Origin of the sequence: Lunatimonas lonarensis (assembly GCF_000390185.1) — a bacterium.
In the GTDB taxonomy this organism is placed as follows: domain Bacteria; phylum Bacteroidota; class Bacteroidia; order Cytophagales; family Cyclobacteriaceae; genus Lunatimonas; species Lunatimonas lonarensis.
On sequence record NZ_AQHR01000068.1, the window covers coordinates 1 to 51,898 of the forward strand.

40 protein-coding genes are annotated in these 51,898 nt (G+C 47.9%); 22 read left to right on the forward strand and 18 right to left on the reverse strand.

Annotated features, from left to right (window positions below):
- Window positions 1–388: 388 nt before the first annotated feature.
- Window positions 389–1,789, reverse strand: a complete 1,401-nt coding sequence (locus ADIS_RS11120) for a DUF4403 family protein (protein WP_010854597.1) — start codon at window positions 1,787–1,789, stop codon at window positions 389–391.
- 213 nt (window positions 1,790–2,002) lie between these two features.
- On the opposite strand from ADIS_RS11120, the gene ytxJ reads away from it, so the two are divergent.
- Both ytxJ and ADIS_RS11135 read left to right on the forward strand, forming a co-directional pair.
- Window positions 2,003–2,341 (forward strand): bacillithiol system redox-active protein YtxJ, encoded by a 339-nt coding sequence (gene ytxJ, locus ADIS_RS11125; RefSeq protein WP_010854598.1) that lies wholly within the window; start codon window positions 2,003–2,005, stop codon window positions 2,339–2,341.
- Window positions 2,342–2,607: 266 nt separating this feature from the next.
- The gene (locus ADIS_RS11135) at window positions 2,608–5,532 is read left to right on the forward strand and encodes a TonB-dependent receptor (protein WP_010854600.1); all 2,925 of its coding nucleotides are present in this window, start codon (window positions 2,608–2,610) and stop codon (window positions 5,530–5,532) included.
- A gap of 129 nt (window positions 5,533–5,661) precedes the next feature.
- Here the strand turns inward: ADIS_RS11135 and ADIS_RS11140 are convergent, their stop codons facing one another.
- Window positions 5,662–6,753, reverse strand: a complete 1,092-nt coding sequence (locus tag ADIS_RS11140; protein WP_035805660.1) for a 6-phosphofructokinase — start codon at window positions 6,751–6,753, stop codon at window positions 5,662–5,664.
- 76 nt (window positions 6,754–6,829) lie between these two features.
- Between ADIS_RS11140 and ADIS_RS22980 the strand changes: the two genes are divergently transcribed.
- The 4 genes from ADIS_RS22980 to rpiB all read left to right on the forward strand — a co-directional run bounded on the left by ADIS_RS22980 (window position 6,830) and on the right by rpiB (window position 9,665).
- Complete coding sequence (locus ADIS_RS22980; RefSeq protein ID WP_155907391.1) at window positions 6,830–7,000, forward strand: hypothetical protein; 171 nt, start codon at window positions 6,830–6,832, stop codon at window positions 6,998–7,000.
- A 96-nt stretch (window positions 7,001–7,096) separates the two neighbouring features.
- Complete coding sequence (glyA, locus tag ADIS_RS11150; RefSeq protein ID WP_010854603.1) at window positions 7,097–8,365, forward strand: serine hydroxymethyltransferase; 1,269 nt, start codon at window positions 7,097–7,099, stop codon at window positions 8,363–8,365.
- A gap of 15 nt (window positions 8,366–8,380) precedes the next feature.
- Window positions 8,381–9,223: a twin-arginine translocase subunit TatC gene (gene tatC, locus ADIS_RS11155; RefSeq protein WP_010854604.1), complete on the forward strand. Its 843-nt coding sequence runs from the start codon at window positions 8,381–8,383 to the stop codon at window positions 9,221–9,223.
- 7 nt (window positions 9,224–9,230) lie between these two features.
- The gene (gene rpiB / locus ADIS_RS11160) at window positions 9,231–9,665 is read left to right on the forward strand and encodes a ribose 5-phosphate isomerase B (RefSeq protein WP_010854605.1); all 435 of its coding nucleotides are present in this window, start codon (window positions 9,231–9,233) and stop codon (window positions 9,663–9,665) included.
- A 77-nt stretch (window positions 9,666–9,742) separates the two neighbouring features.
- Here the strand turns inward: rpiB and ADIS_RS11165 are convergent, their stop codons facing one another.
- Complete coding sequence (locus tag ADIS_RS11165; protein ID WP_010854606.1) at window positions 9,743–11,143, reverse strand: hypothetical protein; 1,401 nt, start codon at window positions 11,141–11,143, stop codon at window positions 9,743–9,745.
- Between the two features lie 81 nt (window positions 11,144–11,224).
- Here ADIS_RS11165 and rbfA point away from each other — a divergent pair, with 81 nt between their 5' ends.
- The 5 genes from rbfA (at window position 11,225) to crtD (ending at window position 18,324) form a co-directional block, all read left to right on the forward strand.
- Window positions 11,225–11,602, forward strand: a complete 378-nt coding sequence (gene rbfA, locus ADIS_RS11170; RefSeq protein ID WP_010854607.1) for a 30S ribosome-binding factor RbfA — start codon at window positions 11,225–11,227, stop codon at window positions 11,600–11,602.
- A gap of 21 nt (window positions 11,603–11,623) precedes the next feature.
- Window positions 11,624–12,847, forward strand: a complete 1,224-nt coding sequence (locus tag ADIS_RS11175) for an ABC transporter permease (RefSeq protein ID WP_010854608.1) — start codon at window positions 11,624–11,626, stop codon at window positions 12,845–12,847.
- Window positions 12,848–12,961: 114 nt separating this feature from the next.
- Entirely contained in the window at window positions 12,962–15,895 is a 2,934-nt protein-coding gene (locus ADIS_RS11180; RefSeq protein ID WP_010854609.1) for a DEAD/DEAH box helicase, read from the forward strand.
- 27 nt (window positions 15,896–15,922) lie between these two features.
- Window positions 15,923–16,777, forward strand: coding sequence for a formyltetrahydrofolate deformylase (gene purU / locus ADIS_RS11185; protein WP_010854610.1), 855 nt, complete (start codon window positions 15,923–15,925; stop codon window positions 16,775–16,777).
- Window positions 16,778–16,842: 65 nt separating this feature from the next.
- Window positions 16,843–18,324, forward strand: coding sequence for a 1-hydroxycarotenoid 3,4-desaturase CrtD (gene crtD / locus ADIS_RS11190; RefSeq protein WP_010854611.1), 1,482 nt, complete (start codon window positions 16,843–16,845; stop codon window positions 18,322–18,324).
- Here crtD and ADIS_RS11195 read toward each other — a convergent pair.
- The 6 genes from ADIS_RS11195 to ADIS_RS11230 form a co-directional block, all read right to left on the reverse strand.
- Window positions 18,314–19,708, reverse strand: a complete 1,395-nt coding sequence (locus ADIS_RS11195) for an MltF family protein (protein WP_035805664.1) — start codon at window positions 19,706–19,708, stop codon at window positions 18,314–18,316. The genes crtD and ADIS_RS11195 overlap by 11 nt on opposite strands.
- A 121-nt stretch (window positions 19,709–19,829) precedes the next feature.
- Window positions 19,830–21,161 (reverse strand): TolC family protein, encoded by a 1,332-nt coding sequence (locus ADIS_RS11200; RefSeq protein ID WP_010854613.1) that lies wholly within the window; start codon window positions 21,159–21,161, stop codon window positions 19,830–19,832.
- On the reverse strand, window positions 21,161–24,223 hold the full coding sequence (locus ADIS_RS11205) for an efflux RND transporter permease subunit (RefSeq protein WP_010854614.1): 3,063 nt from the start codon (window positions 24,221–24,223) through the stop codon (window positions 21,161–21,163). The genes ADIS_RS11200 and ADIS_RS11205 overlap by 1 nt, the downstream gene beginning before the upstream one ends.
- Window positions 24,224–24,228: 5 nt before the next feature.
- Entirely contained in the window at window positions 24,229–25,323 is a 1,095-nt protein-coding gene (locus ADIS_RS11210) for an efflux RND transporter periplasmic adaptor subunit (protein WP_010854615.1), read from the reverse strand.
- 442 nt (window positions 25,324–25,765) lie between these two features.
- Window positions 25,766–28,156, reverse strand: a complete 2,391-nt coding sequence (locus tag ADIS_RS11225) for a ribonucleoside-diphosphate reductase subunit alpha (RefSeq protein ID WP_010854618.1) — start codon at window positions 28,154–28,156, stop codon at window positions 25,766–25,768.
- Between the two features lie 24 nt (window positions 28,157–28,180).
- On the reverse strand, window positions 28,181–29,164 hold the full coding sequence (locus ADIS_RS11230) for a ribonucleotide-diphosphate reductase subunit beta (protein ID WP_010854619.1): 984 nt from the start codon (window positions 29,162–29,164) through the stop codon (window positions 28,181–28,183).
- A gap of 591 nt (window positions 29,165–29,755) precedes the next feature.
- Between ADIS_RS11230 and rplU the strand changes: the two genes are divergently transcribed.
- From rplU to ADIS_RS11245, 3 genes are all read left to right on the forward strand, one after another.
- Complete coding sequence (rplU, locus tag ADIS_RS11235) at window positions 29,756–30,067, forward strand: 50S ribosomal protein L21 (RefSeq protein ID WP_010854622.1); 312 nt, start codon at window positions 29,756–29,758, stop codon at window positions 30,065–30,067.
- A 46-nt stretch (window positions 30,068–30,113) separates the two neighbouring features.
- The gene (rpmA, locus tag ADIS_RS11240) at window positions 30,114–30,374 is read left to right on the forward strand and encodes a 50S ribosomal protein L27 (RefSeq protein WP_035805674.1); all 261 of its coding nucleotides are present in this window, start codon (window positions 30,114–30,116) and stop codon (window positions 30,372–30,374) included.
- A gap of 220 nt (window positions 30,375–30,594) precedes the next feature.
- Window positions 30,595–30,903 carry an HPF/RaiA family ribosome-associated protein gene (locus tag ADIS_RS11245; protein WP_010854624.1) on the forward strand — a complete coding sequence of 103 codons (309 nt, stop codon included), beginning with the start codon at window positions 30,595–30,597 and terminating at the stop codon, window positions 30,901–30,903.
- Between the two features lie 35 nt (window positions 30,904–30,938).
- On the opposite strand, the gene ADIS_RS11250 is transcribed toward ADIS_RS11245, so the two are convergent.
- The 6 genes from ADIS_RS11250 to lipB all read right to left on the reverse strand — a co-directional run bounded on the left by ADIS_RS11250 (window position 30,939) and on the right by lipB (window position 36,874).
- Window positions 30,939–31,568 carry a rhomboid family intramembrane serine protease gene (locus ADIS_RS11250; protein ID WP_010854625.1) on the reverse strand — a complete coding sequence of 210 codons (630 nt, stop codon included), beginning with the start codon at window positions 31,566–31,568 and terminating at the stop codon, window positions 30,939–30,941.
- 12 nt (window positions 31,569–31,580) lie between these two features.
- Window positions 31,581–32,567, reverse strand: a complete 987-nt coding sequence (locus tag ADIS_RS11255) for a polyprenyl synthetase family protein (protein ID WP_010854626.1) — start codon at window positions 32,565–32,567, stop codon at window positions 31,581–31,583.
- Window position 32,568: 1 nt separating this feature from the next.
- Window positions 32,569–34,734 (reverse strand): ribonuclease R, encoded by a 2,166-nt coding sequence (gene rnr / locus ADIS_RS11260; RefSeq protein WP_035805679.1) that lies wholly within the window; start codon window positions 34,732–34,734, stop codon window positions 32,569–32,571.
- A gap of 53 nt (window positions 34,735–34,787) precedes the next feature.
- Window positions 34,788–35,531 (reverse strand): 3'-5' exonuclease, encoded by a 744-nt coding sequence (locus ADIS_RS11265; protein ID WP_010854628.1) that lies wholly within the window; start codon window positions 35,529–35,531, stop codon window positions 34,788–34,790.
- A 10-nt stretch (window positions 35,532–35,541) separates the two neighbouring features.
- Window positions 35,542–35,943 carry a hypothetical protein gene (locus tag ADIS_RS11270; protein WP_010854629.1) on the reverse strand — a complete coding sequence of 134 codons (402 nt, stop codon included), beginning with the start codon at window positions 35,941–35,943 and terminating at the stop codon, window positions 35,542–35,544.
- A 193-nt stretch (window positions 35,944–36,136) separates the two neighbouring features.
- Window positions 36,137–36,874 (reverse strand): lipoyl(octanoyl) transferase LipB, encoded by a 738-nt coding sequence (lipB, locus tag ADIS_RS11275; protein ID WP_010854630.1) that lies wholly within the window; start codon window positions 36,872–36,874, stop codon window positions 36,137–36,139.
- A 119-nt stretch (window positions 36,875–36,993) separates the two neighbouring features.
- Between lipB and ADIS_RS11280 the strand changes: the two genes are divergently transcribed.
- Window positions 36,994–37,350 carry a YraN family protein gene (locus tag ADIS_RS11280; RefSeq protein ID WP_010854631.1) on the forward strand — a complete coding sequence of 119 codons (357 nt, stop codon included), beginning with the start codon at window positions 36,994–36,996 and terminating at the stop codon, window positions 37,348–37,350.
- On the opposite strand, the gene ADIS_RS11285 is transcribed toward ADIS_RS11280, so the two are convergent.
- Window positions 37,347–38,216: a toxin-antitoxin system YwqK family antitoxin gene (locus ADIS_RS11285; RefSeq protein WP_010854632.1), complete on the reverse strand. Its 870-nt coding sequence runs from the start codon at window positions 38,214–38,216 to the stop codon at window positions 37,347–37,349. The two genes, ADIS_RS11280 and ADIS_RS11285, sit on opposite strands and share 4 nt — an antisense overlap.
- Before the next feature lie 190 nt (window positions 38,217–38,406).
- On the opposite strand from ADIS_RS11285, the gene ADIS_RS11290 reads away from it, so the two are divergent.
- Together ADIS_RS11290 and ADIS_RS11295 are read left to right on the forward strand one after the other, a co-directional pair.
- Window positions 38,407–39,609: a pyridoxal phosphate-dependent aminotransferase gene (locus ADIS_RS11290; protein ID WP_010854633.1), complete on the forward strand. Its 1,203-nt coding sequence runs from the start codon at window positions 38,407–38,409 to the stop codon at window positions 39,607–39,609.
- An 84-nt stretch (window positions 39,610–39,693) separates the two neighbouring features.
- Window positions 39,694–40,401: a glycosyltransferase gene (locus tag ADIS_RS11295; RefSeq protein WP_010854634.1), complete on the forward strand. Its 708-nt coding sequence runs from the start codon at window positions 39,694–39,696 to the stop codon at window positions 40,399–40,401.
- A gap of 17 nt (window positions 40,402–40,418) precedes the next feature.
- Here ADIS_RS11295 and ADIS_RS11300 read toward each other — a convergent pair whose 3' ends face one another.
- The gene (locus tag ADIS_RS11300) at window positions 40,419–41,198 is read right to left on the reverse strand and encodes a glycosyltransferase family 2 protein (protein ID WP_010854635.1); all 780 of its coding nucleotides are present in this window, start codon (window positions 41,196–41,198) and stop codon (window positions 40,419–40,421) included.
- 594 nt (window positions 41,199–41,792) lie between these two features.
- Here ADIS_RS11300 and ADIS_RS11305 point away from each other — a divergent pair.
- The 5 genes from ADIS_RS11305 to ADIS_RS11325 all read left to right on the forward strand — a co-directional run bounded on the left by ADIS_RS11305 (window position 41,793) and on the right by ADIS_RS11325 (window position 50,716).
- Window positions 41,793–42,845, forward strand: a complete 1,053-nt coding sequence (locus ADIS_RS11305) for a DUF4421 domain-containing protein (protein WP_081634922.1) — start codon at window positions 41,793–41,795, stop codon at window positions 42,843–42,845.
- A 265-nt stretch (window positions 42,846–43,110) separates the two neighbouring features.
- On the forward strand, window positions 43,111–46,545 hold the full coding sequence (locus ADIS_RS11310) for a SusC/RagA family TonB-linked outer membrane protein (RefSeq protein ID WP_010854638.1): 3,435 nt from the start codon (window positions 43,111–43,113) through the stop codon (window positions 46,543–46,545).
- Window positions 46,546–46,577: 32 nt separating this feature from the next.
- Window positions 46,578–48,236, forward strand: a complete 1,659-nt coding sequence (locus ADIS_RS11315) for a SusD/RagB family nutrient-binding outer membrane lipoprotein (protein ID WP_010854639.1) — start codon at window positions 46,578–46,580, stop codon at window positions 48,234–48,236.
- 92 nt (window positions 48,237–48,328) lie between these two features.
- Entirely contained in the window at window positions 48,329–49,594 is a 1,266-nt protein-coding gene (locus ADIS_RS11320) for a hypothetical protein (RefSeq protein ID WP_010854640.1), read from the forward strand.
- A gap of 63 nt (window positions 49,595–49,657) precedes the next feature.
- Window positions 49,658–50,716 (forward strand): DUF6340 family protein, encoded by a 1,059-nt coding sequence (locus ADIS_RS11325; RefSeq protein ID WP_081634924.1) that lies wholly within the window; start codon window positions 49,658–49,660, stop codon window positions 50,714–50,716.
- Window positions 50,717–50,882: 166 nt separating this feature from the next.
- Here the strand turns inward: ADIS_RS11325 and ADIS_RS11330 are convergent, their stop codons facing one another.
- Window positions 50,883–51,251 (reverse strand): hydrogenase, encoded by a 369-nt coding sequence (locus ADIS_RS11330; RefSeq protein ID WP_202900579.1) that lies wholly within the window; start codon window positions 51,249–51,251, stop codon window positions 50,883–50,885.
- Window positions 51,252–51,898: the final 647 nt, after the last annotated feature.

The window sequence follows — 51,898 nt, forward strand, 5'->3', positions numbered from 1 at the left end:
GGCCCTTTTTGTTGGCTGGCCAGCTTCACCCAGCTTTGAAATCACCTACCTAAGGGGCGTAGCCCTGAGATCTTAGTAGGAAATCAATTATATAAATAATTGAGGGGCGTTAGCCCTGAAATCCTATACGTCCTGCTTTCAAAGCAACAAGTTACCTAGTCGCGAAAACAGAATTGGTCAGTCAATGATACAAAAAAATCGCCGAAGTGGTGATATATGCCAGGGCACATGGTTAGGAATTTAAGATTTCGATATCACCTAAGCCGCCCAACCCCAACTAAGCGTAGTTTGTAACTACCCGGCTGCAATATGTTTACCTACCTATCCGAAGGCATCTGCCATGCTGAATAGTACGCCAGGAAACGCTATTACACCCACGGAAAAGATACTACTTCATGCGCACCGCGATATCTCCCATGGACCTCACATAAACCTGAATGCCCTCTTCGGTCACGTAGATGCCCTGCACTTCCAGCTCGGGGCTTACCAGCGAAAAATCTGCAAAGGCCGTCTGCCAGCTGCCCAACTCCCGGAGCTCCCTTCTTGCTTCCGCCAGGTAATCTCCGATGGGAAAAACCGCTTGCTTTTCGATCGCCGAACGGATCTTTCCTCCCTTGAGCCAATTGGCGCTGTTGGTCAGAAAATGCTGGGTTTTTAGATCAAAATCCACTTCCTCTAAAACGACGGCCTGCCTTTCCTCGTCATACACGGGCATCCCCACCAGGTATAGCTCACCCTTCACATCCTTTTTCCGGGTGCGTTTTGCGGTGAACTCCATCCTAACCAGCGCGCGGTCACCGTAGGCCTGGGTCGCGAAGGAATGCGGAATGAGCGTCGTCCGGTTGTCCACCCGAAAGGCATTTCCCACCATTTCCTCCTGAAGGTACTGATCCATCCACGCATAGGAAAGTGCCAAGGGGAGCGTGATTACTGCCCTACTCTCCTCCCGGTCGTTGGGATACACCCTGGGTAGTGGGCTCTTGGGGCGTGCTGCCGGTGGGTTCAACTGACTGAACACTTCGCCGTCTATGCCCAAAAGCAGCAGCAGCTGCTGGTCCTCGGTAAACTGCTCGCGGATCATCACCCGCTCGGGCACAGCGGTCAGGAACAACTCCACTCCCTCACTTCTAAGCGAAATTGGCTCACTGTAGGCCTCCCAGGCCTGCTCTGCTATTTTCCGCAGGTCCAGGCCCGCGAGGAGGTTGGAGGCTAGCTTCCGTTCCAGCATGTTTCCAAGCTGCTGCTTCATAATCGGCTCAAGGTCCAGCGAATACCCCAACAGGTCATAACGCAGGGACCTGCCCCAACTTTCCACTTCCAGGTCGGCAATCTCCACCTCCCAGTTTTCACCCAAGTGTGGGCGAAAACTAACCTGAGGCGTAAGGGATTCCTTAAAAGGCACCCCCGCCGATACCACCTGCCCAAAAATGCGCTTCTCCAAGCTCACTTTGCCATCCAAAAAAACCGGAAGGGTGACCCGCAGCTTACCCGATTCGGTGGCAGCCAGCCGCAGCATACCGGTCTTGAGCACGGTCACATCGGAAAACAGCCCATTGCCCAGGTCAATGCCTTTTTCGGAAAAAAGGTTTTCGCTCAACTGCTCATTCAGCTTGCTTTCAAACAGGGAGAGTGGCAGGGCCAAGCGGAGATTGATTTCGGAAACCGCCTTTGGGAGGGCTTGTTGTCGGCCTACTTGAGGTGATTTCGCAGGATCAATCTTTTTACAGCCCAACAGGGTGAAAATCCCCAACAGGAGGATACCATATCTGTAGAAATGTTTGAAGAGCATAACTTGACTAATTTTTGGATCAACGGAAAGCCTCCGCAATGCTTGGGACGCTGCACGTACAGTGAACCTCGGTAGACCAAAACTATAACGAAAATAGCAGGGAAACGGGTAAGTCTACAATTTTTTTTCATCCGGTGAACTCTAGCCCGGTCGCCCGCCGTTATGGGTGCAATACGCTAATAGTTCCCGACAACTTGATAAAGGTAACAAACGATGAGCTGGAAAAAACTGGAAGAAATAACGCAGATCGATCAATTGATCGAGGAAAGCAAAACGCGGCCGGTGGTGGTTTTCAAACATTCTACACGCTGCTCGATCAGCAGCATGGCCTGGAACCGCATCACACGAAGCTGGAAGGATGAGGACAGCCAAAAGGTGGAACCCTACTACCTCGATCTGATTGCTTACCGGGCAATTTCTGACGCCATTGCCAGCCGATTTGCCGTTCCGCATGCCTCGCCCCAGGTCATTTTGATCAAAAATGGAGAGGCGGTATACGATACCAGTCACATGGGCATCAATTACGAAGAACTGATGGATCGGTCCAATTAGTCCTGGACCGATTTTTTTTTCCAATACCCGTTTCCCCAACCCTTTTTTTAACCTTCCAATCGGATTTTTACCCACTTACAACAATATTAGGCTTTTCTCAATCCTCCCGTTAAACTTTCCGCAAGGAGCCGGTGTCTAACAGGCACAAACAAGACATCTACAATGAAATCTAGGCCGCCTCCCGGAAGGGAGGGATTTCCTGTCTGCCGGCAGGCATCCCGATAAACCTGGACAAGTTGTGACCTTTGAAAAACAATTATAGACACATGAAAATCTTTACATTATCTACATTTTTCGTATTCCTTTTTGGTCTACAGGAGCTGGAAGCCCAGCAAAGGCGTTCGGCCGATGGCCAAGGCCCCATGATTCGGGGGCAAGTGGTAGAAGCGGAGAGCAAAGAACCCCTGATCGGCGCAAACGTCCTGATCAAAACCCCCGGTGACACCCTACTGAGCAATACGGTAACCGGCATGGACGGCAGATTCGAAATAGCCTATCCCCGTATCCAGTCCTTTACATTGGAAATCACCTACGTGGGTTACGAAAAGGTAACCCGTAGCATGAGCCGTGGTGTTCCGCTTGACCTGGGAGTCATCGCCATCAGCGAGGACAGCAAGCTGCTTGGTGAGGTGGTGATCCAAGGAGAGGCCGCCGTGGGTGAGATGCGAGGCGATACGGCAGTATTCAACGCCAACGCATTCAAAACCCGTGAAAATGCGATGGCGGAAGACCTTATCGGCAAGCTGCCCGGTGTAACCATTGAGAACGGGCAGGTGCAGGCACAGGGAGAGCAGGTGCAACGCATTCTGGTAGATGGCCGGGAGTTTTTTGGCAACGACCCTTCCATTGCCCTACGAAACCTTCCCGCAGACATGATCGAGAGTGTGCAGGTATTGGATCAGCGTTCCGACCAGTCCCGTCTCACCGGACTCGACGATGGCAACTACGCCAAAACGATCAACATCATCACCAAAGGCAATATGCGCAATAGCCATTTTGGCCGGGTGTATGGAGGATATGGAACCGACAACCGCTACTCGCTAGGTGGTAACATCAATTTCTTCAAAGGGGCAAAGCGGATCTCCGTAATCGGACTTTTCAACAACGTAAACCAACAAAACTTCTCCTCTGACGATCTACTCGGCGTGACCAGTGGTGCCATGGGCGGCGGTGGCCGACGAGGAGGAGGCGGTGGTGGTAGACCTGGCGGTGGCGGTGGGGGTCCCGGCGGTGGCGGTTGGGGCGGTGGCCCAGGCAGTAACTTTGCCGTAGCGCAGAACAACGGTATCGTAACGACCAACTCACTCGGATTGAACTACAGCGACAAATGGGGTGAAAAAATCAACTTTACAGGCAGTTACTTTTACAATGACACCGATAACGCCGTATTGGATATTACCAACCGGGAAACCATTCTAAGTGAACAACAACGACAGTTTTACCAGGAAAACCAACTTTCCAACATCAATAACCGAAACCACCGGATGAATGGGATGATCGAGTACGATCTGAACAGCAAAAATGCGTTTATCATCCGTCCGTCACTCAGCTTCCAAGACAACCGACGATACAGTGACCTGGATGGTCTGAACCTCAGTGGCGGCATGGATCCACTGAGTGCTACCCGCACCATCAGCGAAAACGAAACCCAGGGCTACAACCTCTCCAACTCCCTGACGTATCGCTACAAATTCGAAAAGCGGGGCAGATCCTTTTCCACCGATGTATTCACCGCGCTAAACAAGCGGGATCAGCTCACCGACCTGATAGCGGCTAATCGAGACTTTGTACGTATGTCGCAGGATACCTTGATTCAGGAAACGACCGCATTGTCAGATGGATTCAACTACAACATCAACCTAACCTACACCGAGCCTATCACCGAGCGATCAGTGGCAACCGCCCGATACTCCTTCGGGAACAACAAAAGTGCAGCAGACCAAAAGACGTTCCAGCTTGCCAACGAGCAGGGCATCATGGTATTGGATACAGCACTGAGCAACGAATTTGACAATCGGTTCTTTACACAGCGGGCAGGGTTGGGCTACATGTACAGCCACAAAGGTTTCAACGCCAACGTGAGCATGGACTACCAATACGCAGTATTGGACAACGACATCATGTTTCCCCAAGAAGGCAATGTATACCGAGATTTCCGTAATTTCCTGCCCACCGCAGTGGTCAACTACCGTACCGAAAAGGGTATAAACTACCGGTTCAGGTATCGCACCCGGACACAGGAACCAAGCGTAAACCAGCTCCAGAATGTAATCAACAACAACAATCCGCTAAACCTGACCGTAGGAAACCCGGAGCTCGCGCAGGCATTCAACAATACCTTTTTCCTAAATATGTCTAAGGTGGACATGGAAAAGAACAAGACACTATTCATGTTCCTGTTTGCCTCCATCACCGACAATTTTGTGGGCACCAACACATTTGTAGCGCTACAGGATACGCTGATAAACAACGAGATTTTGCTGCGAAGTGGCGGGCAGATAACCCGTCCTGAGAACCTAAACGGACAGTGGATGTCCCGCTTTTTTGTAAACTACGGCACGAGCATACCCAAGCTGAAAACCAAGGTGAACTTCAATCCCGGTTTGAGCTATGGACGTACCCCCGGCATCATCAACGGGCAGATGAACGTAAACGAAAACATCGACTTCAGAGGTGGGGTGACCCTCGCCAGCAACATCAGCAAAGACGTGGACTTTACCTTCTCAACAAATGGTACCTACACCGTAGTGAAAAGTAGTCTGCAAAGTAACCTTGACAACAATTACTACATCCAAAACAGCAATTTGCGGTTTTACTATTCCCCGAACGACGGCAAGCTGTTCATAGCCAACAGTGCCAACAACATGTTGTTCAGAGGACTTTCCGAGGGCCTTGACCAGTCGGTTTGGCTTTGGAACATAGAGGCAGGGTACCGTTTTATGAAAAACAACAAAGCGGAGCTAAAGCTCTTTGTATTTGACGTCTTGAAACAAAACAATGCTATTTCAAGAACCGTATCCGACGTAGCAATTACCGATGTATTCTCGAATGTACTGACCCGATACGGCATGCTGAGCTTCACCTATATCATTGGTAACTTCAAGAAAGCGGAAGAATCTCCCAGCCCCGGAGGCTTTGGCCCCGGAATGGCTCCCGGAGGCATGCGCCCAGGTGGGGCCAGGACTTGGTAATGATTTTTTTACTTACTCTCTTATATAGCGAAAAAGGGGGCCGCTCGCATGAGACAGCCCCCCTTTTTTTGATTTTAAAGTGGTTATAGCCGGGTTCACCGCGGCATAACAGGCCTATTTGATAGCGAATCAATCTCCAAAGCTGATCCCCAGCCCCTTGGCGCCCTGTACGAGGGAACCCTTCGGATCCACATGATGGTAGCTTTGGGTAGCTTCTGCAAGATCTACGGAAACAATGGAGTTGTTTTGGTAAGACACCATCTTGCCAAAGGCCCCTTCCAACACCAGCTCAAACGCTTTCACACCAAACAAACTGGCCAGTACCCGGTCGAAAGCCACCGGCGTGCCTCCCCGCTGCACATGGCCAAGCACGGTTTCCCGGATCTCCTGTTTGCAGCCCACTGCTTTTAACTGCCGGGATAATTCAAAAGCAACACCTCCCAGACGTACATGTTCTGATCCTTCTTCTCCTGCGGAAAAAGTGATGGTTCCATCTTTGGCCTTGGCTCCTTCGGCGATCACGATATTGACGAATCCCCGCCCCTTTTCATACCGCTCGTTAATACGCTTCAGTACCTCACGGACATCGTAGGGAATTTCGGGGATAAGGCATATCTCTGCACCGCCTCCAATGGCCGTATGCAGGGCTATCCACCCAGCATCCCGGCCCATCACTTCCATAATCATCACTCTATGGTGGCTTTCCGCGGTGGTTACCAGCTTATCAAAGCTGTCGGTAGCGATCTGCACTGCCGTCTGAAACCCAAAGGTCATATCGGTGCCCTTCAGGTCGTTATCGATGGTCTTGGGCACGCCGACGATGGGTATGCCATGGCGGTGCAGCGCCTCAGATATCTTTTGGGAACCATCCCCCCCTATGTTAACCACGGCATCGAATCCCAATTCCCGGATTCTATCGGCCACCTTATCTGTGATGTCGTGGAAAGTGATACGCCCCTCGGCGTCTTTGATGGGATACTGTAGGGGATTGCCCTTGTTGGTGGTCTTGAGGATGGTACCTCCCCGTACATGGATTCCGGAGACTTTCGACCGGTTCAGTTTTATCAATTCAGGCGGATCCCGCATAATCCCGCTCAAGGCTTCGATGCTGCCATATACTTCCCAATCGGGTTCTTGCTTGGCGCGTTTATAAATGCCCCGAATGACGGCATTTAGCCCGGGGCAGTCACCCCCTCCGGTGCTGATCAATAGTTTTTTCATAGATCGGTTTGAAACAGTCAATGGGCCCAAGATACAAAAATATCCGGGATCCCTTCCGATCAAATCCGCTATTCGATTGGAATATACACTGATTCAGGCTAATTTTGCCCATCCAAAAATCCGGCATTACCTATTGGATGGGGTTCCTTGGAAAAGCGGGCTACTGAGCATCAACGGGGAGAACGGGTCGCTTCATGAAACACTAAGCACAAATGAAATCGAGCCAACCAAAGGTCGACGGGCATGAAGCAAGCCTTTCAAAGCGGGATGATTTAAAGCCATGGGGAACTCCAGTTTGATACATGCAAAAGAGGTGTGGCCGTTAAAAACCAATCATTGAGATATGAAAAGAGATCAGGTAATATTTGACCTAATAGCGAAAGAAGAGGACAGGCAGCGACGCGGTATCGAATTGATAGCCTCAGAAAACTTCACCAGCAAGCAGGTAATGGAGGCTGCGGGCAGTGTGTTGACCAACAAATACGCCGAAGGCCTTCCGAACAAGCGGTACTATGGTGGCTGCGAAGTGGTGGACGAAATCGAACAACTGGCGATAGACCGCGCCAAGGAACTCTTTGGCGCCACTTGGGCCAACGTGCAGCCCCACTCTGGCGCGCAGGCCAATGCGGCTGTTTTCTTGGCATGTCTCCAAGCAGGCGACGCCATTCTTGGTTTTGACCTGTCACACGGAGGGCACCTTACCCACGGATCGCCCGTAAACTTTTCCGGCAAGCTCTACCAGCCGCATTTTTATGGTGTAGAGCAGGAAACCGGCCTGATCGATTATGACAAAGTAGCTGCCAAAGCCCGCGAGGTGAAACCGAAACTGTTGATCTGTGGAGCCTCCGCCTATAGCAGAGATTGGGACTACGAACGTCTACGCGAGATTGCAGATGAAGTAGGTGCCATCCTATTGGCAGATATTTCGCACCCCTCCGGACTTATAGCCAAGGGCTTGTTAAACGACCCGCTGGATTATTGCCATATTGTAACTACTACTACGCATAAGACACTACGAGGCCCTAGAGGAGGACTTATACTGATGCGTGATGATTTCGACAACCCCTTTGGGCTTACCACGCCTAAAGGAGAACTGCGAAAGATGTCTTCCCTATTGGACTCCGGTGTATTTCCTGGAACCCAAGGTGGACCGCTGGAGCACATCATTGCTGCTAAAGCGGTGGCCTTTCGAGAGGCGCTTTCTGACGACTATATGGACTATATCCTACAGGTAAAAAAGAACGCCGCTTTAATGGCCGAGTCATTTGTGGCCAAGGGATACGAGATCATCTCCGGAGGCACCGACAACCACCTGATGCTGATCGACCTAAGAAACAAGGACCTGACCGGTAAGCTGGCCGAAGAGACCCTCGGCAAAGTGGATATCACCATCAACAAAAACATGGTGCCCTTTGATACTCGCTCGCCTTTCGTTACCTCTGGCATGCGCGTAGGTACCGCCGCCATCACCACCCGTGGCCTGAAGGAGGATGACATGCGTAAAGTTGTGGATCTAATAGACAATGCGCTCACCCACCACCAGGATGAGGCCAGTTTGGCGAAAATCAAACAGGAGGTCAATGAGTGGATGGTTCAATTTCCCTTATATTAATACTCAATAGAAGCTGTGGCACTGGATCAATACAACGACGACGAGGAAGAGGAAGGCATGTCCTTCTTAGATCACCTAGAGCAGCTCCGCTGGCACCTGCTCCGGTCAATATCAGCCATATTGGTATTCATGGTGATTGCATTCCTTTCAAAAAGTTTTGTTTTTGGCGTGGTTATCTTGGGGCCGTCCAAGATAGACTTCATTACCTATCGGGTACTTTGCCAAGTATCAGAGGCATTATCCATACCAGCCCTGTGCATACAGGAACTCCCCTTTATCATTCAGAGCCGGCAGATGACCGGGCAGTTTTCCATGCACATCACCTCCAGTTTGGTGGTGGGTCTCATTATTGCTTTTCCATACGTGTTTTGGGAAGTCTGGAGATTCATTTCGCCAGGTTTATATGATAAGGAGCGCAATGCAGCGAGGGGTGCAGTTTTCTTTGTAAGCCTGCTCTTCTTTATGGGAGCCGCCTTCGGGTACTTTATCCTGTCGCCTCTTTCGATCAATTTTCTTTCCAACTACCAGTTGGACCCATCTATTTCAAACGAGTTTGACATTACCTCCTACATCTCCACACTGGCCATGTTGGTGCTTGCTTCGGCTGTAATGTTCCAGCTGCCCATTGTCATCTATTTTCTTACCAAGGCAGGACTTGTCAGTTCGGCCTTCCTAAAAACCTACCGTAGACATGCTATTGTGGCCATATTGGTGGTTTCTGCGCTGATTACTCCGCCCGATGTAATCAGTCAGATTCTGATCGCCATGCCTATCCTAGTCCTTTACGAGGCTGGCATCTTTATCGCCAAGCGGTTGGAACGGCAGCAACGCGAAGAGGAACTGAAAAACGACTATTGACGAACTTATGAGTGATATCATTGCCATCGGCGGCGATCATGCCGGATATGAATACAAGCAACGGCTTATTGCGGCCCTGAAAGAAAAAGGATATACCGTTCGGGATTTTGGCCCCAATTCCAACGCCTCGGTGGATTACCCGGACTATATCCATCCCCTCTGCCAAAGCATAGAAGCGGGGGAATTGAAACGGGGGGTGATCCTTTGCGGCAGTGGCAACGGAGTAGCCATCACGGCCAACAAACACCAAGGAATCCGTGCCGCCATCTGCTGGAACGAAGAGCTTGCTGCTCTTTCCCGTCAGCACAACGACGCAAATCTGATTTCGATCCCCGCTCGGTTTGTGGATTTTGAACTAGTGGTGCGCATGGTGGAGACTTTTCTCCAAACGGAATTTGAAGGAGGCCGCCACGCTACCAGGGTCAGCAAAATCCCTTGCTAGAAATCCGTTACAAGTCTATAAAAAAGGTAGAAACACCATCACGTAGAATAACAGAGACCGGCACACCGTCGGTCTCTTCATTTTTTCAATCTATACCTATCTGAGGCTTCCTGCTCGTATAAGGCCTGTATCTGCGGGTAAAAAGGCAGCATGGCACCGAAAACACCCTCTTCATCGATTACCCATTCCGGTTGCTCTTCAACAAAAAACCGATTGATCTTTGCCATTTGCCCAAAATCACGGCGGTTTTCCAAATAGGGTTTTGCCATCGCGAAATTCAGATAAGGCGTAGCAAGGCTTGCCTCACGGTAGTATCCCAGATCTTTTCCCAAAACCAATACATTGGTGCCTTTGGTTATGGCGTATTCCGGCCCCTCCATAACGGCATACTGGTGGTAGGTGGGGTCATTTTTCTTGTAAAAAAACCAGCTTACCCCTATAAAGGGCATGCCCAACAGGATTAGGTAAAAGAGCGCGGATTGAAAAACGGGTCTTCGTATGGAATTGAGGTAGTGTACGGTGTAAAAAGCAAAGACGGGGATCAATCCCAAAAACTGATAGCCGATGGTGCGATTGGCCAAAAAGACCGTAAATGAAGCACAAATCAGGTAAAGGATCATGAGCTGATTCTGTTTTTGCTGGTTGATATATAGTTTCTTGACCAACAAAATGGCAAAGAATCCAAAAATCGAAAGTAGTATGGGCATGAAAAACACAAAGGCCAGTTCACCGACCGTGGTATGTACCGATCGCTGTATCTTTCGCGAAGCCAGCACAAATTCCACAAAAAACTCCTCCAATCCCTCTATCCAGAAAAAGTAAAGGGCCACTAGGGCGAATGGTAGCAGGTAGGCCGTAACGGACAGTGCCAGCTGCTGAAAGTTAAACCCGCCAATTACCACACCAAACACTACCATCAAAGGAAAAAACACTACCAAGGGAAAGTGGAAGCAAAGCGCAATGCCCCCAAACAAACCCAAGAGGAGGATGGATTCGGTAGCATTTTTGTTAAGGGCGGTTTGCGAAAACAATTGGCCGAAGGCTAACAAAATAAAGGTATTACCCAGCAGGCTGGGTGATAGAATCAGAAAATCATAGGACAGGTGAAAATACACCAGCATAACAATAGCGGGCAAATAGGTGTTTTCCTTGTAGGTTTTATACCGGATAAAGAGATGATTCAGGTAAGCAACCTGAAAAAACACCACAAAACCAGCCAGTACATGATGGGCGGTCAGGGACTTTCCAAACAAAAAGTGTAACAGACCATAAAAAAGTGCGGAAAAAGGCCCGGTATCGTCCATGATTCCGTCGTACATCGGGATACCACTGGCCATTCGCTCGCCTATCAGCAACCATACCATTTCGGGCTGGATCATCGGGGTTCCCAGAAGAAAATAGGGCAGTCGGAATATGCCGAGGAACAACAGGATACCTACCAGGCGAAACGGATCATTTAATTTGAAAAATTGGAGCACGGGAGGCGCATGGTTGATTTGACCGACACGAAATTAAGTGTAAAGGATATAATTCACTAAATTTGTCCTAACTTTATTATTATGGAGAGCAAAAGACAGTTAAAGTACTCAAAACTTATCCAGAAGGAGCTGGGAGAGATCTTTCAGCGCGAGTCCCGGTCCCTGATCGGAAATGCCATGGTGACGGTAACCCGTGTACACATGAGCCCTGACCTGAGCGTGGCAAAAGTTTACCTCAGCTTTTTAAATGCCAATAACCAAGCACTTTTTGATAAAATAAACGAAGCAAAAAAATCGATTCGAGGGGATTTGGGCAGGCGTATTGGCAAGTCGGTGCGCATCACGCCCGAAATCGCCTTCTTCTTGGATGAATCAGCTGCCTATGCCCAGCACATGGATGGAGTCATCTCCAGCCTGCAAATTCCCGAACCAGATGACGAGGACGAGAACGAACAATAATAGCCTTACTCTACGTAACCGTTGAACCTCTCTTTTTTCATAGCGGCCCGGTATTTCCGAAGCAAAAAGAAACGGAACTTTATAACCGTTCTCTCGCGGATCTCCATGATTGGCGTGGCCGTCGGTACCATGGCCTTGGTCATTGTCCTTTCCGTTTTCAACGGCCTCGAGGATCTGATCAAAAGCCTATATGCGTCGTTTGATGCGGAACTGAAAGTGGAACCAAGCCTGGGTAAATCATTTGAGGTAACCGAGGAATGGCTGGAATCCATACGACAAACCCCCGGGGTGGAGGTGCTGACCGAAGTTATCGAAGACAATGCCTTATTTCGCTTTGGGGAAAACCAGTTGGTAGCAACATTAAAAGGTGTATCGGATAACTTTTTGGAACAGGGACGTTTTGAGAAGGGCATATTTGCGGGCGAGATGTCGCTTGGAACAGGCGCACAGCCCTTTGCATTGGTAGGCAGGGGCGTTTCCTACTACCTGCTGATCGATCTGGAAAATGAGTTTGACCTGCTCCAGGCCTACTATCCCAAGGCACCCCGGTCGGGAAGCATTGATCCCAGTAGCATGTATAACCGTGAGGTTCTCCGTCCTGTGGGCATTTTTAGCATAGAAAAGCAGTTTGACGACGAATACATCATCGTGCCGTTAGAATTTGCGCAGCGTCTGATGAATTATGGGGATAAACGTACGGCACTGGAGATTAAAGTCAGGCCCGACTACGATATCCGGAAAGTGAAGCGGGATCTCCGGGCCAAGCTTGGGGAGGCTTTTACGGTGAAAGATACCGATGAACAACACGCCAGCTTACTCATGACCATTCGGCTCGAAAAACTATTTGTGTTCATTACCCTCACCTTTATCCTTGCCGTCGCGTCTTTTAATATCTTTTTTTCGCTGAGTATGTTGGCGATCGAAAAGAAAAAAGACACCGCCGTACTGCTGTCCATGGGTGCCACCGAATCCCTGATCAAAGCCATCTACATCAAACAAGGGGCTATCATCGCTTTTTCCGGGGCCTTGGTAGGTCTCCTAGTCGGGTTTGTAGTCTGCTGGCTTCAGGATACCTTCGGCCTGGTATCGCTCGGAGTCACTTCTTCCATAGTGGACAGCTACCCTGTCAAAATGATGCTCAGTGACTTCATGTTTACCAGCCTGAGCGTAATCATCATCACCTTCATGGCTTCTTACCGACCAGCGTTGATCGCTTCCCGGGTAAAAACCGTGGAGCACCTCTAGGCTCAAATATTGCCCACCCCGTAAAGGATTCTTTAATTTATTATGTAATTTGCAAACTGGTTAATTTCGAGAATCTATGATTTTTTCAGATTCTGTCCGTAATAGCACATTAACATGAAAGTTTCAGCCGAAAAGCCTTTTAAAATTATATACGCCCTCTTTAACCACGAATTCTTGGGGATTCTTTTTGAGTCGTACGCAGTACAGCTGGATGAAAAAGGCCGGCTATCCTATGCTTACCAGAACATCTCCTTTCAGAATGCAAATGAGTTTGCCAGCGAACTGGATGAAGCCGACTTTGAACTGATCCGCCTGATGGATAGCATGCAGCAGGAGGCCATTGTCAAGAAATTCAACACCAAGAACAGCAAACCGAAAGAGTTTCTACGCAAAATCTACGAAGAGCAACAGAACGCCTATCACAAAGAAACAAAGAAGCTCATCGAAAACCGGCTGGAAATAACCCGATCCAGGGTTTTAAACCTCATCCGGGGCAAGCGGCTGTTTGAAACCGGCAGTGATGGCAATCCAACTTGGAAGGAAATCGAGATCATGCCGGAAAAAGCCAGCGTACTCTTTCATTTCAGAAGAAACGAGGACAATACCCATTATTTTCCTACGCTTAAGTACAATGGGGAAAAATTGGAGTGGCAATACCGGGGCGGATTTCTCATCTGCAACGAACCCGCATGGCTGGTAGTGGACAGTAAGCTCTATAGTTTTGAAAAAAACGTGGATGGCAAAAAACTAGCCCCCTTCCTCAACAAAAAATTCATCGTCATCCCACGGAAGGTGGAGGAGGATTACTACCAGCGTTTTATTACCCAACTGATCGCCTCCTTTGACGTTTTTGCAAGAGGGTTTGAGATCAAGGTGATGCGCGAACGTCCGGAAATACAATTATTGCTGAGCGATCTCCCAGGAGGCCCTACCACCGATCTGTTTGGTAAAAAATCAGAGACAGAGGAAGAGGAAAAACTGGTTTTTGACCTGCGGTTTCAATACGGAGCCTTTTCCTATCGTGCCGATAAGATCACCCCTACCAATGTGGCCATGGAAAAAGTGGGAGATTCCTATGTCTTTCACAAAATCATACGGGAACTTACCCTGGAAGCCCAACTGTGCGATTTTTTCAAAAGCAGGGGCCTTTCTTTTCGAAACGGCAAAGTGGCGATGGCCAAAAGGAGTGCCTACGAATGGATTCTTAGCCACAAGGAAGAGATGGACGAGTTGGATATTCGGATCATTCAGTCCAACACCGATCAATCCAAAAAGTACTTCCTGGGCAAAACCCGTATCTCAATCCAAATATTCGAAAAGATCGATTGGTTTGATGTAGAGGCCATGGTAATATTCGGTGACTATGAGATCCCGTTTAAGAAATTCAGGAAAATGCTCCTGAACGGTCGCACGGAAATAGAGTTGCCAAGCAAGGAAATCGCCATCATCCCCAAATCCTGGTTTGTCAACTACGGAGAGATTCTTTCCTTTATGGAGGAGGAAGAAGCAAATGCCGGGAACCTGAAGCTCAAAAAACACCACGTCGCACTGGCACAGGAGCTCCAGAAAGGCAACCTTATCAAGCTCTCTTTGAGCGAGCGCCTTGCCAAGCTGAAGGATTTCACACAATTTGAAGACTACGAGCTATCCAGCTACTTCAACGGAGACCTGAGACCCTACCAAAAAGCGGGGTACAACTGGCTACGGTTTCTGAATGAATACCAGTTTGGTGGATGCCTAGCAGATGATATGGGTTTGGGCAAAACCGTGCAAACTCTGGCCTTATTGGCCCAACAAAAGGAATTTTCCGAGGGTTCCACTTCCCTGTTGGTCATGCCCACTTCACTGATCTACAACTGGGAACTGGAAGCCCGCAAGTTTACCCCCGACCTGAAAATCCTGGTTTATACCGGTAGCCAGCGTGTCAAGGATATCGAACAGTTTGGTAGGTACGACCTCGTGCTTACTTCGTATGGAATTACCAGAATCGATCTTGAGATTCTTAAGTCGTTTTTCTTCAACTATATTATTCTGGACGAATCCCAAGCGATAAAGAATCCAGAAAGCATCATTTCGAAGTCGGTCATGCAGCTTAACAGCCACTATAGACTGATCCTAACGGGAACACCGGTAGAAAATGGCACGATGGACCTTTGGTCTCAGGTAAACTTCATCAACCCAGGCCTATTGGGCTCCAAAGGCAGTTTCAAGAGACAGTTTCTGTTACCTATCGAAAAGCAGGGGGATATGGGCAAAACATCCAAGCTACACGCCATGATCAAGCCTTTTATCCTCCGAAGGCTGAAAACCCAAGTGGCAACCGACTTGCCCGAAAAGGTGGTAAACGTCAAATATTCCACCATGTCAAAAGACCAGGCCAAAATCTACGAAGAAACCAAGGACTACTTCCGATCTAAAATCAGTGACGAAGCTACCATGCCTGGTTTTTCAAGCCGGGCGTTTACGCTGTTACGGGGGCTTACGCAGTTGCGTCAGATTGCCAATCATCCCAAGCTCACAGACGAGGATTACCTAGGAGACTCCGGGAAGCTGGAGGACATCACCCACATGATCCTATCCACTGCCAGTGAAGGACACAAAGTTCTTATTTTCAGCCAATTTGTAAAACACCTTTCGCTGATCCGTGAGGTATTATCCCAAGAAAATATTCAATATGCCTACCTAGATGGGAGTACGAAAGACAGGCAGGCGCAGGTAGAGTCTTTTCAGCAAAACGATCATATCAAGGTTTTTTTGATCTCATTGAAAGCCGGCGGTGTGGGCTTAAACCTCACGAAAGCAGAGTACGTCTTTCTGCTTGACCCCTGGTGGAACCCTGCCGTGGAGGCCCAAGCCATCGACCGCGCCCATCGCATAGGTCAGGAAAACAAGGTGATTATCTACAAATTTATCACCAAAGACACCGTGGAAGAGAAAATCATGGCCCTTCAGGAGCGCAAAATGGTCCTGGCCGGCGAGCTTATCCATACCGAAGAGAGCTTTATCAAAAGCCTCAACCAAGAAGACATTACGGCTCTATTATCCTAACAAAAAACAGCACCCAACTACTACGCGATGCAAACAGCGATCATGATTATTCAGTGCAGAGACGACAAAGGCATTGTCGCTGCCGTATCGGACTTCCTGTTCAGGTACAACGGAAACATCATCGAAGTGGATCAGCACATAGACGAAGAAATCGGGGATTTTTTCATGAGAGCGGAGTGGGAATTGGAAAGTTTTGCCATCCCCAAGGGACGAATCTTTGAGGTATTCCAAGACGAAGTGGGGACTCAATTTTCCATGAAGTGCTCCCTTGAGTTTAACCACCCAAAGCCGCGCATGGCCATCTTTGTGTCAAAGCTATCCCACTGCCTCTTTGATATCCTAAGCCGATACTATTCTGGGCAGTTTCAGGTAGAAATCCCCCTCATTCTATCCAACCATACCGACTTAAAACGGGTGGTCAAGGGCTTTGGCATTCCATTTTACCATCTACCCATTACCAAGGAAAACAAACAAGAACAGGAGCAAAAACAGCTAGCACTGCTACGAGAGCACAATGTGGACTTCGTGGTATTGGCCCGGTATATGCAGATACTCAGCGGAGATTTTATCGGCAATTTCCCGAATCGTATAATCAACATCCACCACTCGTTTTTACCGGCATTTGTGGGGGCCAAGCCCTACCATGCCGCCCATAAAAGGGGTGTGAAAATCATCGGTGCCACCGCCCACTACGTAACCGAAGAACTGGATGCCGGTCCTATCATAGAGCAGGATGTAGCCCGCGTAAGGCACCATAATACGGTCGAGGAAATGGTGCAAATGGGGCAGGATGTAGAAAAAGTAGTGCTTTCCCGCGCAATCAAGTACCACCTGGCACGAAAAATCCAAGTGGTCGGAAACCGTACCATCATCTTCAACTGACCCAAACCTACGGATACCCACCATGCCTTCCCAAAACACTTGCCTCAACCTGAGGTTGTAAAAACATGAGCAAAACAGCAATCGTCATCGGGTCCGGAATTGCTGGCCTAGCGGCTTCGGTCCGGCTTAGCAATCTTGGATACAGGGTCTCCGTCTACGAAGCCAATGCTTATCCCGGTGGCAAACTCTCCGAGATTCAGCTTGGCGACTACCGGTTTGATGCGGGGCCTTCCCTTTTTACGCTGCCCGAAGAGGTAGACGAGCTCTTTCGCCTTTCGGGCAAAAAACCTTCTGACCACTTCCAATACCTGAAGCTCCCGGTCCTTTGTCACTATTTTTGGGAAGATGGCACCCGACTGAGAGCCTTTGCCGATCCCGAAAAATTTGCGAAGGAAGTGGAAAAAAAATTGGGCGAACCATCCCAATGCATTTTGGATGCATTACAGCACGCCGACTATATGTATCGGCACCTGGCCCCCCTTTTCATGCATAGATCACTCCATAGATGGAGCACTTGGTTTAACCAATGGGCACTTGCATCCTACCTGCGTATGGGCAAGTTGGGGATTTTTGGCACCATGGATGGTGCCAATCGCAAACATTTCAAAAACCCAAAACTGGTACAACTTTTTAACCGATATGCTACTTACAATGGATCCGATCCCTACCAAACACCCGCTACACTTAACATCATTCCTCACTTGGAGTACAACATCGGGGCCTTCTTTCCCAAAAAGGGAATGCATGAAATCACGCTTAGCATCTACCGCCTAGCGGTGGAACTAGGTGTGGAGTTCCATTTCAACCAAAAAGTAGAAAAAATACTGGTCGAAAAAGGAAAGGCTATTGGCGTAAAAGTGGGAGGTGAGGAGCAATCTGCTGACCTTGTCGTTAACAACATGGACATGGTAAATGCCTACAAGCACCTGCTCTCTGATCAAAAACAACCCAAGTACCTACTAAAACAACCCAAATCCAGCTCCGCACTGATTTTTTACTGGGGTATAAAAAAAAACTTCCCCGAGCTTGATTTGCATAATATTCTTTTCAGCGACAACTACAAAGAGGAATTCAATCATATATTCCAGCTGGGAACCATCTACAGCGATCCAACCGTCTATATAAATATAACTTCGGTTTATAAACAGGACGACGCGCCCAGTGGGAGCATGAATTGGTTTACGATGATCAACACGCCCAATAACAAAGGGCAGGACTGGGAAACGCTCATTGCAGAGGCCAGAGCTTATATTATCCAAAAAATAAACCGAGTCCTAGGAACCGATTTGGAGCCTCTTATCGAAGTTGAGGAGATCTTGGATCCCAGAACCATCGAGTCCAAGACCTCCAGTTCACAGGGTGCGCTCTATGGAAACAGCTCAAACAACCGATACGCCGCCTTTTTGCGTCATGCCAATTATTCTTCAGACATCGATAGGCTGTACTTTTGTGGAGGCAGCGTGCATCCGGGAGGTGGCATACCCTTGAGCCTATTGTCGGCCAAGATCATGACCGATATGATCAAGGAAACGGAGACTAGGGGCTGACCAGCACTTTGTATGATTCGTAGAGATTTATGATCTCCGAGACATATTGTACCGCCAAATGGCCTTTCGCATAACCACTGGTAACCAAGGGATCTCGGTAGACCTCCGGCTTCGATTTCCGCTCCAGGTAAAAGGCGACGTTGGACCACACGCCGGAATCTTTGCCATATTTCAGGGCAAGCCTCCAGGCATCCTGCACATGTCCATGGCCAATATTGTAGGATGCCAGGATAAACCGTAACCGCTCGTTGTTGTCCGGAACGCGCTCCAGCCAGAATCCATCCAAGTAACTAAGGTAGTTAACCCCTCCGCTGAGGCTTTCCCTCGGATCGCTTGGGTTTACTACCCCGAACTGTCGTAGTGTCACAGGCATCAATTGGAGGAGACCTACCGCACCGGCATAGGAAACCGCGGATGTATCGAAGCGACTTTCCTTGTAGACCAAAGAGGCCAAAAGACGCCAATCCCAGCCCAGACGATCGGCCCCCTCCTTGATCAGGTCGTCAAAGACCGAGATCCTTCCGCCGGACACCGATGAAAACGCCGAGCTATTTCGGAAATAGCTGTTCTTCTTGTTTAAAAAATACTTCTCGTAGAGAACAGCCTGAAACCCGGTACGATGGATTCGGTCAATCCAGTCGTTCAACGTCTCCAATAGCTGTGGTGCATTTTTTCGTACGGCCCACGATACATGGGAGGGTGAACTGATGGAAAGGTCTACATCCAGCTCGTCAAAATAAGTAGCATTTACCAAGGCGATGTCTTCATCTACCACGGTGTAGGCAAGGTCATTTTCCACCACCTTTAAGATCAAGGATTCCAAGGACTCATCGACTTCCACAATCTGTATATTGAGATCCAACGAATCATTGAGGGCCATCAATTTGTCCAGATAGATGGTACCCCGCTTGATGGTCACTTCGGCATTCCGTAAGTCCTCAAAATTGGTTGCCATGCCGGCGCGTTTCCGCTGCACCAATATGGTGCTGATTTCGTTGATTGGCTTGGAGAAGGCCGCATATTTCTGCCGAGGTTCAGAGTATTCAAAGTTGATGGCGATGATATCCGCTGCACCTTCATTCAGCAGCCTAAAAGACTCCTCCAAACCAGTACTTACAATAAGGCGGAGCTCCAAACCTTGTCTGGTGGCAAAATTTCGGAGCAACTCAAACTCATACCCCATCCTCCTGCCACGGTATATATAAAAGCTCGTCGACGAATTATCTACGACGACCCGGATGAAGCCCCTGTCCTTAATAGCATCAAAATCCAAGGACACCGGATTTTCCCAAAAATCAGGTGTTATCGGTTCCGATTGGTCGCAGGAAGGGGAAAAAAATAGGAGAATTCCGTATACAAAGACATGCCATGTACGCTTTTTCATGCAGTAGTTCCTGCCATTGAGGAATTGTTTCCCTCAATTATACGGGTTAATCAACAGGATACCAAATATTTATAAAAGAAAAGAGGATAAACTACACAAAAAGCAATAAATTAAGCTATAATCAATAGATGTTTTCGTTAGGATTGGCAAAGTAGATTCTTCCGGACAGCCTCATCAACTCGATCTCGTTCTCCTTGATGTTGTACAATGACTCTATTAGGCGGTTTTCCGCCACCAGGCGGTTTACCTGCGCATCCCTAAATTCAAGGTAATTTGCAATTCCGAGCCTAAACCGATCGAGTGCAATATCCGCATTTTCGATAGCCACTTGGTAGTTTACACGCTCTATTTCCAATAGCCGTTTGCTGTTTTGATACACGTTGTAGGTTCTCTGCAGATCGGATTTCATTTGTAGTTCAAACTGGTCGAGCATATGCTGCTGATTCCTCATTTGGATCTTCGCCCCCTGAACGCGGCGGTTGATGGAGAATCCGCTGAATAAATTAATACCAAAGGTCGCTCCCAAGGTATAGCCATCCTGCTTGTTTTGAATTAGGAAGCCCGCCTGACTATTCAGGGTATTGTCATTGTACGCCCCGTTTAGTGTCACAAAGGGAAGGCGCTCTGCCTGAATTTCACGTAGCTGTAGGTAGGCCACATTTTGCATGCGTTGGGTGATAAGAAACTGCTTGTTATGCTCAAAGGCGTTTTCCAGTAGATCGTCGAGGTACAGGTTCTCTTTTATCAGGATGGTATCCTTAACCACAAACTCTTTTGACGGCTCGAAGGCCAATAATTGGTTTAGGTTGACACGGGAGTTTTGGATAATCTGTTCCTGGTTGACCAAGGCGGTAAGATCTGCATTGTAATCGACCTGGGCGGCCAAAAAATCCCTTTTCGAAGCCCGTCCGAATTCGTATTGAGCTTTGGCTATCTCCCTGCGTTCGTTGGAAAGCTCCAGCGCAGTATTCAACACATTGTACCGTTGCAATTCCAACACCAAACGGTAATACGCAGTGGAAATGGCGGCGACGGCATTCTCCATTATGACCTTGGCTTCCAACTCGCCCACCTCGCTCAACTGCCCAAGGCGCTTGAGGGCAACTACCGCTTCGGGCCGAAATCCGTAAATGGCTACCAAGCTGTAATTATTGGTTCTTGTTTCGGCTCCGGGAATCAGTCTCGGCTGGGGATCGTTGACAAATCGCTGCTCGGTATCTTCCCTACGAAAACCACGGGTGTTGGTCAATCCGAGCGAAGGCATAAGGGCCGACTCCCCCAAACGACGGTCGTTTTCCCTCAAAAGCCCTTCATTTATCGCGATCTTAACATCAAAGTTCCGCTCCAATCCAATCTCTATCGCCTTTTCGAAATTTAGTTCTTCCATTTCCTGGGCCTGAGAATCCAGGAAATGGAGAAACCCACAAGCAATCAATAAAAATAATTTTTTCATCAAACTCTGGCTAATCTTCCTTCTTTGGAGGTTAAATATGTATAGATTCCGGGTATCACAAACAGGGTAAGCACCGTTGAGATCAACATTCCACCTATTACCGCCACCCCCATGGGTACGCGGCTTTCGGCACCAGCGCCGAGCGCCAAGGCAATGGGCAAAATACCGAGAATGGTGGATAGGCTGGTCATCAAAATGGGTCTAAAACGGGCAGAGGCCGCTCCTTCAATGGCTTCACGAACGGTCATTCCCTGTGCCTTGCGCTGATTTGCAAACTCCACGATCAAAATACCGTTTTTGGTCACCAAGCCTATGAGCATAATGATCCCGATCTGACTAAATACATTCAGCGTAAAGTCGAACAACCACAACGAGAAAAGTGCCCCAAAAATGGCCAACGGTACAGTAAACATTATGGTAAGCGGATCCATGAAGCTTTCAAATTGCGCTGACAGAACCAAATAAATCAGGATCAACGCAAACACAAACGCAAACACCAAACTATTTGAACTGTCTCTGTATTCCTTCGACAATCCGGCTACATCGGTACTGTAGGTTTCGTCCAACACATCGGCTGCTATGCGATCCATTTCATCCAGCCCCTGACCTACGGTATAGCCTTCTGAAAGACCTGCCGACACGGTTGCGCTCACAAAACGGTTGAATCGATAAAGAGAGGGTGGCGTGCTTCTTTCAGTAATCGTGACGAGGTTATCCATTTGGATCAACTGGTTGTTTTCACCGCGCACATACAGCATACGCAGATTGACCGGCTCGTTTCGATCCTCCAGCTGCATCTCTCCTATCACCTGATACTGTTTGCCGTTCATTATAAAATAATCGAAACGTTGACCAGAATAGGACAGCTGAAGCGTACGGGCAATCTCCTGAACCGATACACCCAATGCCCTCGCCTTTTCCCGATCGATCTCCACCTCTATCTCCGGTTTGGTAAATTTCAGGTTCACATCGGCAAAATTGAACACCTCACTTTGGTTGGCCCTGTCCAGAAATGTGGGAATGATGTCCTTCAACTTTTCGATGGTCTGCGCCTGAATAACGTACTGAACGGGCAAGCCTGCCCTTCGGTCTCCTATCGAGGGCTCCTGTACGGCAAATGACCTAGCCGACGTTTTCCTGCGAAGGTAATTGCTCACATCATTGAAAATCTCCTGCTGTGCCCGATCCCTATCAGCCGCGTCCTGTAACATTACCCGGATAAAACCGGAATTGGAGGAAGCACTACCGAAACCAGGGGAGGTAATACCCATCAGTCCCTTTCGTTCATGCTCTGGAATAATCTCAGCCAATTCCTCTGTCATCTCATCGATAACCCGGTCCATGTAGGCAAAGGTTGCTCCTTCCGGACCGGTTAAGTTTACCCTGATTTGACCCCTATCTTCAATCGGTGCCAGTTCAGTCGGTAGCTGCCCAAAAAGGAAGTAAATCCCATAAACCATGCCTGCGAAGATCACGAGGGACAACCATCGGAACCGCATGAAATGCACGAGCAGATACTCATACTTTTCGTTCAGCCACAGGAATACTGGCTCTGTGACATTATATAACCAGCTTTGTTTTTCACGCTTTTTCAGCAATTTCGAGCTGAGCATGGGGGTCATCGTCAATGCCACAAAAGATGATATAATTACTGCACCGGCCACGACCACACCAAACTCCCTAAACAATCGCCCTGTAGTACCGGTCAAAAATATAACCGGTAGAAATACGGCTGCCAACGCTACCGTAGTCGCTATCACCGCAAAGAAAATCTCTTCGGATCCAAGTTCCGCAGCTTTTTTGGGGTCTTCTCCCTTTTCGATTTTGGTATAGATATTCTCCAATACCACAATGGCGTCATCCACGACCAATCCGATGGACAATACAATACCCAGCAGCGTGAGTACGTTGATCGAAAAGCCCATCAAATACATGATAAAAAACACACCGATTAAGCTGATCGGTATGGTAAGCACTGGAATAAAGGTGGTACGCCAGTCGCGTAAAAAAAGAAAAATGACCAAGACCACCAGAAAAAAAGCGGTTATGATCGTTTCCCGTACTTCGCTTATGGACTGACGGATAAATTTGGTAGTATCAAAAGCCACAGCAAGCTCTATATCAGTCGGCAAATCCTTCTTGATGAACTCCACCCGCTCGTAAAACTGATCCACAATATCGATGCTGTTGGAACCGGGCAGTGGATACACGGCCACACCGACCATGGGCACCCCTTCTTTCTTTAGTACGGTGCGCTCATTTAGCGGTGCCAATTCGGCCCTTCCAATATCCTGAAACAAAACCACGCGGTTGGATTCCTCCCGAATAATCAGCCGGTTAAATTCCTCGGGTGTACTCAGCCGGCTTTTGGTTCGTACCGAAAGTTCAATGGCATCTCCCTCGATCCGGCCCGAGGGCAACTCTACGTTTTCGCTCTGTACCTTGGTAAGGACGTCCGACGGGGTGACTCCATACGAAGCCATTAGTAGAGGATCCATGCGCAAGCGCATAGCATATTGTTTTTCGCCCCAAATCCGGATCTCACTGACCCCTTCGATGGTCTGAATACGCTCCTTAAATACATTTAATGCAATATCCGAAAGCTCCAAGAGGCTACGCTGACTACTTCCGACGGTCATCATGATGACCGGCTGGGAGTCTGCATCCTGTTTTGAGATTACCGGAGGATCCACATCGGGAGGCAGGTTTCGCTGGGCCCGTGACACCTTGTCCCGCACATCGTTGGCTGCAGCCTCCATATCTGCTCCCACCTCGAACTCTACCGTGATATTGGATACACCGTCGTTGCTTATGGAGGTAAGGGATTTGATTCCCGAAATACCATTAATGGCCTCTTCCAAGGGTTCGGTAATCTGTGCAAGGATCACATCGGCGTTTGCGCCTACGTACGAAGTCCGCACACTTATGATTGGGGGGTCTACACTGGGGTACTCCCTCACTCCCAAAAAGGTAATACCGATAATCCCAAATATCATGATGGTAAGACTCATCACAATGGACAATACCGGCCTACGGATACTAATGGTGGACAAACTGGACATGGCTATCAGTTAATTTGTGTGACTTGAAGGGGCATCCCCTCCCTGGCTTGCAAAATTCCGGTAGTCAACACCTGTTCGCCAGGCTTGACCCCACTCAATAGTTGCACTGACCGATCCGTACGCTTGCCGATGGTCACTACCCTCGACTCTGCTTTCCCGTCGTTAACAACTATCACCTTATACCCGGACAATTCCGGGATCACCGACTCGGAGGGCACCAATATGGCATTATCCTCTACGTTCAACACCAACCTTACCCGAGCAAACATGCCCGGTAAAAAAGTCCTGTTCTTGTTCGGGCTTTCGGCCCTGATTTTAAGCGTACGGGTATTGATATCAATGTTCGGCTCTATCGCGTACACCCGTGCCACTGCTTCTTCGGTAGATACATTGGAACGAAAATACACCGGGGATCCTACTTTAACCTCATTGGCATACCGCTCAGGAATAGAGAACTCGATCTTGATGGGATCAATGTTTACAATGGTGGTAATGATATCAGCGGATCCAATAACACCTCCGACGGAAACCTCCCGCAAACCCAAAACCCCGTCAAAGGGTGCCACAATTACCGTTTTGTCCAATTGAGCTTCTATTAAGCGGAGGTCTGCCAGGTTGGTATTAAACTGGTTTAGTGCGATATCGTATTCTTCCTGCGATATAGCTTCCCGCTCAAGCAGCTGCTTCTGGCGATTCTCCTGGCTTTCGTAGAGCTTTTTGGTATAATTCAGCCGATCGAACTGCGCACGTAGTTCATCATCTCTCAAATAAACCAAGGGAGTTCCCTTTTTTACAAATTCTCCCTCACGAAAATCGATGCGGGTAACGAGTCCTGCCACCTCTGGACGTAGGTTGACCATCTCGTTGGGAATCAGGGTTCCCGTCACGTTCAAACTATTTTCAAAAGTCTCGTACCGGGCTTCAATTACGTTGACGGGCAGTCCCTGACCGCCGCCGGATCGCTGCTGCGAAGCTGCACCTCCTGCGGACTCAGCTGACTCCTTTTTTGTCAAAAAAGTATCCATACGCGGATAAAAAAATGTGATCCCGATCACCAAAACAGTGATCACGATGACAACAAGCTTAGTTTGTTTCTTCATTATGGTTGGTCAATGATTAAAGCAAAGCAATTTAATTATAATTCACAAAGAGGTAGTAGATTTCAGGCTTATACTGGCAGCCAAAAGGCACAAAATTTTACCAGCGTTCCGAATAATCCATTGATGGTAGTAGATACCGTAGATTGGGATAGAGTCGGTGTAAAAGTAACCTAATTCCATCGATGTTTACATCAAATAAACACGGAAGGTCAATTGATCTTTCCAATGGCGGAATTTTTCCATTTGCATCGGCGGGGATATACAGCTACCAAACCGCAAATTTTTCCTACTACCCTATCAGCTTGGGTTCAGAAAATTTTGTCCAACCGTTGGTCTGGCGCCCTTCAACACATTCCACTTGATAGCCAGCAAAACAGACCGAAAAAAAGCCACCCGTTTTCACAGATGGCTTTTTTAAAGTCGCTATGGTAAAACCAATTCGTTAACTACCGCACATTTCACATCCTTCCGGATTGTCCAACGAACAGGCAATGGCTTCTTGGTTCTGCTTTTTGGCAGCCTCTCCTTGGACCTCGTTTGCCGCTTCAAGTTGGGCCTTATCCACTGTGAACTGAATCGCACTGGTGGCAGCCTTGGACCGCAGGTAGTAAATGCCTGTCTTCAACCCCTTCTTCCAAGAATAAAAATGCATGGAAGTCAGCTTGCCAAAGTTTGGCTCCTGCAAGAATAGGTTCATGCTCTGCGACTGGCAAATATAGGCCCCACGGTCTGCGGCCATATCAATGATCACTTTTTGTGAGATCTCCCATACCGTTTTGTAAAGATCCTTGAGGTTTTGGGGAATTCCCGGAATGTTCTGAATGGATCCGTTGGCAGCAATAATCCGGTTTTTCATGCTTTCATTCCATAGCCCATTTTGAATAAGATCCTTCAACAGGTGTTTATTAACGACAATGAACTCACCGGATAGCGTGCGACGGGTATATATGTTGGAGGTGTATGGCTCAAAACATTCGTTGTTGCCCAAAATCTGGGAGGTAGAAGCCGTCGGCATCGGAGCTACCAACAATGAGTTGCGAACGCCGTATTTCTTCACTTTTGACTTGAGTTCGCTCCAGTCCCATCGTCCCGATTTAGGCGTCACGCCCCAAAGGTCGAACTGAAACTGTCCTTGGGATACCGGAGAACCTTCATAGGTTTCGTAGGTGCCCTGTATTTTTGCCAACTCCATGGAGGTCTCCATCGCCGCATAGTAGATGGTTTCGAAGATATCTTCATTTAGCCCCTTTGCCTCGGGAGAGTCAAAGGGCATACGCAGCATGATAAACGCATCGGCCAGCCCCTGTACACCCAGACCAATTGGTCGGTGGCGGAAATTGGATCTCCTGGCCTCTTCTACCGGATAATAATTGACATCGATCACCTTGTTCAGGTTTCGGGTGGCTACCTTGGTCACCTCATATAGCCTACGATGATCAAAATACTTTTTACCATCTTTACCTTCTACTACAAACTTCGGCAGCGCTAGGGAGGCCAAGTTGCAAACGGCCACCTCGTCCGGGGAGGTGTATTCCAGGATTTCAGTACAGAGGTTAGATGACTTGATCGTCCCGAGGTTCTTCTGATTTGACTTGGCGTTGGCCGCATCTTTATAAAGCAGGTAGGGAGTTCCGGTCTCAATCTGCGATTCCAAGACTTCAAACCACAGCTCCTGCGCTTTAATGGTCTCTCTGGCCCTGCCTTCTTTTTCATATTTCTCGTACAGGCGCTCAAACTCCGCTCCGTGGCAGTCAGCTAATCCAGGGGCTTCGTTGGGGCAGAATAGTGACCAGTCCTCGTTGGCTTCTACCCGTTTCATGAAAAGGTCGGAAATCCATAGCGCATAGAAAAGATCCCTGGCTCTGAGCTCTTCCTTCCCGTGGTTTTTCTTCAAATCCAGGAAGTCTTTAATATCAGCGTGCCAAGGCTCCAAATACACGGCAAAGCTACCTTTTCGCTTGCCTCCACCCTGATCTACGTAGCGGGCTGTCATGTCAAAATTACGCAGCATGGGAACGATCCCGTTGGATTTCCCATTGGTACCCCGAATGTAGGAACCCTTTGCGCGTACATTGTGGATGGAAAGACCGATCCCACCCGCAGACTGGGAGATCTTCGCACATTGCTTCAGGGTGTCATAAATACCATCGATGCTGTCATCCTTCATGGTCAAAAGGAAACAAGAGGAAAGCTGGGGCTTTGGCGTACCTGCATTAAATAGCGTAGGCGTGGCATGCGTAAACCACTTTTGGGAAAGCAGGTGGTAGGTTTCTATAGCTGCTTCCAAGTCCTCCTTGTGAATTCCGATAGCTACACGCATTAGCATATGCTGCGGCCGCTCTACCACTTTCCCATCCAATTTGATCAGGTAGCTGCGTTCCAATGTCTTGAATCCAAAATAGTCGTAATCGAAGTCCCGATCGTAATCGATCACTTCATCGAGTCTGGCAGCATGTTTCTTAACCACGCCATACACATCCGGTGCTATCAATGCGGCATTTTCATTGGTAATCGGGTTGATGTAGGTGTAAAGTCGCTTCATGGTGTTTGAAAACGACTGACTCGTGGTCTTATGTAGGTTGGAAATGGCTATCCTCGCAGCCAAAATGGCGTAATCGGGATGCTTGACGGTAAGCGAGGCACACACCTCGGCGGCCAGATTATCCAATTCCGTGGTCGTAACACCGTCGTACAAGCCATCTATAACCTTCTTGGCAATTTCTATTGGGTGAATGTACCTAGCATCCAACCCATAGCACAAATTCTCAATCCTAGCGGTTATCTTGTCAAACCTAACCGATTCCCTGCGTCCGTCTCTCTTGATTACTAACATGCTGCTTGATGGTTTATTTGTTATTTAAAAATCCTCTTCAACAGAAAACTTACTGGTAGAGGAGGAAACTTCCTTGTTTTTCATAACGCCGGCTTTCTGGTAGTCACCCACTCGTTTCTCAAAGAAATTGGTTTTGCCCTGTAGGGAGATCATATCCATAAAATCAAATGGATTGGTGCTGTTCCAAACTTTTGGGCATCCCAGTTCGCTCAACAGCCTGTCCGCTACGAATTCGATGTATTTACACATCAGTTCGGCGTTCATGCCAATCAGTCGTACGGGTAGCGCATCGGTCACGAATTCCTTCTCAATCTCTACGGCGTCTTTAATGATCGACGTAATCTTCTCCACCGACAGTTTGTTCACCACGTGGTTATTGTATAGGTGACAAGCAAAATCACAATGAAGGCCCTCATCCCGTGATATTAGCTCATTTGAGAAGGTAAGACCGGGCATCAAACCACGCTTCTTTAACCAGAAAATCGAGCAGAAAGAACCTGAAAAGAAGATTCCCTCCACAGCCGCAAAGGCAATCAGCCGCTCGTGAAAGCTGCCCTGATCAATCCAACGAAGTGCCCATTCGGCTTTCTTTCGCACACAATCCAGGTGCTCGATTGCATTGAACAGCTTGTCCCTCTCATCCGGATTCTTGATATAGGTATCGATCAACAGGCTGTAGGTCTCACTATGGATGTTTTCCATCGCAATTTGGAACCCATAAAAAAACTTGGCTTCTGTGTACTGTACTTCGGAGACAAAATGTTCTGCCAGGTTTTCGTTCACAATGCCATCGCTTGCCGCAAAAAACGCCAATACATGGGAAATAAAGTGTCGCTCTCCATCATTAAGGTCTTTCCAATCACTTAGATCCTGCCCCAGATCGATCTCCTCGGCTGTCCAAAAACTGGCCTCGGCCTTCTTATAAAACTCCCATATATCATCATGTTGTATGGGGAATAATACAAATCTGCTGTTGTCGCCTTGTTCTAAAATCGGTTCTACGCTCATTTTATCAATTTTTTTACATTGTCGTTTATGCTATCCAAATCCCTCATGCCAACCGTCTCAGCCAAACTTACTTCTCATGCTAATTAGGTTAATTCAGTGAAGGTTGCGAAGAGGGCAACCCAACACCTTAACAAATATGACCAACTTTGCGGACAAAACAAAGCGCATTCCCGTAGCCATAATCGTTTTTTTGACCATTATTCATTTAATTATATTTATCTGATTATATGATTTTTATGATGTTTTTATGCTATTTTAATTTAATTTCTAAACTGTATTCTGACAGGGTTAAAATAACTGATAAAAATTTGAAAAAGTTTTCCACATAAAAAATCCACATTTTTTTGACCATTAGTCAGATCAGAGGGTTTGGCAACCTCTCCCTAAGATCAAGCGCGATAAACAAGGAAAAATACTGCCCGGTATACCAAAAAACAGCGGTTTTTAGACTTTCAATATTGAAAATTTCCCATCAAACCAGCATGGCAAGACCCAATGCTTTGTACTAAATATCAGTAATTTATTTTTTTGTTCTCAAAAGGTACCTATATTTGCACCTCAATTTTACAAATCGTATTATTCAACCAGTTTATGTACGCAATAGTTAACATATCCGGTAAGCAGTTCAAAGTAACAAAAGATCAACAGATTTATGCCCCAAAAATGGCTGCAGATGTTGACGCTTCCGTGGAGTTCGATGAGGTTCTGTTGGCAGAAGACAACGGTACCGTATCGGTAGGCGCGCCCTTGTTGGCAGGCGCCAAAGTATTGGCCAAAGTATTGGCCCACGTAAAGGGTGACAAAGTAATCGTCTTCAAGAAAAAACGAAGAAAAGGTTACAAAAAGAAAAACGGTCACCGACAGCAGTACACTAAAATTCAAATCGAAGGCATCACCCTGTAATCCTTAAGGGAGTTGGGTAATCAATTAACCTAAACTAGATAAAATCATGGCTCACAAGAAAGGTGTCGGTAGTTCCAGAAACGGAAGAGAATCGCATAGCAAACGTCTGGGTGTGAAGAAATTTGGTGGCGAGGCCGTTATCGCCGGAAACATCATCATCAGGCAAAGAGGCACAAAGCACCATCCAGGTGAAAACGTCGGGTTGGGAAAAGACCACACGCTGTTTGCATTGGTGGATGGCAAGGTTAGCTTCCGAAAAAGATACGACGGAAAATCGTATGTTTCTGTACTTCCAGCAGAGGCATAACACAAGAAGAAATTTGAGAAATATCAAAAGCCTGTGCGAAACACAGGCTTTTTTTGCGATCCGCTGCCCATTTGGAACTGTGTGATAGTAAAATACCGATTTTCGAAGAAAACTCGACTTAGTTATAGTGCGGGGCTAAGAGTCTTCGCCGATTGCCAGCCCCAATTTGGGGACTCGCATGCAGTTACAATAAGATTATTCAATCATCCATTTAAACTATATGAACTACACGGAGAATTATAAAGGAATCAAAATCGATGTTCAGGCGGTAAGCTTTGACATCAGCCAAGCTGTACAAGAAGAAATCAGGGCATCCATTGATAAGCTATCCCGCTTTACTCCCAATATCAATGCGGCTGACATCTACTTCAAAACCGAAGGACAAGGCCACACCACCGAACGGATCTTGGGATTTAGAGTGGGTATCCCGGGGCCGGATGTGTTTGCCGAAGTACGTGGAGAAAACTGGGTCCCCATGCTAAAAGACGCCGTAGACAAACTGGTTAGGCAGCTTCAGAAGAACAAATAAATCTCCGATCCTTTTCGATTCCAACAGCTTCCGGTTTAAAAAAGCCGGAAGCTTTTTATTTCCTCCCAAAAAAAGAGTGCTTGACTCGGCCACATCAGCAGAATAAACAAGATGCCAAAAACGGCACCGTATAGGTGTGCATCGTGGTTGATATGGTCGTCCCCTCGTTTCCCTTTGTATACGGAATACATCAGAAAGAGGCTTCCCAGAATAAACCCCGGAAGGCAAAAAATTCCGAAAATACAGATTTTCGCCAACGGGCTTAACATGATACAAGCAAATACCATCGCGGCCGTGCCCCCAGACGCACCCAACGCATGATAGTGCGGATTATCCTTGTGCCTCCAAAAGGTAGGTATATCCGAAACCACAATAGCTGCCAGGTAAAACCCCACAAAAACAACTGCACCGACTCCTACCCCATACATGTAGGCCAGAAATTGCTCCACAAACTCCCCAAAGAAATAAAAAGTAAACATATTGAAAAGCAGGTGCATTCCATCCTTGTGGATAAAACCCGATAGCAAAAAACGACCGTACTCCCCTCTATGCTTCACCCGGTAAGGTGTAAACATACTTGATTCCATAAAGTCGGGCGTGTTCCAGGCATAATAGGATGCCAAGCAGGTAATGCCAATAAGAACAATCGTAAGGGATACGTCCATGGATTCTACTTTTTATTTTTCGCGATTAATCAGGTCTTCCACAACCTGCCTTAACAGCGAAAGAGCGGTCGGATCGGCCACCCGCAAGCCATTCAACTGCTCAAATCCACTATCAAAACAGGCTTTGATCTTATTCTCGGTAAGCTGTCTGATTCCGATCAAGTCGTATATACGTGTCACTCCTTTTACCTTTGCCTCTTTGTCCACAGTCTCTTGACGGATCCATTCAGCAAGCTCATCTTTCACTGCCCCATCCGCAAGCTCCAATGCCTTGATCAACAAGTAGGTCTTCTTATTTGCAATGATATCACCCCCCACTTGCTTCCCGAATTTCGCCTTATCGGCATACACGTCCAGTAAATCGTCCTTGAGTTGGAACCCTATGCCAACATTTACCCCAAATGCATACAACTTCTCTAGTTCCTCTGCCGGAGCCTCGGCGAGCAGCCCCCCCAACTGTAGGGCAAAGCCGAGCAGTACCGCAGTCTTGAGTCGGATCATGTTCAAATAAGCCTCCTCTGACACCGTTCCCAACTGTTCGAAATTCATATCCAACTGTTGTCCCTCACATACTTCTGCTGCCGTCCGGCTAAATATCCTCAGGGCATCACGCAGAAGTTCCTGAGGGGTGTCCAGCAGCATCTCGTAGGCCTTTACCAACATCACGTCCCCCGAGAGGATGGCCGTATTGGCATTCCACTTTTCATGAACGGTGGGCATGCCCCTTCTAAGTGGTGCCTCGTCCATAATATCATCGTGCATCAACGTGAAATTGTGGAATACTTCCACGGAAGACGCTTGGGAGAAAATCTGCTGATAATCGGATTTATACAGCCTATAAGCCAAAAGTGTCAACAAGGGACGTATCCGCTTGCCTCCAAGTCCCATCAGGTAATCGATGGGTTCGTACAGTTCCTTTGGTTCCTTACCGAAGGTGTATTGTTGAATAAACTGCTCTAAGCCTTCCTGAATACCTACTAATGGTTGGTTATTCGCCATGTTATACAAATTCGAGGTCAATCGTTCTTCTATCAATGTCGGTTTTCAATACCCTTACAGATACCTTGTCCCCCAAAGTTATGATCCGCTTGTTTTTTGATCCCACCAATCGCATGTTTCGCTCGTCAAAATCGTAATAGTCATCTTTAATATCCTGGAGTCTTACCATTCCCTCGCATTTGGTCTCGGTGATTTCCACGTACACGCCCCACTCAGTGACTCCCGTTACGATGCCGTCATAATCTTTGACCTCAGCCAACTGCATAAACTCTACCTGCTTGTATTTAATTGATGCACGCTCTGCATCCGAAGCACGTTTTTCCCGCTCGGAGGAATGGGTGCATTTCTCCTCCCAAGACTGATTTTCCATGTTCTTGCCACCGTCGAGATAGTGCTGCAGCAGGCGATGCACCATCATATCCGGATACCTACGGATCGGCGAGGTGAAATGGGTATAATGCTTGAAGGCCAAGCCAAAGTGAAGCTTAGGTTCGGTTGTATATTTGGCCTTGGCCATGCTGCGTATAGCCAACTGCTCCAGGACATTCTGCTCTGGCTTGCCGACAATATCGTCCATCAACTTATTGAGTGTTTTTGAAACGGTACGTTCATCTGTGATACTGAGCTCATGGCCAAACTTGCGGGCGAAGCCGGCAAAGGTAGTGAGCTTTTCGAGGTCAGGGTAGTCATGAATCCGGTAAACAAAGGTGTCCTTACCTTTGTTTCGATTGAAGATAAACTCGGCAACGGTACGGTTGGCCAAAAGCATAAATTCCTCGATCATCTTATGAATATCCTTCCGTTCCTTGATGATAAGTCCCAGCGGTTTTCCCTTATCATCAAGCTTGAACTTTACCTCTACCGTTTCAAAATTAATGGCCCCTTTTTTAAACCGTTCCGCCCGTAGCTTCTTGGCGAGACCGTTCAGTAGGGTCAGTTCCCCATAAAAATCACCACTTTGTTGATCGATGTTTTCCTGCGCTTCCTCATAGGCAAACCTCCTGTCGGAGTGGATGACGGTACGGCCAATCCAAAAATCCAGCACCGCGGCATCCTCCGTAATCTCAAATACGCAGGAAAAGGTCAACTTGTCCTCGTTGGGCCTCAGCGAGCAAAGTCCATTGCTGAGACGCTCGGGCAGCATAGGGATGGTGCGGTCTACCAGATAAACGGAGGTAGCCCGGTGATAGGCTTCCCGCTCCAGCAACGTATTTGGCCTGACGTAATGCGTCACATCAGCAATATGAACACCCACCTCGTAATTTCCATTATCCAGCTTACGGTACGAAATCGCATCATCAAAATCTTTGGCGTCGGCAGGATCTATGGTAAAGGTAGGAACCCCCCGAAAATCCCTTCTTCCCTTTATCTCATCCGCTCCGATGGCTTCCGCAATTTGATCCGCCTCCGCCTCCGCTTCCTCCGGGTAGTCAAAGGGCAATCCAAATTCCGCCATGATCGAGTGTATCTCCACTTCGTGCTCTCCCGCCGTGCCGAGAATCCGTACTATTGCGCCGGTAGGGTTTTTATCCTGCTCATTCCATTCGGTGAGCTTCACCACAACTTTTTGATTATGCTGGGCACCCAGAAGATCTGACTTCTTCACAAAAATGTCGCGGTGCATTTTCTTAAAATCCGGCACCACGAAGGCGTACCTTGGAGAGATTTCCACCCTTCCCACAAACTCGTCCCTACAACGGGACAGAATTTCCAATACCTTTCCCTCGCGCCTTCCGTTATGGGCACGACCCGGGAAAACCATGACCCGGACAGTATCCCCATCCAGTGCATTTTTTAAATCCTTTTCTCTCACAAGGATATCATCCTCTGCTTTGGTCATCGATTTTGGAATGACAAAGGCAAAACGGGCATTTACATAGTCGACCTCACCTTCGACAAACTCAGGGTCTGCGGTAGTACTAAAGGCGTTTCTTGCGTTTTTGGAGACCTTCCCTGCACTTAAAAGCTCCAGCAGTACATCCGATAGGTCTTGTTTCTCTTTGGCCACTCGCAACTTCAGCTGTTTGCTTAGCTGACGCTCAGAAAATTCCTCTCCAAAATGATTTTCCAAAAAATTCAAAACCGTTCTTTTCAACTGAGAAGGGTTTGATCCGCGGCGGGACCCTCTATTTTTATCTTTATTATTTCTTCCTGACTTTCTTCCCATAATAATCTCTCAAACATTAAAGGTAAAGGATAATACCATACAATAAAGCTCCTTTAGGGTTTATCTTTTACCTCCTCATCCAAATTGAGTACCCGAAACTCCAGGTCGCCTGGAAGTCCTTGATAGGCCAGGTACAAACGGGCCGTAACTTCTACGTCACGAATACAGTAGCGACGGATACTTGACAAATCCCCAACCTGATAATACACTTCGTTAACGGCGCTCCCGTCAATGCCCTCTTTTGAAGTGGGAATGTTGAATACTGCGGCCAGCAGTTCCAACCGCGTGTAATGCTTGTAATCTCCGAATTTCCACATTTCCATCGTGTCCATATGCCGGATTTCCCAAGGCTTCTTCCCTGCAATATCCAGAACCGAAGGCAGCGGAATCCGATTAATCAGCATACGCCGACATAGGTAGGGAAAATCGAACTCTTTGCTATTATGGCCACAAAGGATCCAGTTCCTTCTTTCCAACAGCTCGCGAAAAGCGTAGAGCGTATCATGCTCGGTTTCCTCGGCGAAACTCTTGGTACGGTAGACCAGCTCATTTTCCTCGGTCGAATAATGAAAAAAACCGACACCTACACATATTACCTTCCCAAACTCCGCATAAATCCCCGCCCGGCGAAAATAAAGATCCGACGGATTGCTATCTTCAGCGGAAGCCTGCTGTGCCATCTTGCGGCTCCATTCATCCTGAAGTCGCAGGGGGAGCTCCTCCCAAGTGGACGTGGCCGACGCGGTCTCGATGTCCAAAAAGAGAATATCCTGAAGGTCTTGAAAAAAATTCGCCATCTGTACTTGGTTAAACGTGAAGGACTCCATACAGGTCCAGTTCTGGAATGTATCGGATATTTGCCGATTCCATACTGCCCTGTACAAATATAAATTTTTTGTCGAAAATTTGATCCATGATATAGTAACTCACCCAAAACTCATTTGTCAATGCAAAGAGGCTGGGCTGTATCGCTTCTACCTTGGCAATCGAAACCGGCTCCAGCTCTTCGATAAGGTGCCTAAGTACAGAAGTTTGCTTCTTTTCACCATCCAAGTGTCCGTAGCCCTTGGAAGTAACCATCACGGTCTGCAAGGAAATCAGGTTCTTGTTTATCAGGTAGACCGACCAGTCTTCGCCTGCATCCATTTGCTGCCTGGCAATGGCCATCTTTACACCGGTCACCGGATGGAAGGTAATGTCTTTCTTCATTCGATTATTCTTTGATTTTTAAAGGCCAGAACATATCCCGGCTTATTGGGTTGCCTGCCCTGATTTCTCGCCGGAATTCTTCCCTTTTTAATCGTCTAACTGTGTGTCGATTTCGTCGCACCTATTCACCTTTGGCGGGCTCAGACTCTTTTCAACGCGGGCCGTCAGGGTACCCACCCCTCATCTTGAGGCCCTAGTCCTCCAAACCGAAACCTACCTCCAACCGCATATCAAACAGCTCGGATAGGTGCCTTTTCATTTTTTCCTTCACTTCGGCCATATCCACGGGTCTTCCCAGCTCAAGATGTAGCGAGGTGACCGCCTTATCAGGGATGCCACAGGGAACAATATGTTGGAAGTAATGGATGTCGGCATTCACATTAAATGCAAAGCCATGCATCGTCACCCACCTACTGGACTTAACGCCCAGCGCACAGATCTTGCGAGGGTTCAACTGCTTCTCATGATCCAGCCACACGCCCGTCAGCCCGTCAATTCTTCCCGCCGCTACGCCATATTCTGCAAGGGTTCGAATAACGGCCTCTTCGAGAAAACGCAGGTACTTATGGATATCGGTAAAAAAGTTGTCCAAGTCCAAGATTGGGTAACCAACCAATTGCCCCGGCCCATGATAGGTAATATCCCCACCGCGGTTGATTTTGTAAAAAACAGCTTGATGGTGTTTCAGTCCCTCCTCGTCCAGTAATAAGTGCCCATTGTCCCCACTTTTCCCAAGCGTGTACACATGGGGGTGCTCCACAAAAAGGAGGAAATTTGAGGTAATGGCCTGTTTTTCGTCGGCAAGCGACCGGTTTTGGATCTTTGTATCCACCGTCTGCGAAAAAAGACGCTCTTGAAAATCCCAGGTCTCCTTGTAATCTTTAAGACCTAAATCAATGAAATTTACCGCTTTATTCTTATTTTGGTTCACTGGTTCCGGTTTTGCATTGAAACTGTAACGCTTCGGTACCCGGGTTAGTTCTGAACGCCCGGCACGAAGCTCTAAAGGTAGTAAAGCCGGCCTTTTTTTAAAAAGAACCCCCGTGTCTTATGGCCGAGCATCTAGAAAAGGGAACGGAAGCCGAACAGCTGGCCAAAGAATGGCTAGAAGGTAAAGGCTATGAGTTTGTAGAAGCTAACTACAGGCACAAACACGCCGAAATCGATCTAATCCTTGTCCATCGGGGCATACTGGTATTCGTGGAGGTGAAATTCCGAAGCGGAACAGGCTATGGGTATGCAGAGGAATTTGTGGATTACAGAAAACGTCAACTGATTATCCGCGCTGCGGATCATTACATCCACGAAAAAGACTGGCACCGGGACATCCGCTTCGATATCGTAGGTGTATACCGGGACCGTAACGGCCGCATTGCCTTCAAGCATTTTGAGGACGCCTTCTATTAGCCGTCATTTCGATAGATCAAATTTCCCTCTTTATCCCACTCTGCCCGAATAAAAGGCCGGAAGTTCCTCATAAAAGGTGTTGGCTGATACTGTATTTCCCGCTTTCTTACCAAACTATCTCCCTTACTCTCCCAAAACTCGGTCCACAGTCCCACCCGTTCTCCATAGCGGTACTCCCCGATCACCGCTACCTGGCCCCCTGGAAAAAAATGGTAATAATTACCCTCCTCCAAGTCATATTCGATGGGTGTCAAGCGCTCTATTGCTTTTTGTTCCCTGTTGTAGTAGGTGATGCGGGACTCCCTTGGCCAACCCTGGTAGAAATAGGACTTATCCACAAGTACACTCTTGCCGTCAAACGTCATCCACCTGCCATGTTTGGTACCGTAGTAGTACATCCCACTCTCCACCACCACATCGTTGATCCGCTTTTCATAGGGTCCGTGTAACAGGTACCCCCTGGAGGGATCAAAATTCCGGTTTTTGATGGCTTTGGCTCGGGAATCGTACCAATAAATGTCCCGAATGTACGCATCTACCTTTTGGTTACGCTGTGTCGTGTTGAACAATTGCACCGTCGTCTGGTCTCGGAAACTCGTACGGATTACGTTTCGGCTGGTTCTCTCCCCGAAATAAAAGTTCTTCCTTTCCTTCTTCTTGGCCTGCTTTTTCTTCTCCTTGACTTCTTCATCCCGATCCGAGAAAAGCAGAATGGGAGTTGAGGTTGGCAACATACGGTTGCTAACGACACCGGAAGAATCGGGATCAACTACTCCTTCCTCCTGCGCCCATACAGGCGTCATTTGGCTCAAAATCAGCACCAACAGTATGCCCCATTTTCTTTGCATCTGATAGATAACGTACATCGCCGATTGGATATTTTACGGGTTAAATATATCTGATCAATTTACCGTAAAGGTTTAGAATTCAAAGGCAATATCCTTAATTTTGCCCCACAATCTTCGGATCTGTGAATATACCGATAATACTTTATCCAACAAATAAACCTAGTTATCAGCCTGGAATAGGCTGTCATTTAAAACTTTCGACACATTCATGAACGCTATTTTATCGGATCGCATCAATGCCATGGAGGAATCTGCTACCCTGGCCATGGCAAAAAAAGCCAGGGAGCTCAAAAGTCAGGGCATCAACATCATCAGCTTGAGTTTGGGAGAGCCTGATTTTAAAACCCCCGCCCATATCCAACAAGCTGCCAAAGATGCCATCGACGAGGGAAAGTACTTCTCGTATCCTCCGGTAGCCGGGTACCAAGACCTACGCGAAGCCATCGCCGGTAAACTTAGGCAGGAAAATGGTATAACCGCGGCAAAGGCCGAAAACATCGTCGTATCCACCGGTGCAAAGCACTCCATCGCCAATATTTTTATGTGTATCATCAACGAAGGTGATGAGGTGATTATCTTTTCCCCCTACTGGGTTTCCTACTCGGAAATCATCAAATTGGCCGGCGGAGTACCGGTGTTGATCGAAGGTACCTTAGAAAACAACTTCAAGGCCACTGCCCAGCAGTTGGAGGAAGCCATCACGGACAAAACCAAAGCCGTGATCTATTCCTCGCCCTGCAATCCAACCGGTTCTGTGTTTAGCAAAGAAGAATTGGAAGCGATTGCCGAGGTCGTGAAGAAACGTGACGACATCGTCGTGATAGCCGATGAGATCTATGAAAAAATCAATTTCACTGGATCCCACGCCAGCATCGCCTCCTTCCCGGGCATGTTTGAGCGAACCATCACCGTGAACGGATTCTCCAAAGGATATGCCATGACAGGCTGGAGGGTAGGATATATCTGTGCGCCGGTAGCTATCGCCAAAGCCTGCGAAAAACTCCAAGGGCAGTTTACTTCCGGCGGCACAGGAATTGCCCAACGGGCTGCATTGGCGGGGATCGTCGGTGACCAAACTCCTACCAAAGAGATGGAAGCCGCCTACCTGAAGCGAAGGGATTTAGTGCTCGAACTGCTACGCGAAATCCCGGGGATCAAAACCCACGTACCGGAGGGTGCCTTTTATTTCTTCCCAGACGTAACCGCTTTTTTTGGCAAAAAATCCGGTGACATGACCATCAACACTGCCGATGATTTTTGCTTGTATATATTGAATGACGCCCATGTTTCGCTGGTGACAGGGGAGGCCTTTGGTGCGCCAAATTGTGTGCGCCTGTCCTACGCCGCCTCAGAGGAAGAACTGAAGCAGGCATTGGCAAACATCAAGGAAGCAGTGGCTAAGTTGCAGTAATCATTCCAGTCAACCCCACCGTTTGCACCGTGTATTTGGACATCAAAATCACCGGTGCAAACGGTTTTTATTTCACCACTCGCTATGCCCGCTCTAGTAATAACACCGGTAAAAGACGCCCTCGAGGCCACCAAGGAAACCATCCAAGCGATCCGGTCTTCTACCGTGAACTTGGCGTATCGGGTGTACAACGACTACAGTTCTCCCGAAACCGAAGCAGGACTTAGCAAGATGGCACCATCCCATGATTTCCAGCTCTTTCATCTGCGAGACCTGACCGATACTCCTTCCCCCAACTACAAAACGGTCCTTCAACATGCCCAAAAATACGCCCTAGACCATGGCCTGGCGTTGATTATTGTGGAATCAGATGTGACCGTAAAAAAAGACACCTTACAAAACCTGCTTACTTTCGGTGATCAACATCCGAACGCCGGAATGATAGGAGCCGTCACCGTGGATGAGCAGGATACCGTGAACTTTCCCTACCTGAAATTTAAAGGGGAAAAAGCCCCGCTGATCAATACCAAACGAAGTTTAAGCTTCTGCTGCACATTGCTGAGCAATCGTTTTTTACAGGCCTATGACTTCTCAAATTTGGATACTTCCAAAGATTGGTTTGACACCCATATCTCAAAAAAATCCATCGAACTGGGTTTTGAAAACTTTGTATTGATGGACACCCGAGTCCTGCATCGCCCACATGGCAGCCGACCTTGGAAGAAGCTAAAGTATACGAACCCGATTAGGTATTACCTCAACAAGTTTTTTAAGGGAAGGGACAAAATCTGAAGACATGCAGACCCCTACTACAGCTTGATTCCCATCCATTTGTAGAAAGTATTGATAAGCTTAGACCATGTTTTGCTTTTTCGTATCGGTCCATTCAGATACTTGTATATAAAGTCGGCATGCTTCCGATTTATAAACTGATACGTCAACTGCCTGCCGCCTTGATCCACCGACTTTCGTCTGGAACCGGGACGGATGCGATAGAAGAACCCCTTAATGGGTAGCTTTACGACCTCCCCTTCGTTTTTCAACATCGAAATCCAAAACTCCCAGTCCTCAAATCCCCACGTCATTTCCTCTGCATAGCCACCGGTCAGTTCCCAATCCTTCCTTCGGTACATTGCCGAAACAAAAATCATGTTCCCCTTGGCCAGCTCTTTCCTACTGAACGGCTTTAATTTCCATAGACCTGATTTTGCTCCAAATTTCTCTGCCTCACAATACACCACTTTGACATCCGATCGCTGTTCCAGGATGCCCACTGCTTTCGAGATGTAATCGGGTGAAATGAGGTCATCTGCATCCAATGGCAGAATGTAGGTGCCGCTGGCCTGGCGTATTGCCATGTTTCTCGCGGCTGCGGGCCCCGCGTTGGGCTGCCTGAAAAACCGAACCCACGGATACGATTCGGCAAGTTGCTGCGCAATTTGCGGAGACTGATCAACCGACCCATCGTCTACCATAATCCATTCCAAATTGGGGTATCGTACTGCAAGGACAGACTGTACCGTCTCAGGCAGAAACAGCTCTTGGTTATATACCGGGGTGATGATGCTTACAAGCGGTTGATTTTCCATTTAGAAAAACGTTGCCCAAAAGTAATCAATCTTCTCTTCATTTGGCCCAGCGACCTCCCAATCCAAAAAAGATACCCCTGCCTGCTGTAATATTACAAAATAAAGATTGACTTTTCAATTTGGGTTTTGAAAAAATCACCCCCCAATAAATCAAAAAATCAGTGCCTGAATCCACCCCATTTACATATTGGCCTTTGTATTCCATAAGGCGCATATTGCTTTAATTTATTCATATTCAATTATATAGTAAGTATAACTGGTAACGAAATACGTGTGTATACATCATTCCCGAAAATCAACAATTCTTTGCTGATCCTACATCCTTTAGATCAAAACGGCAACTATCAATCAGATTGCAAAATAAGCCGTTGTAATTATTTCGTTAAATTATCAAAAATTAGCCGGATGTTATCTTTGTTTTGTAAGCAAAAAAATTTGTATCTTTGTACCGGGTGATTAAGCAACTTTTTCTACTAGTTATTTTTCTTTGGAATTTGGATGGAGGGAACATTGAATTTACTTTTTTTACCTCCTAATCCCGTCTCTCTTCTGCTCAAAATAAACGGTTTCCGGTTCCTTGTCTATCTTTGTCACATGAAGCATTTTTTACACTGGATCTATACATGCCTTCTCCTAGTTGGAATTCCATTCGCGGCAATTGGACAGGAAAGCCCTTCGGATAGATACTACGAGGCTTTTCCTACCGAACTCACCACCCGATATTACTTTTCCAGAAAATACACCGCCTGGCAGGTGGGGGATAAGACGGGAGGCAATACCTATCGGTTTGAACCAAACTCTACGTTAAATATGGGAGTAGGCGCTACCTACCAAAACCTAACACTCAACCTGGCCTATGGATTTGATTTCCTCAATCCAGATTTAGGCCAGGGAGACTCCAAGTACCTAGACCTCCAGGCCCATATGTACCCAAAAAAGCTCGTCATCGATTTTTTCGGGCAGTTTTACCGAGGTTACCACGTGGCGAATTCCGCCCTCCCCGGATCAGCCTCCGACCGGTTCACCGTATTGCCCGATATGCACGTGAGAAAGCTTGGCGCTTCGGTTCAATACCTGTTCAATGGAGAAAAACTTTCGCTCAGAGCGGCTTTTCTTCAAAACGAATGGCAAAAAAAATCGGCGGCCAGCGCACTTCTAGGATTCGAGATGTACGGAGGAACCACCTACAACGAAGGGGGAATGTTGTCGCCGAGCCTAACGAATGAACAGATCGGCAGGTATGACCGATCGCGGTTTTTGGAATTCGGCCCCAATGCAGGCTATGTTGCTACCTTGGTCATCAAGCGACATTTCTTTCTCACCGGATCGGTAAGTACCAATCTGGGGCTGGGTTATCTTTCTTCTTTTGAGGGAGGCCAACAGGAAACCTCCTGGCAGGTAACGCCTAATTTATTTGTAAGAGGTTTTGCGGGATATAACAGCCGCCATTGGTCTGTCAATGTGAACTACGTACATAACCGGGTCAATCTTCCGTCCACCACGGCATACGACAATACCATAATGACGGGAAACTATCGATTTAACCTTGTCCACCGCATTGCCCCAGGACCAAAACTTGGACAGTCACTCGGCAAGCTGGACAGTTTCCTGAAATCCCTTCGAAATAGAGGTAATAAGCCCCGGTAAGAATGGCGATATCAGTAGTTTACATCTTTTTTTAAGATTCCATTTCTGACAACGAGAATAGTCGGTTATCGACAAAATTTTAATCCAAATAACATTCCGTTAACATTCTATTTACAAAAGCTTAAAATATCGAGACATATCCTAAAGGACATTTAACGAAAAATATATCTTTTTTTCAAAATTTTTGCCTGTTATTAGTAGTATGAATATTTCGTTTAATAGTATTCATCCTAAGTCATATCGTTAAACCAGACCAAATGCATTTATGGGAAATTCCTTTACGCTAATCAAAAAGCCTGTTTTGATCGCCTTTATGGCGCTTATCGGCTTGTTTTGTTTCACGGAATCCTATGCCCAAAGTAGGCAGATTACCGGAAAAGTTACATCAAAAGAGGACCAGGGTGGAATCCCAGGCGTCAATGTGTTGATAAAGGGTACCCAAGTGGGCACTGCTACCAATATTGACGGCGATTTCTCACTGGATGTACCCGACAACAACACCGTCCTGATCTTTTCCTACATTGGTTTTCAAAATCAGGAAATCGCAGTAGGAAACCGGTCCGTCATCAACGTGGAATTGACACAGGATGAGGGCACCCTCGGGGAAGTAGTGGTCACCGCTTTGGGTATTCGGCGGGAAGAGATATCGCTCGGCTACTCCATCGAACGTGTGGGTGGCGAAGAAATGACCCGTGTGGCTCAGGAAAGCTTTTTGAATGCCATGGCGGGTAAAGTGGCCGGAGCCACCATCAGCAGCACCGGCGGAACCGGCTCCTCTGTAAGTATGGTAATACGCGGAGCCACTTCGCTAAGCTCCGACAACCAACCCCTGTTTGTGGTGGACGGTGTTCCCATCGCCAATACCTTGAACAACGTGTCGTCGATAGGTAATGAAAACCGGGTCGATTACGGCAATGCCATTTCCGGACTGAACCCCGATGACATTGCGGAAATCACGATCTTGAAAGGACCCAGTGCAGCGGCACTATATGGATCAAGGGCCGGTAACGGTGTGGTGCTTATCACTACCAAAAGCGGAAAGGTCGATAAGCTGACCGTAAATGTCACCTCAAACACGGTATTTGACGTGCCTTTTAAATTCCTTAAATGGCATTCACGCTTCGGTTCAGGCCAGTTCTCGGCAATCCCTCCGGATGTAAGCGGAACCCCTTTGTCAAATCCTTTTGGCGCATTGGTACAGGAAAACGTAAATGCAGCCTTTGGTGCCGAGCTGGATAGGGGCTACATGGCACCCCAATGGAACAGTCCATTGGACGAAAACGGCCGCCCTATTCCCATGGAGTTGGTATCGCATCCCAACAACGTCCGAAACTTTATGCAAACCGGAATCACCACTACCAATGGTTTCTCTGTTTCGAACAGTACAGCTTCCATGAACTACCGCATCTCCTACGGAAACATGCAGAACCGGGGCTTTATTCCCAACTCGGATCTGTTCAGAAATACCCTGAACATCAATTCGTCAGTAAAGATGAATGATAAACTCACCTTGAGCACCAACTTGGATGTGAGCCGTAATAATTCCAATAACCGACCTGCGGGCGAGCGCGGTACCAACCCACTGCAATGGGTGTATGAAACCTCCCCTCATATCAATATCTTGGATTTGAAGGACTATTGGATGCCAGGCCAAGAAGGCCTACAGCAGCGCACCCCAGATGCGGGTTTTCCAACACGCACCATCAACAACCCTTACTTCTTGGCGAACGAAGTCAACAACAGCTTCACCAGGGATCGGGTCTTTGGCAATATCAAAGCAGATTGGCAGATTTCCCCCAGTGTAAGTGCCTTTGTCCGCTATGCATTGGATACCTACAGCGAAACCCGGGAAAGCAAAATTGCAAACAGTTACACGCAAGAGCTATTCGGCGCGTATGGTATTACCGAACTTCATGGTTTTGAAAGCAATGCAGACTTTCTGGTTTCCTATAACAAGGACGTGAACAACTTTGGTATCACGTTATCCGGAGGTGGAAATATGCGCTACCAAAATGGCAGCAACATGACCGTGGCCTCTCGACCAGGAGCGGGGTTGATTGTGCCAGGTGTATACACAGTGCAAAACATTGCACAAGACAACGTGCAGTATGCCAACTCACGTTTTGAACGGGGAATCAACAGCCTGTATGCACTGGCCAACCTGTCCTATAAGGATATGATCTACTTGGACCTGACTGCGCGAAACGACTGGTCCAGTACACTGCCCAACGCCGATCCGTATTTCTATCCATCGGCATCCCTAAGCTTGCTGGTCAATGAGATGGTCACCTTGCCCCGATCGGTTAGTCTCTTCAAACTAAGGGGAGGCTATGCACAGGTTGGCAACGATGCTGACCCCTATCGCTTGATCGCCATGCTTTCCAATGCAGGCGCCTGGGGAAATCTTCCTCGACTGACCCTGCCTTCTACGCTACTGAACCCATCCCTTAAGCCAGAGATTGCCAGTTCTTACGAAGCGGGGCTTGATTTTCAGCTTTTCAACGGCCGGATAAGGTTTGCAGGAACCTACTACGTAATGGAAAACGAAAACCAAATCTTGAGCACTCTCCTTCCTCCTTCTACCGGATATACCAGTAAGAATATCAACGCCGGTCTACTTCAAAGCCGAGGAATCGAGTTGACCTTGGGTACAACTGTCGTTGAGAATAGAAACTGGCGTTGGGATGTGAATTTCAACCTGACCAGAAACCGAACCCGTATCCTTGAGCTTTCCGACGATCTACCCTTTTACACCCTTTGGACAGACGCCCGTGGTGGTGCCTGGACCTACGTAGGCGACGAAATCGGGGATATCTACGATGCGAAAGTGATCACGGTAGAGGATCCCAACTCTCCCTACTTCGGTTTCCCCATCCTGAACCCACAAAGTGGCAAATGGCAGGACGTGGCAGCCCAAAATACCCGAAACAAAATCGGGAATTTCAACCCGAGGTTTATACTCGGCGGACAGAGCTCCCTATCCTACAAAAACTTTCATCTTAGCTTCACCTTCGACTGGAGAAACGGAGGCGATTTCGTATCGCAAACCTACCGATGGGGCGAAGAACACGGCCGTTCTCAGATTTTCCTGGATAAGCTGATCAACCCCGGTGATATGCAGGGGAGAGAGCTTAGGGACTATTTGATTGCAAACAAGGATCAAATGATCCTAATGAATGGCAACAACTTCCCGCTCGTGGGTGGTCCTACACCTGATTTCAACGGTTATCCCTTTACATTTGGGCCATTTACCTTGCCTTATGGTGGGGTATTTATCCCCGGTGTTTATGCCACTGCATTTGATGCAAACGGCAATCCTACCGAGTTTGCCGAAAACCTGGGAGAAAACATAGGCCGTCCCGGTGGAACGATCACCATGCCGTTTGCGGGCAGTACAGCATGGAGCTTTACGAGAGCCTTCCTATATCCTGCCTCCTTCGTAAAACTGCGTGAAGTTTCCTTTGGCATGGACCTGCCGGCAAAAGTCGCCAGTTCCCTAAAAATGCAAAACATGAACTTTTCGGTATACAGCCGAAACATCATCCTTTGGACGGCTGCAAAAATCAACATAGACCCGGAGATGGCCTTCCAGCCCCAGGCAGGGGTGCAGGCAGGAACTCAGTTTAAGCAAGGTATCGAACGTTGGAACGTAAACCCATGGGTGATGCCTATCGGTTTCAGACTGAACGCCACCTTTTAATCATCCGGTCACAACACAAAATGAGAAATCGTATGAAATCGAAAAATATAATCCTCAAACTCTTAGGGCTGGCAATGATCTTTACCGTATCCTGTCAAGAATCCCTGATGGATATGAACGTGGATCCCAATGCCGCTAACCCGGCAACCACAAATCCCAACCTGGTGCTTTCCACCGTGCTCACTGAGGCCGGCAAAACCATCGTCAACCTTGGCTATGGGGATATCGCCGGCGTGATGCAGCATACCCAAAAGGACGGCTGGGCAGGAGGCCACAATCTATACGATTGGAATCGAAACAATAGCTGGGCCGGGTACTATGGCATACTGCGCAACAACAAATACGTGCATGACCGTGCCGTAGAACTGGGTTTCGAATTGCAGCAGGGCGTGACCCTGGTGATGAAGTCGATGATGTTTGGATTGATCACCGATCTGTGGGGAGATGCCCCCTACACGATGGCCTTGAGAGGGCCGGAGGGTACTCCCGAAGCGACCTTCCCGGTATTTGATACTCAGGAAAGCATCTACCGAGGTATTCTGGACGATTTGGAACGCGCCAATCAGTTGCTTTCAAAGCCACGCAGCGAGTACAACAGTACCATTCAAGGTGCCGATGTGTACTATAACGGTGATCCTGCGAAATGGAGACGACTAGCCAATTCCCTGAAACTACGTTACCTGATGCGGGTTTCAGATAAGCTGCCTGACTTTGCCAAGCAAGGGATAGAAGCCATTCTGGCCAATCCGGCCCAATACCCGATCATTACGGCTCCGGTAGACGATGCCTCCATGGGATTTGCAGGCATCAGCAATGATACCTCTTGGCCCAACAATACCCGCTTTGATGCCAACGAAAGCAACTATCGCCGCATCAAAATGTGCGCCACGCTGGTAGAATCCATGCGTTCAAAAAATGACCCACGCCTATCCGTGTGGGCAAATAGGGTGCAGATCCCACTGGTAGTAGATGAAAACCTGCCCGCCGGAACAGACCGAATTGAAAATGGACGGAGACTACTTTCCCCTGATGTCTTAGTGGCCCGTAACATCAGTATCAATGATATCAACCAAAATCCCGACTTCGTTGGCATTCCACCGGCGATCCCTGGTCCCCAAGTGTACAATATGAGCCCGGATGCCAATCAGGCCTCCTTCAATCCACATGTTTCTTGGTTGAACGATATCTACCGAGCAGCTTCCGGCCCCTTGTTAAGATCTAGAATCCTGTCAGCTTCTGAGATACACTTCATCCTAGCAGAAGCAGCATTGAAAGGCTGGAATGTAGGCAATACCGCCGAGCATCATTACAATGCGGCCATTCAGGCTTCCTTCACCACTTGGGGGATTGCCAATCAGGCAGCCGCCTATCTTTCCCAGCCAAACGTACGATTTGATGGTACATTGAAGCAGCTGATCGAGCAGAAATGGATCGCTTCATGGACCTCCGCTGCCGAAGCTTGGTTTGATTTTCGAAGAACAGGATTCCCTGAACTAAAGGCAGGACCATTTGCGATCCGAACCGTACTGCCCGTAAGGTATTACTACATGATCGATGAAGAAAACCTCAATCAAGCAAATACCCAAGCAGCGATGGATCGACTACAGCAGACGAATTTCTCCCAAGTAGACGGGCTCAACAGTGCTTGGTCTAAGCCTTGGGTGATCCAAGGCACAAACAAACCCTGGTAAAAGACCTTGGCAATCAGTAACAAAGAGGTGTGGAGGTTCTTTCCACACCTCTTTTTGCATTTCCTAGTTTAATCTTAAACCCACCATTACCCATGAAATCCAACCCATCAAGATTCATTTTTTTACTATTCTTCGCAACCACGCTGTCCTTCCACACCTGGGGACAAGACCTCCGGGTGGGAACGAGCCTTCGAGTCATCACGCCTGATCCCCTCCTGCCCGTTTCGGGGGGTGTGGGTATTCCTAAGCCAGCTACCGAAAAAAAGGGAGACCTCTTTGCCAGGGCAGCGGTTTTTGAGCAGGGAAACGAACGCTTTGCCCTGGTAGTAGTAGATAACCTGGGTTGGCCTGCAGTGCTTGCAGACAAGTCTCGCGCGCTGATAAAAGGTGTCAAGCCCGAAAATGTGCTCATCGCCGCCACCCACACGCACAGTGCCCCAGACGCTTATGCCTTTGCCGATGAGTCTGGAAAACACGGTGCTGACCTGGACTACCTGGACTGGTGCACGCAGCAGATTGCCGATGCGGTCAATGAAGCCTCGGAAAAACTCACTACAGCCAAATTGAAAATAGCCTATGGAGAAGCCCAAGGTAAAATAGCCTATAACTACTACGCCCCCATACTCTACGACCCCAACTGCGGTGTCATTCAGGCACTGGACACAAATGGCAAGGTACTGCTGACCCTGATAAATTATGCCATCCATCCTGAAGTAATCGGCAACGGACGGGGAATACTAAGCCCCGACGTATGCGGACCATTATATGATCGGATAGAGGAAAAGGCAGGCGGCATGGCCCTATTTGTGAATGGAGCCCTCGGAGGCATGGTGACAGCCGACAACCGACGGGACAATAACCAAGAAGCGAACGATTACGAGGAATGCACCCGTATAGGACACCTCTTGGCCGATGAGGCACTAAGGATTGTGGCAGATGCTCCCTTGGCAGCTAACACCGATCTATTTGTAACCGCCAAACAGATCGAAATCCCGATCGAATCTCCCCTGATGAAATTTATCTTGGAAAGCTCCCCCTTGGGACACGGACAACGAGGCTCAGAAACCATTAAGACACAGCTAAATCTGATCAACCTCGGTCCGGCGCAATTTGTGACCATTCCCGGAGAGGCACTCCCGAATATCGGCTACTACTTGAAGCGGAATATGCCCACGAATTACCCGTTTCTGCTGGGCCTATGCAACGACGCATTTGGATACTTCCTGACCAAAGTGGATTTTGATAGCTTCAAGCGGTACGAATACATCACCCGCACCAGTCTCGGTGAGCTGTCGGGAGAGACCGTTATACAGGGGATTCTCGAAATGGTGCAGGAATCCCCCAAACCCGCTCAATAGGAAATCTGCCCGAAAGGGTTGTAACTTGCGGAATATACACCATTTGTCCACATCCCGACGCAGATGAAGGTTTTTCGATCCCTGCTAATGTCCACCTTGGTGGCTTTGGCAATGTGCAGTTCCTGTACCAAAAATGTATCCCTTACCCGGCTAGCTCCGGCGGAAATCAGCATCCCCAACCATGTGCAGCGATTGCTGATCTTGGATCGAACGGAGCCGGAAAGCAAGGGAGTGGCCATCATCGAGGGCATACTCACCGGAGAGGCGCCCTTTGAGGTGAAAAACGCCATAGAAGCTACCTTGGCTACCGTGCAGCAAGAGCTCAACACCTCCCCACGGTATGAGGTGGTCCGGGCAAGGGAGCGGCTGAAGGGAGGGCTTTTCAGCCAACAGTTTCCGCAGCCCCTTACCTGGGACCAAATTGATGCGCTTTGCTCCGCTTATGGTGCCGATGGCGTACTGGCACTGGAGAAATTTTCTTCGGATTTTGTAGTAACGGACAAGAAAGCACGAATCAAGAAAACGGTGGGAGAAGGCAAAGACGCCACCACCGTGGAAGTAGACGGAATCTATGCAGAGGGTGTAGCCCAGGTGCAGGTAGGGTTCCGGTTTTATGACCCTGCCAACCGAAATATCGCCGACCAGGTGGACGTCAGCAAGACCAATCTTTGGTCTGCCGAGGCAGAGACCCGTGCTCAAGCATTGGCACTGATGATCAACAAGGTACGGGCCACGCAGATCGTAGGCCAAATGGCCGGCGCTGCCTACGCAAGAAGGGTGGCTCCCATGTTCCTGACCATAAGCCGTACATTCTTTCATAAGAGTAAGACCAACCCTGCACTGGCATACGGAGCCCGGTTGGCAGAGGTAAACAAATGGGAGGAGGCCATGGATGCTTGGACGACAGCGTTGGATGGTGACAATGATGAGAAAACCGCGGCAAAACTTGCCTATAATATTGCGATTGGCCATGAGGTGCTGGGCAATCTGGAATTGGCGCAAGATTGGGCCGGCATCGCCTACACCCGGTATGGCCTGAAAAAGGGGCGAACCTATGCCAATGACCTGACCAGGCAAATCCTGGCAAACGAGCAAGTGCGTCAGCAGCTAGCTGGGGACTGACCGGTTTCTTGATACAAACAGGTAGATGCCAGTGCTAACGCCCCTAGGATAGTTTGGATATTCAATTTCTTTTATGGGAGCAACGACACCCCCGCTCATTCATCAAACGTGCTGCTTTATGGTGGCAATGGTATATCTCCGTATAGTATTTTCTACTCTTTTCGCTTTAATGTGTGGTGCAAGTCATTTCATGCAGTTTTTGGTGCATAAACCTATAATATCCCAGTGTGAGTACTGTACAAGCAAACAAAAGAGCCAAAGAAAGGGAAATCAGCAAAAAGTTGATGGTGGTTTCCAATCCTGCGCCCCCCTCTTGCCCACCTTCCAACGGCATCATTTTCCCTGCCCCCGTGATAGCGGCTATCAATACGGCCAATACATTGGCAAAAGTCGAATAGATCAACAACCAATAAGAGGTCGTTAGCCATTTTGGGGAAAGGGAAAATTTATGCCAAACCACTCCAACCAACATAAGGAATAGGCCATTCATGATCCCCTCGAGATGCGCACTTAGACCCATACGGGGGTTTGCCATGTTTTGGACAAAGAGTCCAATAGTCAGTCCCATCATGAATAGAACTAAGCCGAGAAAGACTAAATTATTACTTTGTTTTTGTTTGACAAAAGTGCCCATGGTTGATTGATGTTATAGGTTGATGGCGCTTTCTAACCCATTGAATATAGGACATTAATGGATATGATTCAAAAATATGCCTGTCCAAAACTCAAGGGTTGGTAAAAAAAAGGTCAAAACCATAAGAACCAATAATACAAGAAATCCATAAAATGGATACTTGGGCAATTTTTTGAAAGCAATCCAGTCATGAAGTAAAACAGCCAAAGGAAAGAAAAAATAGATTATGACTGTTCCTTCAATGATCGAATAGGGAGCTAACCATTCAAGCAGTCGTGCAGTTGCGGGCCCGGTAAAAGCCATGGACGCAAACAACATCATCGTGCGATGCAATGAGGTGTTTTGGCGATTGATAAAGCCGATGCAAACCATTACAGAAAAAGTTATCAACGCAAAAATATCATTGGTCCATTGAACATTCTGAAACCAAACCCTATCCGGATTATTCAAATTTAGAAATCCCGACTCAACCATTCTTGGCGCAAATCCCATCATCACGGGAAGGGGGATAGTTCATTAAACTGTGTCTAAGGTTAAATCTTTCCTTC

Bases quoted from the DNA above. Each gene is read 5' to 3' on its own strand.
- ADIS_RS11120 (WP_010854597.1), bottom strand. From the start codon at position 1,789: ATGCTCTTCAAACATTTCTACAGATATGGTATCCTCCTGTTGGGGATT.
- ytxJ (WP_010854598.1), top strand. From the start codon at position 2,003: ATGAGCTGGAAAAAACTGGAAGAAATAACGCAGATCGATCAATTGATC.
- ADIS_RS11135 (WP_010854600.1), top strand. From the start codon at position 2,608: ATGAAAATCTTTACATTATCTACATTTTTCGTATTCCTTTTTGGTCTA.
- ADIS_RS11140 (WP_035805660.1), bottom strand. From the start codon at position 6,753: ATGAAAAAACTATTGATCAGCACCGGAGGGGGTGACTGCCCCGGGCTA.
- glyA (WP_010854603.1), top strand. From the start codon at position 7,097: ATGAAAAGAGATCAGGTAATATTTGACCTAATAGCGAAAGAAGAGGAC.
- rpiB (WP_010854605.1), top strand. From the start codon at position 9,231: ATGAGTGATATCATTGCCATCGGCGGCGATCATGCCGGATATGAATAC.
- rbfA (WP_010854607.1), top strand. From the start codon at position 11,225: ATGGAGAGCAAAAGACAGTTAAAGTACTCAAAACTTATCCAGAAGGAG.
- ADIS_RS11180 (WP_010854609.1), top strand. From the start codon at position 12,962: ATGAAAGTTTCAGCCGAAAAGCCTTTTAAAATTATATACGCCCTCTTT.
- purU (WP_010854610.1), top strand. From the start codon at position 15,923: ATGCAAACAGCGATCATGATTATTCAGTGCAGAGACGACAAAGGCATT.
- crtD (WP_010854611.1), top strand. From the start codon at position 16,843: ATGAGCAAAACAGCAATCGTCATCGGGTCCGGAATTGCTGGCCTAGCG.
- ADIS_RS11195 (WP_035805664.1), bottom strand. From the start codon at position 19,708: ATGAAAAAGCGTACATGGCATGTCTTTGTATACGGAATTCTCCTATTT.
- ADIS_RS11200 (WP_010854613.1), bottom strand. From the start codon at position 21,161: ATGAAAAAATTATTTTTATTGATTGCTTGTGGGTTTCTCCATTTCCTG.
- ADIS_RS11205 (WP_010854614.1), bottom strand. From the start codon at position 24,223: ATGTCCAGTTTGTCCACCATTAGTATCCGTAGGCCGGTATTGTCCATT.
- ADIS_RS11210 (WP_010854615.1), bottom strand. From the start codon at position 25,323: ATGAAGAAACAAACTAAGCTTGTTGTCATCGTGATCACTGTTTTGGTG.
- ADIS_RS11225 (WP_010854618.1), bottom strand. From the start codon at position 28,156: ATGTTAGTAATCAAGAGAGACGGACGCAGGGAATCGGTTAGGTTTGAC.
- ADIS_RS11230 (WP_010854619.1), bottom strand. From the start codon at position 29,164: ATGAGCGTAGAACCGATTTTAGAACAAGGCGACAACAGCAGATTTGTA.
- rplU (WP_010854622.1), top strand. From the start codon at position 29,756: ATGTACGCAATAGTTAACATATCCGGTAAGCAGTTCAAAGTAACAAAA.
- rpmA (WP_035805674.1), top strand. From the start codon at position 30,114: ATGGCTCACAAGAAAGGTGTCGGTAGTTCCAGAAACGGAAGAGAATCG.
- ADIS_RS11245 (WP_010854624.1), top strand. From the start codon at position 30,595: ATGAACTACACGGAGAATTATAAAGGAATCAAAATCGATGTTCAGGCG.
- ADIS_RS11250 (WP_010854625.1), bottom strand. From the start codon at position 31,568: ATGGACGTATCCCTTACGATTGTTCTTATTGGCATTACCTGCTTGGCA.
- ADIS_RS11255 (WP_010854626.1), bottom strand. From the start codon at position 32,567: ATGGCGAATAACCAACCATTAGTAGGTATTCAGGAAGGCTTAGAGCAG.
- rnr (WP_035805679.1), bottom strand. From the start codon at position 34,734: ATGGGAAGAAAGTCAGGAAGAAATAATAAAGATAAAAATAGAGGGTCC.
- ADIS_RS11265 (WP_010854628.1), bottom strand. From the start codon at position 35,531: ATGGCGAATTTTTTTCAAGACCTTCAGGATATTCTCTTTTTGGACATC.
- ADIS_RS11270 (WP_010854629.1), bottom strand. From the start codon at position 35,943: ATGAAGAAAGACATTACCTTCCATCCGGTGACCGGTGTAAAGATGGCC.
- ADIS_RS11280 (WP_010854631.1), top strand. From the start codon at position 36,994: ATGGCCGAGCATCTAGAAAAGGGAACGGAAGCCGAACAGCTGGCCAAA.
- ADIS_RS11285 (WP_010854632.1), bottom strand. From the start codon at position 38,216: ATGTACGTTATCTATCAGATGCAAAGAAAATGGGGCATACTGTTGGTG.
- ADIS_RS11290 (WP_010854633.1), top strand. From the start codon at position 38,407: ATGAACGCTATTTTATCGGATCGCATCAATGCCATGGAGGAATCTGCT.
- ADIS_RS11295 (WP_010854634.1), top strand. From the start codon at position 39,694: ATGCCCGCTCTAGTAATAACACCGGTAAAAGACGCCCTCGAGGCCACC.
- ADIS_RS11300 (WP_010854635.1), bottom strand. From the start codon at position 41,198: ATGGAAAATCAACCGCTTGTAAGCATCATCACCCCGGTATATAACCAA.
- ADIS_RS11305 (WP_081634922.1), top strand. From the start codon at position 41,793: ATGAAGCATTTTTTACACTGGATCTATACATGCCTTCTCCTAGTTGGA.
- ADIS_RS11310 (WP_010854638.1), top strand. From the start codon at position 43,111: ATGGGAAATTCCTTTACGCTAATCAAAAAGCCTGTTTTGATCGCCTTT.
- ADIS_RS11315 (WP_010854639.1), top strand. From the start codon at position 46,578: ATGAAATCGAAAAATATAATCCTCAAACTCTTAGGGCTGGCAATGATC.
- ADIS_RS11320 (WP_010854640.1), top strand. From the start codon at position 48,329: ATGAAATCCAACCCATCAAGATTCATTTTTTTACTATTCTTCGCAACC.
- ADIS_RS11325 (WP_081634924.1), top strand. From the start codon at position 49,658: ATGAAGGTTTTTCGATCCCTGCTAATGTCCACCTTGGTGGCTTTGGCA.
- ADIS_RS11330 (WP_202900579.1), bottom strand. From the start codon at position 51,251: ATGGCAAACCCCCGTATGGGTCTAAGTGCGCATCTCGAGGGGATCATG.